This window comes from Streptomyces rubellomurinus (assembly GCF_000961885.1).
Taxonomy (GTDB): Bacteria; Actinomycetota; Actinomycetes; order Streptomycetales; family Streptomycetaceae; genus Kitasatospora; species Kitasatospora rubellomurina.
Genome location: NZ_JZKH01000007.1, coordinates 56,122 through 110,823, shown reverse-complemented (window position 1 = coordinate 110,823; position 54,702 = coordinate 56,122). Strand labels below are relative to the sequence as shown.

The following is a 54,702-nucleotide window of genomic DNA, read 5'->3' as shown; positions in this document are numbered from 1 at the left end:
GTGAGGGTGTGGCTGACGGTGTCCGCGTTGACCACCGTCAGCCGGGTGCCCGCCGGGACGGTGAAGTCGGCGGGCTGGAACAGGAAGTCGCGGATCGTCACCGTCCCCGGCGCGGCACTCACCGAAACCGAAGCCGTCGCCGTAGCCGAAGCCGTCGCCGTAGCCCCCGACGACGGCGCCGGCGACGGCGCGGCACCCGTCCCGGACTTCTCCGGCGCCGGGCCGACCAGGGCACTGACGCACCCGCCCAGCGCCGCCCCGAGGAGCAGCGCGGCCGCCGCCCGGCCGGGCCCCCGCATCAGCCGACGACGAGCTTGACCCGCCGGGCGTCCGCGGACGCGGGCGGGGTGGCGCCGATGTTGGTCACCGTGCTGCTGAGGACGGCATCGGCGTCCGGGATCCAGTTGAAGGTCTTGGACTGGACGACGATCGTCCGTTGCTGCCAGGTCCCGTCGCAGAGCACGTCGGTCTCGGCCGCCCGGCTGGTGCCGAAGCCGATCGAGGAGGCGTCCTGAGGGTCCTTCTGCTCGACGGAGACGCTGAGCGAGCGCGCCTCGTCGGCGATCGTGCACACGTAGCTGACGTCGACCCTGACCTTCCCGGGCTGCTTCGGGTCGATCCGGGCGTCGCCCAGGGTGACCGTGGTGGCCACGGGGGCGGGGTCCTTGCCGGCGTCGTCGCAGGCCGCCCGGACGGGTACGGCGAGGCCGGTGAGGGCCGATGTGAGCGCCGTGACGATGATCCACCGCTGCACTGCAACCTCCGGAGCTCCGCGGAACGTGTTGCGGCCGACGCTAACCGGACGGCCCGGCCCCCGCGCGCCGGGCCGTCCGATCGTCGTACGAGCCCACCGGCCCGTCCGGCCCCCGGTCACCGCCGCCGCAGCCACACCGCCCAGGTCAGCACCGAGCACAGCAGGTACGCCGCCAGGAACCCGAGGTAGGCGGCGTCCCCGTTCCCGCTGGCCTGGAAGGACTGCCGGAAGGCGAGGTTCACCAGCACCCCGCCGAACGCCCCGACCGCCCCGGCCAGCCCGATCAGTGCGGCGGACCGGCGCCGGGCGGCGGCCTCGGCGCCCGCCCGGTCGACACCCGCCGCGACCGCGCGCCGGGCACCACGGCCGTCCCGGCCCCCATCGCCGCGGCGCGGCGCGAAGTGCCGCTGTCCGGGCTGGTGTTGACCCTGCAGGGGAACGCCGCCCTGGTCGACGGCCAGAGCCACTGGCTCAGCCCGCGCGGCGCCGCCGTCCTGCGGGCACTCGCGGAACGGCCCGGCCGGGTGCTCAGCCGCGCCGAACTCCTGCGCGCCGCCTGGCCGGACGCGACAGCCGACGAGCACGCCGTCGAGGCGGCGGTCGGACGGCTCCGGGCCTCCCTCGGGCCCGCACGCGGCGCTGATCCGGACGGTGCCCAAGCGCGGCTACCGGCTGGCGGCGCCCTGATGGCGCCGGTGCTGCTAGCCGTCGCGCACGGCAGCCGCGATCCCGCCGCCGCCCTCGCCGACACCGACCGGATGGCTCAGCTGCTCGCCGTCCGGCTCGACCGGCCCGTCACCCCGGCCCACCTCTCCGCCGCGAGCCCGACCCCGCACCAGGCCGTCACCGACCTGCACTCGGCCGGCCGCCCGGAGGTCGCCCTCGCCACCTACCTGCTCCCCCCGGCCACTTCGCCCGCCGCGCCACCGCAACCCCGGCGAGCTGGACCGGCGCCCCGCTCGGCCCCACCCGGCCGTCGCCCGGCTCGTCCTGCACCGCTACGACCAGGCCCTCGCCGCCTCGGCCCGGCCGGCCCGGTCCGCCTGACCGGTCAGGACCGGCCGCGCAGGGCCGTGACGGTCTCCTCGACCAGCGCCCGCGCGCCGGCCACCGTCGCCGTCAGGCGCTCGGCGCTCTCCCCGGGCGCCCCCAGCAGGCCGCGCACGCGGCGTCCGAAGCCGGCCGGCGCGCCCGGCAGGGCCTCGGCGACGGCCAGCGCGCCCTTCTCGTTGAGACACCACCGCCGGTCGTCGGCGTACAGCGCCTGCACCAGCACGCCGACCGCCCTGGACAGGCAGAGCGAGACGTGCAGCGGATCCGCCCCCGCCGCCCCCTTGGCCGCGGCGCCGACCAGGAACTCCGCCTCCCAGACGCCCGCCGTCAACGCCTCCCGCAGCGGCTCGGGGTAGCTCGCGATCCGCCGCCGCAGGTCCGCCAGGGCGCCCGTCCGGTCGGCCAGCACCCGGCCGAGCGCCACCTCACCCGCGTAGCAGGGCGACCAGAACCCGAGCGGATGCCCCGCCTGCACGCCCACCTCGTAGCGGCCCGCCCGGCAGTCCGCCCACACCCGCTCGACCCGGTCCAGGTCCCGCAGGATCCAGTCCACCGCCACGCCGTCCACCCGCAGCCACGCACCGCCGTTCACCCACGGCCCCCAGCCGCCCGGGCCGGCCACCTCCACACCGGGGCCGGCCAGCGCGCGCAACGCGCCGAGGTCGAGCCCGTCGCGGTAGTAGACGCCGAGGTCCCAGTCCGAATCCGGCCGGTGCTCGCCGCGCGCCCGGCTCCCGCCGAGCATCACCCCGACGACGCCCGGCACCTCGGCCAGGCGGTCGGCCATGTCCTCGATGATCGTCCGCACGGGCCCAGTCTGGCAGTTCTTCAGCGGCGGGAGCCGACGAATTCCAGCAGCCGCTCGTTCACCAGCTCCGGCCGCTCCAGGTTCAGCCCGTGCCCGGCCCGCTCCACGACCTCCGCCCGTACGCCCGGCACCAGCGCCGTCACCCGCCCCACCACCTGACGCGGGCGCAGCAACGCACTGCGCCTGCCCACCAGCACCAGCACCGGCAGCGCGATCGAGGCCAACTCCTCGTCCGTGAACGGCCGGGCGGGCGGGCGCGACCCCGGCTGGTAGCTGCGCATCGCGAGCATCAGCGGCGCGATCATCTCCCGGGGCGCGCTGAGCGCCGGGTTCGCCAGCAGCCGCCCGACCGCCGGGCGCAGCCGTCGCGGGGCGAGCATCCCGAACAGGCCGCCGACCATGTGCAGGTAGAACCGCGCCGGCACCTTCTCGATCCCCCCGGGGTCCAGCGCCACCACCGACGCCAGCCGCTCCGGGCCCCGGATCGCCTGGTTGAGGGCGAGCCACCCGCCGTACGACATCCCCACCAGGTGCACCCGCTCCAGCCCGAGCCCCGCCAGCACCTCGCCCAGCCACTCCGCGTTCTCCGCCGACCCCGCCGCGACGGCGCGCTGCACGCTGCGGCCGGGGTCGTCCAGGGTGTCGATCGCGTAGACGGGGTGCCGCTCGCCGAGGGCCGCGACCTGCGGGTACCAGTTGGACGGGTGCCCGGCGTGGCCGTGCAGCAGCACGATCGGCTCGCCGGTCGCCGCGCCGTAGTGGTGCACGTGCACCGTGCCGTACCCGGTATCGACGTCGAGCTCCCGGCGCGGGCCCGGCCACAGCTCCATCGCCCGGTCGTACGCCTCCAGGAACCTCGCCCGAGCCGCCTCGCTGACGAACCGTCCGACGCTGGTCCTCGTCATGACCCCTCCCTCGCTTGGTGGTATGGTTGTACCACAAAAACATCCGGAAGGAACCCGATGCCCAAGCTGGTGGATCACGAAGAGCGACGGGCCCACATCATCGACGCCCTGCTCCGCGCGGCGGCGAACACCGGCCTGCACTCCGTCACCATGCGCTCGGTGGCCGTCGAGGCGGGCATCTCCGTGCGGCTCGTGCAGTACTACTTCGACACCAAGGAACAGCTGCTCCTCGCGGCCATGACCCGCCTGACCACCCGCATGGGCGAACGCATCCAGCACCGCCTGCGCGGCACCGGCGCCACCCCCGACCCGCGCGCCGTCATCGAGGCCGTCCTGCTCGAAGCCGTCCCCACCGACGAGGAGAGCCGCGTCTTCCACCTCGTCCACACCGAGTACGCCGTACTCTCCGTCACCGACCCCGCGCTGGGCGGCCGGCCCTTCCTCGCCGCCCCCGACGCGATGGAAGCCTTCCTCGTCACCCACCTCACCGCCGCCCGCGACGCCGGCACGGCCGATCCCGACCTCGACCCCCGCCACGAGGCCGTCGTCCTCCTGGCCGCCTCCGCCGGCCTCGGCCTCAGCGTCCTCCTCGGCCAGCGCACCCCCGAGGACGCCACCGCCGTCCTCCGGTACCACCTCGGCCGCGTCCTCCCCACCCGGCCCGCCACCACCCAGGACGGGCCGCCGGCCTGAACCGCCGCAGCACACATGGCCGGAATGCGCCTTCGTCCGGATCGCGAGGCGCTCCTACGCTCGCCGACATGGCCACAACCTCCCCTCGCACGCCGATCACGAGGCGCATCGCCAAGTGCCTCGCCGCGGCCGCCCTCGCCGGCACGTCCCTCATCGCGACCACGCCGGCCGCCCACGCCCAGAACATCAGCGGCGGTGGCTGCCGGGTCGACCAGTCCGGGAACCTCTCCTATGCCTACGTCGGCTTCGGCATCTCGCTGGCCGACTGCGCCTTCAACGGCGGCCCGAACGCCGGTGCCATGACCATGCGTGTGTACGTGTCGGGGAACGCCTCGACCGACCTGCGCCTGTACGCCGCCGTCGCCACGGTCTCGGGCGGCTCGGTGACCGACCGGTACACCAACGGCGGATTCCTCATCCCGCAGGGGCCGATCGGCGCCTACATCGACATGTCCGGCTACTGCGGCTACGGCACGACGATGGTCGTGGACGCGTACGTGACCGAGAGCGGCAACCGGTACGGATCGGTGCAGTCGCCGAGGTTCACCTGCTGACCCGCGGTTGACGCGCGAGGGCCCGGCAGGAGCCGTTCGGGCTCCCGCCGGGCCCTCGTCGTGCCCGCCGCCCGGCGGCCGGGAGCAGCCGCGCTACTCGGACGGTTCGACGAAGCCGGACTCGTAGGCGGCGATGACCGCCTGGGTGCGGTCGCGCGCGCCGAGCTTCGCCAGCACGCTGCTCACGTGGGTCTTCACCGTCTGCACCCCGAGGAACAGCCGCTCGGCGATCTCACCGTTGGTCAGGCCGCCGGCCACCAGGCGCAGTACCTCGGCCTCGCGCTCGGTCAGGGCGGCCCGGGCCATGGCGTCGCGGGCGGTCGGGTTGCCCCGGCCGGCGGCGAGGCGGCGCAGCGCCGCCGGGAAGAGCAGCGACTCGCCGGCCGCGAGCAGCCGTACCGCGTGGGCGACTTCGGCCGCGCGGGCGCGCTTCAGCAGGAAGCCGTCGGCGCCCGCCCGCAGCGCCTGGTAGACGTAGTCGTCGTTCTCGAAGGTGGTGACGACCAGGATCTTGGGCGGCTGCCCGTCCGGCACCCCGGACCGGACGAGTTCGCGGGTCGCCGCCAGGCCGTCCAGCACCGGCATCCGGACGTCCATCAGCACCACGTGCGGGCGCAGCGCACGGGCCAGCGCCACCGCCTCGGCGCCGTCCGCCGCCTCGCCGACGACCCGCAGGTCGCCCTGCGCCTCCAGGACGGCGCGCAGTCCGGCGCGGACCAGGTCCTCGTCGTCGGCGAGCAGAATGTCGATCATCACGCGCCCAAGCGTAGGGGCACCCGGACGGCCAGCACCCAGCTGCCCGCCTCCGGGCCCGCCGTCGCCTCCCCGCCGAGCAGCGCGGCGCGCTCGCGGATGCCGCGAAGTCCCTTGCCGCCCTTGCGCGGTGCCGCACCGCCCGCGGGTGCGCCGGCGGCCGGCACCGGGTTGGCGCAGTGCAGCTCCAACTGCCCGTCCCGGACGGCGATCCGGACGCTGATCGGCTCGCCGGGGGCGTACTTGAGCGCGTTGGTGACGCCCTCCTGGACGATCCGGTAGGACTCGCGCGAGAGCACCCCGGGCAGCCGGCCGGGCGGCACCTCGACCGACGCGTCGACCGGGCTGCCGCCCGCCCGCACGGTGTCGAGGAGGGCAGGCAGGTGCTCGATGCCGGGGCGCTCGGCAGCCGTGCCGTCGGCGGTCTCGTCGAGCAGGACGAGGGTCCGTTCGAGGTCGTCCATGGCCTGCCGGCCGGTCTCCTCGATGACTTCGAGCGCCTTGGCCGCGAACGCCCAGTCGCCGACCTCGCGCGCCGCACCCGCCTGGATGACGGTCACCGTCAGCGCGTGGCCGATGGAGTCGTGCAACTCGCGGGCCAACCGGTTGCGTTCCAGCAGGCGTTCGGCGCGCAGTTCGGCCTCGGCCAGCCGCTCGGCCGGGGACGGCCCCAGCAGCCGTACGGCCATGGCGAGTTGGAGACGCCCGGCGCAGACCGCCAGCCAGCCGTAGCCGAAGAGCAGCAGGGGAACGAGCGGCAGGCACCACCACGGCGCGTCCCCCTGGCCGGGCCGGGCACCGGCCGGGCCGAGGCCGGGCCCGGCCAGGAGCCGCTGGCAGGCCGTGAGCGTGAGCACCAGGGCGAAGCCGACCGCCGACCCGAGCGCGACCCGGCCGACCAGCCAGCCGGCCGTGCGCCACCGGTCCGCCCGGGTGCGGGCGGGTTCGACGGCGATGTCCTCCTCCCGGTCGGGCACCAGCAGCAGCCGCGCCTGGACACCCTCGGCGCGCCGGACCGCGGGCAGCAGCGCGATCAGCCCGAGCAGCGCGGCATCCACCGCGGCGCTCACCGTCACGATCCGGGTGAGGCTCCCGTGGTTCGTCCCGGGGTAGATCATCAGCACGACGCCCGCGAAGATCCACCCGATCAGCAGGTGCAGCCAGCGGGCGTACGTGGCACCGGCCAGCAGCGGCGCGAGGGTCCTGGGCACGCGGCCTCTACGTATGCGACCTCCGCGTGTTCGACCTCCGGGCATCCGACCTCTGGGCGTTCGACCTCTGGGCATTCGGCCATCCTGCCAGGTCAGCGGCGCTCCGGTCGTCCCGCTGCGGCCTCCGGCCGTCTCCCTCCGGAGAGGGAGGCCGATCCCGTCCCCGGCGGGATCCGCCGGGCCCGCCCGGTCCGGTCGAATGGGGTCGTCAGCGCGGGACGACACCCCGATGGAGGGCGGCACGACCATGATCGAGATCCAGGGCCTCACCAAGGAGTACGACGGCGTACGCGTGGTCGACGACCTCTCCTTCGAGGTCCGGCCGGGGGTGGTGACCGGCTTCCTCGGCCCGAACGGCGCGGGCAAGAGCACCACCCTGCGGATGGTGCTCGGGCTGGACCGGCCCACCGCCGGACGCGCCCTGATCGACGGCCGCCCGTACCGCGAACTGACCGAGCCGCTGCGGCGGGTCGGCGCGCTGCTGGACGCCCACGCCTTGCACGGCGGCCGGACGGCGCGCGGCCACCTGCGCTGGCTCGCCGCGAGCAACGGCCTGCCGGACCGCCGGGTGGACGAGGTGCTCGCCCAGGTCGGCCTGGCCGACGCGGCCGGCCGCCGGATCCGCGGCTTCTCGCTCGGCATGCGCCAGCGCCTCGGCGTCGCCGCCGCGCTGCTCGGCGACCCGCCGGCCCTGCTGCTCGACGAGCCGGTGAACGGCCTCGACCCGGAGGGCATCCGCTGGATCCGCACGCTGCTGCGCGACCTCGCCGCCGAGGGCCGGGCGGTGCTGCTGTCCTCCCACCTGATGGCCGAAATGTCCCTCACCGCGGACCACTTGGTGGTGATCGGCCGGGGCCGGCTGCTGGCGGACGCCGCGACCACCGACTTCATCGACCGCCACGGCCGCCCCCGGATCCGGGTCCGCGCGGTCGATCCGACGAAGCTGGCCGCCCTGCTCGGCGGCGGCGCCCTGCCGGAACCGGGCGCCGACGCGGTCACCGCCGAACCGGCGGAGGACGGCGCCTGGGAGGTGACCGGCGCCGCGCCGGAGCGGATCGCCGCGCTCGCCGCCGCACACGGCGTGGTGCTGTACGAGATCGCCGTCCACCAGGACTCCCTGGAGGAGGCGTTCATGCGGATGACCGCCGACAGCGTCGACTACCGGGCGGAGGTGCGGCCATGAGCACGCCTCACCGCGCCGCCCCCGCCCTGCGCGCCGAACGGATCAAGCTGGCGACCCTCCGCTCGCTCTGGCTCCCGCCGGTGCTCGCCCTGCTGCTGACCGCGGGCGTCACCACCGCGATCGGCGCCGCCCTCGGCGGCACCGATCGCCACCTCACCGACGACCCCGGCGTCGGCGTCTTCTACGGCCTCAACTTCGGCCAGGCCGCACTCGCCTGCTTCGGGATCCTGCTGATCGGCCAGGAGTTCAACACCCGGATGATCGACGTCTCGCGCCTGGCCGTCCCCCGGCCCGGGCGGCTGTACGGAGCCAAGCTGGCCCTCGGCGCACTGGTCGCCCTCGGCGTCGGCGCGGCCGGGACGGCGGGCGCCTTCGCCGGGTACGCGGCCACCGTCCCGGGCGCCTGGAACGGCCCCGCCCTCGCCCGCAGCGCCACCGCCGGCGTGCTCTACCCCGTCCTCCTCGTGGTGTTCTGCCTCGGCGTGACGACGGTGCTCGGCAACCTCACCGCCGCCATGGGCCTGCTGGTGCCGACCGTCTTCCTGCTCTCGCCCCTGCTCGCCGGCCTGCCCGGGGTGCGGCGGGTGGCGCAGTTCCTCCCCGACCGGGCCGGCCAGTACGCGCTGCGCTACACCGACGACCCGCAACTCGCGTACGGGCACTGGACCGGCCTGCTCCTCATGGCCCTCTGGACGGGCGCGGCCGCCTACGGCGGCCTGCGCGCGATCCGCCACCGCTGACGAATCCCGCGAACCTCCCGGAGCCGAGACGCCGATGACCACCACCGCACACGCCCTGCGCGCCGAACGGATCAAGTTCGCCACCCTGCCGTCGCAGTGGACGGCCCCGCTGGTCGCCCTGGTGCTGAACACCGGCATCACCGCCGCCGTCGGCCTCGCCTACGCGTCCGACACGACACCCGGCGAGGACCCGGCCAACACCGTCTACTACGGCCTCAACTTCGGCCACGTGGCCGTCGCCTGCCTCGGGATCCTGCTGATCGGGCAGGAGTTCAACACCCGGATGATCGACGTCTCGCTCACCGCCGTCCCCCGCCGCCGGCACCTCTACCTCGCCAAGCTGACCCTCGGCGCCGCACTCGGCCTGCTGCTCGGGCTCGCCTCGACCACCCTCTCCTTCCTCGCCGTCGCCACCACGACCGGCCTGAACCTCACCACCCCGGGCCTGGCCCGGAGCTTCCTCGCCGGCGTCCTCTACCACCCGCTGCTGGTCGTCCTGTGCCTCGGCCTGACCTCCGCACTCGGCAACTACACCGCCGCCCTCGGCCTCCTCACCCCCACCCTCTTCCTGGGCACCACCTGGCTGACCGCCATCCCCGGCATCCGCGAGGCCGCCCAGTTCCTCCCCGACCGCGCCGGCCAGTACGCCCTGCGCACCCAGGCCGAGCCCGGCATCCACTACAGCCACTGCACCGGCCTGCTGATCATGCTCCTCTGGACAACCACAGCCGCCTACGCCGGCCTGCGGGCACTGCGCCGCCGCGAAACCTCCGCACACCGGTAGCCTCCCCGGCTCCGGCGAACCAGCTCGCGACTCACCCCATTCGCCTGCGCTCACTCCTGTCCGCTCGTTAGCGTGAGAACCAAGAGCACGCCCGGCAGTGGGGAGAGCACGAGGTGGGCGGGTACCTAGCGGAGCCGGAACGGTTCCCCGTGGAAGCGAACAAGCTGGAGGAGGGAGCAGCCAAGATCTCGCAGGCCGACACCGGCTTCGGTGAGTCCGCGGCCGCGGCGACCCGCCACCGCGAATGGGACATCGGATCAGCCCTCGGCACGTGCACGAGCCGCTGGTCCACGGAGACCGGGAAGGTCACCAAGGCGATGCGCAAGCTCGCCGAGGGACTCCGGACCACCGCCACCGACTACGACCGACAGGAAACCGGTGTCGCGGAGCAACTGCGCACCGCCGCAGACCTGTTGGAGGGCAAGGCCTGATGCCTTCCGTCTACGCGTACGAACAACCCGACGGTCGCGACAAGGTCGACCACCCCCACCACGAGCGCAGCTTCGCCACACCGGTCACCCTGCACCAGGTTCGGTCCTGCGACCCGGAGGCGTTCCATCGGGCGTCGGAGGAGTGGGACAAGGTCGGCACCGCCATCAGCGCGGCGCGGTCCACCGTCGTCGATGTCCTCTCCGCCCTCCAGGAGGGTTGGAGTGGCGATGCCGCCGACCTCGGGCGACGTGCGCTGAAGGAACTGCTCGACGAAATGTCGATCGCCGAGCAGGAGATGGAGGCCGCCCAACTCACCCTCAGCACGGCCGCCACAGGTCTGGCGCTCGCCCGCCGCTGGGTGGCGGAGGCCGACGACCTGGCCCACGCCAACAGCCTCACCATCAACGAGGACGGCGACATCGGCTATCCCGCCTGGACGAGCGGGAACGACCCTGACGGCGACACCGAGTCCCGCCGGCTGGCCGGCATCGCCGGGGACATCCGCAACCTGCTGAAGGCCGCGACGGCCTACGCCGCCACCGTCAGCAGCACCGCTGGGCACGAGCTGGACCGCATCAACAACGCGGTCGACTACCGAAAGCTCGACGACTGGACGAAGCGAGTGGTGAGCGAGGACCTGGCCGGAGCGCGCGACATGGCGAAGGCCATCGGCGGCGAGGGCGGGGTGTTGCTTCCGCCCGACCCGTACGACCGGGGTTCGGGCGACTACGCCACGGAGAGCCCGACCGATGCGGACCGCAGACTGAAGGCCACGCTCGGAGCAGGAATCGCGGGCATGCCGTTCGCGGCCGGGGGCACGCACGCCAGCGAGAACATGGCGCACTACCTCTCCGGTACCGGAGAGCCGCTCAAGTTGAACGTCGAGGACATGTTGAAGGAGATCCCTGACTTCCAGGAGAGCGTGGCCACCACCCTCGACGGCAACATCCCGGGCTGGGAGGCCGAGGCCCTGGCGGAATACCGGCGCACGGGCAAGCCCGTCGCGCTGGTCCAGCAGACCGGGTGGCAGCCCATGTCCGCGACTCCGGAGAGCAGCAAGGACTGGTTCTACGCAGTCGGTTCCTTCCACTACAACACCGAGGCGAAGGTCGAGGTCAAGCCGCCGGCATCACCGGGCGCTCCACCGGAGGTGACCGTCACCTACAAGACGCACGTCCGCGACCGGTACAACTGGGACAACGGAAAGAGCACTGACGTACCGGGCGTGGGACAGGTGACGGATCGCGACATCCAGCGCCTCCACAAGACCGGGCTGGCCCGGGAGTTCGACATGGGAGGCGCCAGCGATGCCAGGACCGAGAAGCTCTGACGTGACGCCCGGCGGGTCCGGTCACCGGCGGTGGACGCGGCGGTTCCTCGTCGCGTTCCAAGCGCTCTGCGTGCTGGTCGTCGCGGGGTGCGTCTGGTGGGGCGTGGCCGCGTTCCTCCGGGCCGGCGATCCGCGCGAGACCGGCACCGACCGGGCGGAGCGGCTGGCAGGCCTGCACCACGAGCAGCACCCCGGCAAGGGGCGGTACTACGTTCCGGCGGACACCGTACTGTCCACGACACCGGACGGCGTGCCGGTCGCCTACCTGCACTACGGGGTCAGGGATACCGGCGACAACAATCTCGACGACTTCCTCCGCACCTACGACCTGCCGAGCACGGGCACCCCGGCCCCGCTACCGGAGGATCTGCGGGCCGCGCTGCCCGGCGACGAGCCGACCGAGGGCGTGCTCCTACCGGAGGAGCGGCCCGGGCGGCAGGTCTTCATGGTGCTGCGGCCCCCCGCCAGGAAGACCGCAGACGGCGTGGCCGGTGACATCTACGTCCGGGCCACCGGGTGACAGGGCCCGCCGCGCGGGGCGCGGCGGGCCCTCGGGGAGCGCGGGAGTCAGTGGGCGGCCGCGCCGGCTCCGGCGCTTCGCCCGGGCTGGCGGTACGGCCGGATGGCGGCGGGCTGCCGGGGTGGTCCCGGTCGGCCGCTCGGGTGACCTCTCGGACGTGTCGGCGACCGCACGCCCCGTCCGGCGTGCGTCGGTGGGAGGGCGCCGTCTCCGAACGGCGCACGCCCTGTCCCCGGACCTGAGAGCCGCCGATGCCTCCCACCGCTCACCTCCGCCGCCTGCTCCCCGCCGCGCTCTGCGCCCTCGCCGTGGCCCTCGCGGCCCCCGCGGCCCACGCCGCTCCCCCGGGCGGTGACGGCGGCCGCACGAGCGGCGGACCAGCCGGCGGCCCGTACGACTGGGAGGGCGTGGCGGCCTGCGAGAGCAGCGGCGACTGGCACATCAACACCGGCAACGGCTACTTCGGCGGCCTCCAGTTCGACGACCCGACCTGGCGCGAGACCGGCGGCCTGGCCTTCGCCCCGCGCGCCGACCTGGCCAGCCGCGAGGAGCAGATCGCCGTCGCCCAGCGGCTGGCCGGGCAGCGGGGCCTCTCCCCGTGGCCGGTCTGCGGCGCCCGCGCCACCCGGGACCACGGGCGCGGAGCCGTCCTGCCCCCGCCGCCGGCCCCCGTCCCCGCCCCCTCCCCCTCGGACGGCCGGTGGACCGTCCGCGAGGACGACTCCCTGGACCGGCTGGCCACCGTCCTGCGCGTCCCCGGCGGCTGGCCCGCCCTCTACGACCTCAACCGCTCCGTCGTCGGCGAGGACCCGGACCTCATCCGCCCCGGCCTGGTCCTGCGCCTGCCCTCCTGAGCGAGCCCCGGGGAACGCGAACGGCCCGCCCGGTCACCAGGACCGGGCGGGCCGTGTCACACCTCCCGAAGGCGTCAGCCGACGTGCACGCGCGGCCGCCGGGTGCGGTCCGGCTCGGCCTCGCGCAGCACCTCGCGGGTGACCGGCGCGACCTCGCCCTGGCCGAACAGGAAGAACCGCAGGAACTGGGCGAACGGGTTGCCCTCGGTCCACTCGAAGTAGAGGTGCGGCCGCTGCCCGGTGCGGTCCCGGACGGTGAGCGCCAGGGCGGCGATCGCGTTCGGGATGCTGGAGCTCTCCAGGGTGAGCACCCGGTAGCGTCCGTGCAGGACCTCGCCGCGCACGGTCAGCTCGGACTCGAAGTCGGAGGCGTCCCGAACGGTGACCTCGACGAAGACCAGGTCGTCCTCACCGGGGATGTCGTTGTCGGCGCGGATCTGCCGGATCTTGTCGCGGTACTCGGCGTTGTCGCGCTTGGTCGGCTCGTTGGCGATCAGGCGCAGCGGGCGGTGCGCGTAGTCCCTGATGAAACGTTCCGCCACATCGTCGAGCTCGACGTTCGTCACGCGCAGCTCGAAGGCGCGCCGCAGTCGCGAGAGCAGCGAGATCAGGATGATGCCGGCGATGAAGCAGGCACCGATCTTCATGCCGTCCGGGCGCTCCATGGTGTTCAGCACCGTGGTGTACAGGAAGACCGCCGCGATGATCCCGAAGCCGATGGTCCAGCCGCGCTGGCGCTTCTTGTAGGCCGCGATGGTGACGGCGATGGCCGCCGAGCTGATCAGGACCAGCACACCGGTCGCGTACGCGCCGCCCTGGGCGTCGACGTTCGCGTCGAACAGCCAGGTGATCAGGAAGCCGATCAGCGTCAGCACGATCACCATCGGCCGGACGGCCCGCGCCCAGTGCGGGGCCATGCCGTAGCGCGGCAGGTAGCGGGGCAGCAGGTTGAGCATGCCCGCCATGGCGGAGGCGCCGGCGAACCAGAGGATCGCGATGGTCGACAGGTCGTAGACGCTGCCGAAGGCACCGCCCAGGTACTCGTGCGCCAGGAAGGCGAGCGCGCGGCCGTTGGCCTCGCCGCCGGCCTCGAACTCCTTGGCCGGGATCAGCAGGGTGCAGATGAAGCTGGTGGCGATCAGGAAGGTGCTCATGATCACGGCGGCGGTGGTGAGCAGCTTGCGGGTGCCCCGGATCCGGCCGACCGGGTTGGCCTCGGTGTCGCCCGCGTCGCCCTTGATGTGCGGCATCACGGCGACGCCGGTCTCGAAGCCGGACATGCCGAGCGCGAGCTTCGGGAAGATCGTGAGCGAGAGGCCGATCATGACGAACACGTTGCCGTGCTCGGCGGTCAGCGCGCCGGACCAGTCGGTGACGACGTGCGGCGCCTGGATGATCTTCCAGATGCCGACCGCGACGACGACCACGTTGAGCGCCAGGTAGATCCCGACGAGCCCCACGGCCAGGCCGATGGCCTCGCTGAAGCCCTTGAGGAACACCGCGCCCAGCAGGGCGACCAGGACCAGCGTGATGATCATCTGCTTGCCGCCGAGCACGCCGGTCAGGTGCGGGTTCTCCACCAGGTGCGCGCTGGCGTCGGCCGCCGAGAGCGTGATCGTGATGATGAAGTCCGTCGCCGCGAAGCCGAGCAGCGCGAGGACGAACAGCTTGCCCTTCCAGAACGACAGCAGCCGCTCCAGCATCGCGATCGAGCCCTCACCGCGCGGGCTCTCCTTGGCGACCCGCCGGTAGACCGGCAGCGCGCCCAGCAGGGTGACGAGCACGAGCACGATCGTGGCGATCGGCGACAGCAGGCCGGCCGCCAGGGCGGCGATGCCCGGCTGGTAACCGAGCGTCGAGAAGTAGTCCAGGCCGGTCAGGCACATCACGCGCCACCACGGCTGGCCCGCGTGCGCTGCGTGATCGACGGCGGCGGCGGAGTCCCCCGGCTCCGCACCGCCGTCCCGCGCCTTCGCGGCCTCGGCCTCGGCCTTCCTGGCGGCGGCCTTCTCAGGGGACATGTCCTCGAGCAGCCAGCTGCGCAGCCGTATTCGCGCGGACGACGGCTCCTCCGTCGTCACCTCCGTCGAACCCGACGAAACCACCTTGCACCTCTTGTTTAAAGACCCCGTAAAGCGCCGTCGGGCGACGGCAGTGCGCCAGGCTATGCGACAGGTGCTAAGGACACGTCATCGGCCCGCGTTAAGAAAACGTCATGGCCGCGCAGGTCGGGCGGGTGGCCGGGTACCCCACGGCCGGCGCCCGGGCGGGGGGCACGCGCTCCCCGCCCCGGCGTCCCGCTCCTCGGACCGCGGTTACGCCTGGTAACCGAGGACCGTCATCATGCCCGTCTCCGCGTGGTAGACGTTGTGGCAGTGCACCATCCACAACCCCGGGTTGTCGGCGTCGAAGTCGACGGCCAGGGTCGTGCCGGGCAGCACGACGGCGGTGTCCTTGCGCGGGCCGTCCCCGCCCAGCGCGAAGGTGTGCCCGTGCAGGTGGACGGGGTGCCACATGCTCGTGCTGTTGCGGAACTCCAGCCGCACCCGCTCCCCCGCCGCCACCGGATAGCGCTGCGCCGGGTCGTACGTACGGCCGTTGAAGCCCCAGTCCGCCTTCGCCATGCCGCCGGTCAGCTCCAGCCCGACGGTGCGGTCCGGGGCCCTGGCGGGCAGCCGGACGCTCGCATCGGCCTTGAGCTGCGCGGCGGTGAGCAGCTTGCCGTCCAGCTCGGCCGGACGGGCGGAGGCGTCGGGCGCGGCGCCGCCGCCGGTGCGCAGCACGGCCAGGGCGGACGCGTTCTTGCCTTCGGCGAGCGCCGTCAGCGGGAACACGCCGTCCTTGACGGTGACCAGCACGTCGTAGCGCTCGCCCATGCCGAGCAGCAGCGCCTGGGTGGCGGCCTGCTCGACCGGGAAGCCGTCGGTGTGGGTGACCGTCAGCTCGTGGCCGCCGAGGGCGACCCGGTAGGCGGTGTCGCCGCCCGCGTTGACCAGCCGGATCCGGACGCGGTCGCCGGGCTTGGCCGTGAAGGTCTCGGGAGCGGTCGCGAGGCGGCCGTTGACCAGGTGGAACGGGTACGCGACGTCGCCGGGGTCGCCGCCCAGCAGCGGGCTGGTGGCGCCCATCAGCATCCGGGACGGGCCGCTCGGGCCGGGGGAGCTCGGACCGCTCGGGGAGCCGCCGCCCATGTCCATCTCGGGCATTCCCGGCATTCCCGGCATGTTCGACATGTCGTGGCCGGAGTGGTCCGTCCCGGCCATGCCCCTGGCGAGTTCGGCGAGCACCGCGTCCGGCGTGCTGCCGTCCACGCCGTCCACCCAGTCGTCGAGGACGACGACCCACTCCTTGTCGTACCGCAGCGGCTCCTGCGGGTCCTCGACGACCAGCGGCGCGTACAGGCCGCGGTCCTGCTGGACGCCGGAGTGCGGGTGGAGCCAGTAGGTGCCCGGGTGGGCGAGCGCGAAGCGGTAGTCGAAGGCGGCGCCGGCCTTGACGGCGGCCTGGGTCAGGCCCGGCACGCCGTCCATGTCGTTGCGCAGCGCGAGGCCGTGCCAGTGCAGGGAGGTGGGCTGCGGCAGGTGGTTGGCGAGCGAGACGGCGAGGGTCTCGCCCGCCTTGGCCCGGATCTCCTGGCCGGGCAGGCGGTCGCCGTACGCCCAGCTGCGGACGGTGCGGCCGCCGAGGTCCAGGGTGGTCTCGGTGGCGGTGAGCGCGACCTTGCGCTCGGGGCCGGGGTTGCGCCGGGCCTCGGCGGCGGCCACCTCGGGACCGTCCGGGGTGACGAAGCCGGCGGGCGGGGCCGCAGCGGGGCTGCTCGCGCCGCCGTGGTTCATGCCGGCCATGCCGGAGTGGTCCATGCCCTTCATCGAGTCGGACGAGCAGGCGGCGAGCAGGCCGGTGCCGGCGGCGGCGAGCGCCGCGCCGAGCACGGAACGACGGGTGGGTGTGCGCATGACGGAGTGCACCTCGTGGGGTGGTGTGGGTGTGGTCGGAGGGCGCGTCGGCCGTTCCGTGCGCGGGCGCGAAGGCGCGCACGCGGGCACGGCACGGCCGGCGCGCGCCTACTGACGCAGCACCGACAACCGGGTGAGGAGCAGCCGCCCGCCTCCGGGCGGCGGCAACGCGCGGACGGCCCGCAGCAGGCGGGCCCGTACCTCGGTGGCGGCGTCGCCGCTGCGGCGCAGCAGCGGGCCGGCGACCAGGAGCACCAGCGTCCAGCCGGCCAGGACGGCGAGGCAGACGGCCATCGGGTCCATGCCATCGGCGGTGCCGGGGTCGGCGGAGCCGAACGCGGCGGACTGCTCGACGGCCACGGGCATGCTGTCGGCCATCGCGTGGTGGCTCGCACCTGCCGCCGACTGCACCGGGCGACCGTGCCCGTCGTGACCACCATGTCCACCGGACGGGTGGCCGAGGGTGTGCATCGTCACGATGCCGAGCACCAGCGCGGCCAGCAGCAACAGCCGTGGCACCCACGGGATCGACGGGCCGAACGGCCGCGGTGACCGCGCCATCGGCTCACCTCCCGTCCCGGTCGCCCCATCCGCCCTGTACCCCCGCAGGGTATCCCGCCGAGCCGCCGGGCACCGAGCGGGGTCACCCGGGATCACCCTTCCGAGCGACCCCCGTCCTCCTTCGCCTCCGGCAGGACGGCCGCCGCCAGGTGCTCGCGGAACCACCGGTGCCCCGGGTCTGCGTCGTTGCGCGGATGCCAGGCCATGCCGAGGTCCAGCGGCGCCAGCTCCAGCGGGATCGGGAAGGTGCGCAGGCCCAGCGCGGCCACGGTCTCCGGTCGCCAGTCCGCCAGCGTGAGCGCCACCAGGTCGGTGTCCCGGGCCAGCAGCAACGCGGCGGTGTGGCCGGGCACCACCACGGCGACCCGGCGGCGCAGCCCGAGCCCGGCGAGCGCGTCGTCGATCGGCCCGTGCCGTCGCCCGAGCCGGGAGACGCCGATGTGCTCGGCGGCGGCGAACCGGCGGGCGTCGATCCGCCGCGCCGCGAACAGCGGGTGGCCGGCGCGCGCGACCCCGACCAGCGGCCACCGCAGCAGCCGCCGGGTGCGCACCTCCGGGTCGAGGTGCCCGAGCACACCCAGCTCGACGTCCACCAGCCCCTGCCGCAGCCCCGGCCCGCCCTCCAGCGCCTCCGACAGGAACACCACGTCCACGTCCGGCGCCTCCGCGCGCACCCGCTCCGCCAGCGGCCCGGCCGTCCGGGCCAGCAGTAGGTCGCTCGCCTGCACCGTGAAGGTGCGGTGCAACCGGCCCGGTTCGAAGCCCGCCCCCGGCCGCAGCAGGCCGTCGCAGTCGCGCAGCAACGCGCCCACCTCCTCCCGGAGTTCGAGGGCGCGCGGGGTCGGGACCAGCCCCTGCCCGGCCCGCACCAGCAGCGGGTCGCCGACCGCGCGGCGCAGCCGGCCGAGCATCCGGCTGGCCGCCGCCGGGGAGGTGCCGAGGCGCTCGGCGGCCCGGGTGACGCTGCTCTCCTGGAGCAGCGCGTCCAGGGCGCGCAGCAGGTTGAGGTCCATCCGGTGCCTTCCGAGCTGTGGTTTTGCGCTGGGAGCAGCTATCGCGTGCCGATTCTTGCATTGCCGCGGCTCTCCCCGGTCGACGAGGGTGGAGCCGTCCACGAATCCTCCCGACCAGGAGCCACGGTGCCCAACTCCACCTCCCCGTCCGCCCGTTCCGGCCGCGAGGGCGACGTCCTCGCCGTCGTCAGCCAGAGCGGCCCGACCGTCTGTTTCTTCGACGCCGCCACCGACCGGCACCTCGACACCCTCCGGGTCACCGCCGAACCGCACGAGCTGTGCTTCGACCCGACCCGGCGGGAGCTCTGGTGCACCACCGCGTACGGCTCCGGCTACTACCACGCCAACAGCGGCCGCCGCACCGAACTGACCGTCATCGACGCCGACACCCGGCGGATCATCGAGGTGATCGACCTCGCGCCCGAACACGGGCCGCACGGGCTGGCGTTGGACACCGCCCGGAACCGCCTCTACGTCAGCGTCGAGGCCTCGGCGGACCGGCCCGGCGGCGTCGTCGTGATCGACACCGGGACCCGCCGCCCGCTCGGCCGGATCGACACCGACGCCCCCGGCCCGCACTGGTTCGCGATCTCCCCGGACGGGCGGACGGGCTACGCCACCAACAAGGAGGCGCCGTTCGTCTCCGTCGTCGACCTCGGCCGGGGCGTCCTGACCGCCAAGATCGAGGTGCCCGGCAGCGAGGGCCTGGCCGTCTCCCCGGACGGCGCCCGGGTCTACGTCGCCGGCCCCTACGCCGCACCCGGCCCGCACCGCGCGGAGCCGGGCCTGCGCGTGATCGACGCCGCCACCGCCTCCGTCGTCGACGTGCTGCCCACCGAGGACGTCATCCTGCCGGTCCACCTCACCGCCACCGGGCTGCTGCTCGCCGGCGAGGTCCGCACGGCCGCCGACCCGGACTCCCCGCTCGGTCGCCAACTCCCCGGCCGGCTCACGGTGTTCGACGCGGCCACGCACCGGCTCGCCGGGTCCGTCGAGGTCGGGCTGTTCCCGCTCACCATCACCTCCTCGCCGGACGGGCAGCTGGCCTACGTGTCCTGCGTCGTCTCGTCCACCGTCGAGGTCGTCGACCTGCCGAGCCTGCGGGTCGTCGCACGCCTCACCGTCCCCAAGCTCGCCGAGCCGGGCGCGCACGGGCTGGCGTACCTGCCCCGCGCCTAGGAGGCCTCGGCCGCCAGCACCCGGCCGGCGGCGGACACGGTGACGTCGACGCGCACCGCGGCCGCCCCGGCCGGGCCGGCCGGTCGGCGGTAACTCAGCCTGCGGTCCGCGCCGTTCGACCCGGCGGGGGTGACGACCGGCGTCAGTCCGGCGATCCGGTCGGCGAACCAGGTCTGCGCGAACGCCGTCCCCGCGGCGACCACCTGCTCCGGGGCGAGCGCGGCCCCGGCCCGGTCGTCCTCCGCCGCGGCGGCGAGCAGCCTCCCGGAGGGTTGTTCGATCCGGAAGGTCCCCCGATCGGTGGTGACGTCCATGACCTGCGGCGGCAGCGTCGGGTCGCTCGACGTGGTCGTCGACACCCGGGCCTGCGGGCCGAACAGGCCCTCCGCCACCCGCTGCGCCGTCACGATGTCGTCGGACGGCGGCGCGGCGAGGCCCGGGTCGCCCGAGTACACCCGGACTCCGAGGTGCAGCACCAGCCCGACCGCCGCCAGCCCGACGCCGCCGACCACCGCCCCCTGCCACAGGTCGCGCAGCGACCCGGCCGGCCGGGCCCGGCGGGCCAGGGGACCCATCAGCCAGCCCACCCCGAGCAGCACGCCGAGCACCGCCCCGGCGGTGTTGTCCAGGAAGTCCGTGGCATCGCAGGCCCGCCCGGTACGGAGCAGCGCCTGCACGGCCTCCGTCCCGGCGGACAGCACCGCACAGCCCGCCAGGACCGTCACCGGCCGCCGGAACAGCAGCACGCCGAAGGCCGCGAGCGGCACGAACAGCGCGATGTTCAACTTCCCCTGCGTGGCGAGCAGTTCGTTCCAGGCGGACGCCCCGATCGCACAAGTCGCCCGCCCGGACACCTCGCTGGTCGTGGGCGTCAGCGTGACCGCCAACTCCCCCGCCAGGCTCAGCCCCCACAGCACGGCCACCGCCACCGGCGCGCCCCTGCGCCGCGCGAGCCACCCCGCCCCGGCCCCGAGCAGCAGCCCGAGGACGGCGAACACCGGGAACAGGGCGGGGGTGCCGTCGAGGGCGGCTTCGATCATCTGCGCTTCCAGTCGGGGAGGTTGACGACGCGACTACCCCCCAGTGAATCAGACGCATACGACCCGTTCCAAACCTTCCCTCCGGACCCGGCACGCCGGATCCGGAGGGAGGAGGCCGGTGCCGGATCAGCCGACCAGGCTCCAGTGCTGGTTCGCCGCGGTGCCCTGCGCGTACCACTGGACCACCGGGGCGCCGTCGGCCTGGTTCCAGCCGGCGACGTCCAGGACGCGGTCGCTCTTGACGTTGACGACCGCCATCGCCCCGTCCGAGGTGACGTTGGTCTTGCCCCAGCGCTGGTTGTCACCGCCGTTGCAGGTCCACTGCTCGATCACGGTGCCGACCGCCGCGGTGCCGAACGGCACGTCCAGGCACTTGTCGCTGTTCACATTCCGGGCGACACCGTTCGCGAACACCCACTTCTGGTTGTCGGCACCGTTGCAGGTCCGCTGCTGGATCGGCGCGCCGTCGTCGGTGCGCGAGTCCGCGACCTCCAGGCACTTGCCGTTGAAGCCGACCTGCAGCGAGACCGCGGAGCCCGCGGTGTCGATCGGCTGGTAGGCGAACCCGGACGCCGACGCCGGCGCGGCGGCGAGCAGGCCCCCGCCCAGGACGACGGCCAGCCCGGCAGCGGCCATGCCGGCGCGACGCTTGACGACGGTGGCCACGGTGTTCTTGCTCATGACGATCCCCCCAGTGGGTTCGTATACGGCCCATCATGGTCGGGCAGCACAGCCGGCGCCGACCAAGGGCCGAAGGATGATGGATTCGGAGTGACACGACCGGGCCTTCCCGACCGTCTCACCCTGATAGACGTGCGACCCCCACGGGGGTTGCAGGTCACTTCGAAGAAATTTCTCCCCGGTCTCCCCAGGGGCCCCGACCGCCCCACCGGCCCCACCCACCGGCCACCCACCGGCGACCCCGTCGCCGACCCGGAGCCGCCCCTGAGGTCCGTCCCCTAATGGCGTAGACACCCCGGCCTACGGGCATGGCTCGGTGGTAGGTCGAGACCACCAGTCGTGAGAAGGTACCCGCCATGAAGGCGATAAAGTTCATCCTCAATGTCATCTGGCTGCTCTTCTGCGGCCTCTGGATGGCGCTTGCCTACGTCCTCGCCGGCATCATCTGCTGCGTACTGGTCGTCACCATCCCGTTCGGCATCGCCTCGTTCCGGATCGCCGGGTTCATCCTGTGGCCGTTCGGCCGCACCACCGTCGAGCGGCCCGACGCCGGGGCGGCCTCCTGCATCGGGAACGTCATCTGGTTCGTCTTCGCCGGCTGGTGGCTGGCCCTCGCGCACCTGGTCACCAGCATCCCGCTGTTCCTGTCGATCATCGGCGCCCCCTTCGGCTGGGCCAACCTCAAGATGATCCCGATCTCGTTGATGCCGCTCGGCCGCGAGATCGTCCCCACCGACCGCGAGTGGGGCGCGCGCTGACGTCCACGGACACCGATGGCCGGCGAGGAACGGAGCCCTCGTCGGCCATCGGCGTTTCCGCGGGTCAGGGGGCGCAGACGGCGTTCAGCTCGTTGATGTCCTGGCGCAGCCTGGTGGTGCCGGAGCCGTTGTAGGGGTGGGAGTCGACGAAGCGCTGGGCGTCGTCGCGGACGCCCTGCCAGTCGGTGCGGCTCGTCGGGGCTCCGACGTTGGCGAGGTCCTGGCGGGTCTGGGCGACGGTCTGGCCGCAGGTCGCCGCGGGGCGCGCGGGGGCGGCGTCGGCCGGGGCGGCCGGCGCGGCGAAGGCCAGGGCGGCCAGCAGGGCGAGGGTGGCGTCCGCGGCGAGGGCCCGGGCGCGGGTACGGGTACGGGTCGTCATGTCGGGGTTTGTGCGCGCACCGGCGGTGCCGCACACCCGCGCGGGTGGTGTCCCACCCGCGCGGGCGAGCGCGCGCCGGCCGTGCGCGCCCGGCGCGGGGTCAACGGCCGACGTCAGCGGCCGGCGCCAGAAGCCGACGTCAGAGGCCGAGGATGCGCAGGGCCTCCTCGCGCATCTCGACCTTGCGGATCTTGCCGGTGACGGTCATCGGGAACTCGTCCACCACGTGGACGTAGCGCGGGATCTTGAAGTGGGCGAGGCGGCCGGTGCAGTAGTCGCGGACGGCTTCGGCGGTGAGCGGCTCGGCGCCGTCGCGCATGCGGATCCAGGCCATCAGCTCCTCGCCGTACTTCTGGTCGGGCACCCCGATCACCTGGACGTCGAGGACGTCGGGGTGGGTGTACAGGAACTCCTCGATCTCGCGCGGGTAGAGGTTCTCGCCGCCGCGGATCACCATGTCCTTGATGCGGCCGGTGATGGCGAGGTAGCCGTCCTCGTCCATCACGGCCAGGTCGCCGGTGTGCATCCAGCGGGCGGCGTCGATCGCCTCGGCGGTGCGCTCGGGCTCGCCCCAGTAGCCGAGCATGACGGAGTAGCCGCGGGTGCAGAGTTCGCCGGGCTCGCCGCGCGGGAGGGTGCGGCCGGTGGCGGGGTCGACGACCTTGACCTCCAGGTGCGGGCCGACCCGGCCGACGGTGGCGACCCGGCGCTCGACCGGGTCGTCGGTGCGGGTCTGGGTGGAGACCGGGGAGGTCTCGGTCATGCCGTAGCAGATGGAGACCTCGGTCATGCCCATCCGCTCGATGACCTCCTTCATCACCTCGGTCGGGCAGGGCGAGCCGGCCATGATGCCGGTGCGCAGGCTGGCGAGGTCGTAGCGGTCGAAGTCCGGGTCGGCGAGTTCGGCGATGAACATGGTCGGCACGCCGTACAGCGAGGTGCAGCGCTCGGCGGCGACGGCGGCCAGGGTGGCGCCGGGTTCGAAGGCGGGCGCGGGGATCACCATGCAGGCGCCGTGGGAGGTGGCCGCCAGGTTGCCCATCACCATGCCGAAGCAGTGGTAGAAGGGCACCGGGATGCAGATCCGGTCCTGCTCGGTGTAGTCGAGGAGTTCGCCGACGAAGTAGCCGTTGTTGAGGATGTTGTGGTGCGAGAGCGTCGCGCCCTTGGGGAAGCCGGTGGTGCCGGAGGTGTACTGGATGTTGATCGGGTCGTCCGGGGCCAACTCCCGCTCCCGTTCGGCCAGTCGCGCCGGATCGGCCGCGCGGCCGGCCGCGCCGACGGCGTCCCAGGCCGGGCTGCCGAGCAGCAGAACGCGCTCCAACTCCGGGCAGCGCGGCCGGACTTCCTCGATCATTCCGGCGTAGTCGGAGCTCTTGAACCGCTCGGCGGCGACCAGCAGCCGGATGCCCGCCTGCTTCAGCACGTACTCCAACTCGTGCGAGCGGTAGGCCGGGTTGACGTTGACGAGGATCGCGCCGAGCTTGGCGGTGGCGTACTGGGTGAGCGTCCACTCGGCGCAGTTGGGCGCCCAGATGCCGACCCGGTCGCCCTTGGCGATCCCGAGCTCCAGCAGGCCGAGGGCCAGCGCCTCGACGTCGGCGGCGAGTTCGGCGTACGTCCAGCGACGGGCGGTGGCGCGGTCGACCAGGGCGTCGCGGTCCGGGAAGGCGCGCACCGCGCGGTCCAGGTTCTCCCCGATGGTGTCCCCGAGCAGCGGGACGTCCGAGACTCCGGAGGAGTAGCTGCGCGGGGTCGGCGTGGTCGGCACGTTCTCGGACTCCTCGATGCGGCGGTGCGGCGGTGCGGGACGGGGACCATGGTCGCCGGTTCCGGGCCCGCACCGCCACCCCCGAACGGGGGTGCGAACACGGCACCGGGGCCGCCCGCCTGGTTCGACGGACGGCCCCGGCGCTCGCGTCAGCCGTTGACGCAGACGTTCCCGATGGCCGGGTTCAGGAGCCCGATCACGCTGACCGTGTTCCCGCAGATGTTGGCCTCGAGGTTGATCGGGACCTGGATCACGTTGCCGGACAGCACACCGGGCGAGCCGATCGCGGTGCCGACAGCGGTCGCGTCGCCGGCGGCAGCGGTGCCGGCGCCGGCCAGGACCGCCACCGCGGCGAGCGCGGTGGCGGCGAGGGTGGTGCGAATACGCATGGCGTCACTCCTTGTGAGGGTGGCGAAAATCCGTGTGACGATCACACTCATCACCGATCTCACGCGATCCAGGGACCGATATGCCGGGATTGCTCACATCTAGGGCGTGTCGCCCTCCCGCCCCGCGGATCCGGCGACCGCGGCGCCGACCGCGCCCAGCGTCTCCAGCAGCGACCGGGCCGGTGCCAGCCCGGGCTCCGCCGCCAGGGCCCGGCGCAGCAGCACCCGGGCCTCGGCCACCTCCCCGGCCCGCAGCGCGGCCAGCGCCGCGTTGTAGTCCATCCGACCGGCGTAGCGCAGCCGCGCCAGCGCGGTCAGGTCCTCCCGGCAGGACGGGCAGCGCAGCGACCGGCCGTCCGCCGGGACCTTGCACAGCGGACACAGCACGTCGGGCTCGCTCATCGCGGACCGGCCTCCTCCGGGCGGACCGGGCCCAGCGACTCGGCCGCCGGCTCGCTGCCGAGCTCCCGCTCGGCCTGCGCGTACAGCTCCAGCAGCGCCGACATGTGCCGGTTCACCTCCTCCATGTTCGCGGCCTCCACCGCCTCGTCCAGGCCGCGCAGGTGCGCCCGCATCTGCTGGGCCAGCAGCGGCGAGACCAGGTTCTGGTTCACGTACACGTTGCACATGGTCAGCATGCGCATGGTGTGCCCGAGCGAGTCGCACAGGTCGTCGGCCCGCTGGGCGGCGCGCATCGCGCCCTCCCAGTCGGCCTCCTCGCGGCGCAGCCGCAGCTCGGCGGCCACCGAGCGCAGCCGGTCGAGGTCGCTCGGGTCCAGGTGCTTCTCGCAGTAGCGGATGAACAGGCTCAGGTAGGCCTCCGAGCCGCGCACCCAGCGCTGCGCCTTGAGCTGGCGCTGCGCGCGCTCCAGCGCCTCGTCGACGGACTGGCCGCGGGTCTGCCCGGCGGCCAGGTCGTCGAGGGTGTTCATCAGCCGCTGGGCCTCGCGCATCTCGGCCTCGGTCAGCTCCTTGCCCCAGCGGTCGGTGAAGGTCTCGATCTGCCGCTGCTGCTCCTCGACCTGCACCTTCAGCTCGGGGTCGAGGGTGGCCCGCTCCAGCTTGACGGTCTTCTCGGCGCCGCCCTGGATGCGCACCGAGAGGGTGATGGTGCGGTCCCGGTCGAGGCCGAAGGAGACCTCCACCGGGGTGCGGCCGCCCAGCCCCTCGGGCAGCCGCAGGGTGAGGTGGCCGATCAGCTCGTTCTGCTGGGCGATCTCGTACTCGCCCTCGTAGACGGCGACTTCGAGCCGCTGGCGGCCGCTGCCGGAGACCACGAACTCCCGGCTGACCGGCGAACTCGTCGGGTAGCTGCTGTTCTTGGGGATCATCACGGCCAGCCGGCCGTCGTTCAGCTCGATCCCGAGGTTCTTCGGGGTGATGTCGTACGGGTTGGTGACCTGCATCAACTCGCCGCAGCCCGTGCAGACTTCGGTGCCGGGCGGGTTCACCCGGGCGCAGCCGGCGCAGCGCAGGCCGACGTCCTCGGCCGCGGTGGACGACACCTTGGTGTTGCCGGGGGCGGCCGAGTTCAGCGCCTCGCCGCACAGGTCGCAGGCGGTGACGCCGGGGGCGGCCGGGGTGCCGCAGCGCGGGCAGTTGTCGACCCGGACGACGGTGGCGGCCTGCGACTGCTTCGGGACGCTCGCCCCGCCGGTGCCCGAACCGGCCAGCTCCGCGCCGCACTTGGGGCAGTCGGCGGCCGCCGCGTCGACCGGGACGTAGCAGCCGGGGCAGGACACCCGGTCCCCGCCGAGCAGGGTGGTCGCGCAGTTGGCGCAGTTGGAGGCGGAGAGGTCGCCGGGGGCCCGGCACTCGGGGCACTCCACCTCGCCGACCAGGGCGGACTGCACGGCCGCGCCGAGCGCCACGCACTGCATCGGGTTGACGCCGTACCGGATCCGGCGGGTGCCGAACACCTCGCCGAGGCGGCGCGAGACCAGCGGGATCGCGGTGGAGCCGCCGACCAGCACCACCTCGTCGATGTCGCCCACGGTGAGGTTGGCCTGCATGATCGCTTTGTGGGTCAGCTCGATGGTGCGCTCGATCTGCGCCTCGATCAGCTCCTCGAAGCGGGCCCGCTCGAACTCGGTCTCCAGCACCAGCTGCCCGGCGCCGAGGCCGGGCAGGATCACCTCGGAGGACTCCTGGTTGGACAGCTCGATCTTGATCGTCTCGGCGGTCGAGGCGATCTTCGGGCGGTCCCGCAGGTCCGGCTGGTAGTCCGAGCCGTACTCCTCGCGGATGTCCTCCAGCAGCGCGGTGGTGATCGCCCGGTCGAAGTCGTCACCGCCGAGCAGGTTGTCGCCCTCGATGCCGAGCACCGACACCGAACCGGGCACCAGCAGCAGGATCGAGATGTCGAAGGTGCCGCCGCCGAGGTCGTAGACCAGGACGGTCCGGCCCTCGTCGCCCGCCTCCGAGGTGATCCCGTACGCGAGCGCGGCGGCGGTCGGCTCGTTGATGATCCGCAGCACGTGCAGGCCGGCCATCCGGCCCGCCTCCTGGGTGGCGGCCACCTGCCGCTCGCCGAAGTAGGCGGGAACGGTGATGACGGCCCGGTGGAAGGGCTCGCCGAAGCGCTGCTCGGCGTCCTCCTTGAGCCGGTGCAGGATGATCGCGGAGATCTCGATCGGCGTGTAGGAGCGGCCGTTGAACCAGACGTTGACGTCGCCGTCCGCGCCCGCGGTGACCTTGTAGTCGACCTCCTTGAGCGCCGCCTGCACCTGCGGGTCCTTGAACTTGCGGCCCATGAAGCGCTTCACCGAACGGATCACGTTGGCGCCGTCGATGGCGATCCGGCTGCGCGCGGTGGAGCCCACCAGCAGTTCGCCCTTGCGGCCGCTGCCGACCACGGAGGGCGTGGCCTCCTGGTTCTGCCGGTTGAAGATGATCTCCGGCTCGCCCCGGCGCAGGTGGGCGACCACGGAGTTGGTGGTCCCCAGGTCGATGCCGAGTGTGCGGTACATGTCGTTCCCCTCTTGCCGCTGGTGGGCTGGCTACTTCTTGCGCTTGCGGCCGCTGCGGGTGCGGACCCGGGGCTGGACCCGCCGGGTCCGCGCCGCGGCGGCCGCGGGCGGCGCGGGCTCGGGCGCGGCGTCCACCGGCTCCTCGTACACCGAGTCGGCGTCCGGCTCCGGCACCGCAGCCGCCTCCGCCTCCGGCTCCGGATCGGGCGCGGGCTCCGGCTCGGGCTCCGGCTCCGACGACACGCGCGGATCGGGGGCCCCGGCGGCGACCACCACCTGCGCCCGGCGCAGCACCTCGCCCTTCCACATGAACCCGTTGACCACCGTCCGCACCACCGTCTCCGGCGCCACCCCGGGCCGGACCTCGGTACCGACGATCTCGGTCGTCGCCGGGTCCGCGAACAGGCCCTCCAGCCGCATCGCCTTCACCTCGGCCTTGCGGAGCCGGCCGAGCATCCGCATCCGGGTGGCCTCGATCCCGGCGCCGCGCCCGAGCGCGACCAGCTCCGAGTCCAGCGCGAGGTCGGCGAGCGCGTCGTCCACCTCGATCAGGGCGCGCAGCAGTTCGCGCTGCTCGGCCTGGGCGGCGCGCTCGGTGTCCGCGAGCTTGCCGCCCAACAGCGAGGCCCGGAACAGGAGTCGGCCGAACAGCTGCTCCAGGTCGGCGTCCTCGACCCCGGGCGGGATCGGCAGCGGCCGGTGGTCCGCGAGCAGGGCTTCGGTGGGCGGTGCGTCGGTCATTCCGGTACCTCGATCTGCGGCAGGACGGACAGGTCGGCCGCGTAGCGGGCGGGGACGGGCGGTTCGGGGTCGACTCCGGCGGGGGCCGGGTCGGCGAAGTCGGCGGCCAGCTCGGCGCGGTGCAGCGCGAGCAGGGCGGCGGCGGGCGGCTGCGCGGGCCGTTCGATCGTCAGCAGCGGCTCGGCGAGCGCCGGCGCAAGCAACTCGGCGGCCTGGTCGACCGGTTCGGGCGGCAGCGGCTGCTGCAGGTCCGCCTCCAGCCGCCGGTCGGGGGCGCGCAGCAGCGCGGCGGCCTCCTGGACCTGCTGGCGGGTGTACCGGCCCGCCTTGGTCGCCCGGCCCACGGCCGCGTTGATCTCGCGCACGCCGGCCGTGAGCGGGATGCCCAGGACCTCGTACGGCGACGGTTCGTGCAGTGGCATGGCGGGCGGTCTCTCTCCTCGGTGTTCACCGGTGGCGGCAGGGACTTGGCGCACGGTCTACGACGACGACGGCCGCCGCGCGGTTGCCGTCACCGCGCGGCGTTCCGACTGCCCGTCGCGCGCCGTCGGCACGGCGCGTCCCGTCAGCGGATCGCTTCGATCCGCGACTGCAGGGCGCGCAGCTCGTAGTCCCCGGGGCTGTTCTCGACGGCCTTGCGGATCAGCCGGCGCGCTTCGACCAGCTGCCGGGCGTTGGCCCGCTGGACGGCGTACGCGCTGTAGACGACGCCGAGTTCGCCGCGCACCGTGTCGACCTGCTCCGGGTTGTCGGCCAGGCCGGCCGCCTCCTCCAGCAGCCGGATCGCCTCGTCGTAGCGGCGGGCCTTGAAGTGCCCGGCGGCCTCACCGCGCCAGACGTTGACCATCAGCCGGCGCAGGTCGGACGAGTCGTCGAAGGACATGGCCTTCTGGAGCATGGCCGCCTGGAGGACGAACGAGCTGTCCTTCATGTTGTCCAGCATGTGGTTGGCGAGCATCACGCTGATCCGGCGCGGGGCCTCGCGCGCGGGGTCGCCGCTCCACTCCGGGTCGTAGCCCAGGGCTTCGGTCATCAGGCCGATCGCGCGGCCGCGGTCGCCGTCGAAGGCGGCGGCGCGGGCGAGCATGCGCAGGGCGAAGCCGAGGCCGAGGCGGTGTTCGGGGTCCGGGTGGAAGCCGACCAGCTCGCGCCAGTGCTCGGCGGCCTCCTCCAGCTCCGCGACGGGGGCGTCCGGACGGGCGAGCTTGTTGGCCCGGTTGCTCAGGGCGGCCGCCAGGATGTCCTTGGCGGTCGGGTCGCCGGGGGCGAGCCGCAGGCTCTTGCGCACCAGGAACAGGGCGCGCACGTAGTCCCGGTCCTCGTTGTTGACCTTGCGGGCCCACTGGGCGTAGGTGGCGCCGAGGTCGGCCCGCACCTCCGGGTCGTCCGGGGCCAACATCCGGGCCTGTTCCAGGAGATCGGCCGCGCCGGCCTGGTCGTCGACGCCGCGCTTGAGCAGCGCGCGGGCGGCGCGGACGCCCGACTCGGCGGCGATCCTCGGGACGTCCGCGGGCAGGCCCAGACCGGGGACGGCCCGGGCGCGGGTGAGGCATTCCAGCACCTCGCGCCAGTCCTGGTTGCGGTGGTGGGAGCGGGCCTGGTCGATCAGGCAGGCACCGAGCAGCATGCGCCAGGCCGTGTCCCGCCGGTTCTCGGGCACCGCGTCCAGCGCGGCGACGGCGGCGGCCTGGCGGCCCTGGAGCAGCAGGTAGCGCTGCGGGCCGAGGTCGCCGAACAAGTCGAGGGCGCGGGTCAGGGCGGACGGTTCCGCGTCGGCCGCCGGGCGGCGCCAGGCGTCGACGGCCCGGTCGAACCAGGCTCCCCAGTCGGCGAGTTCGGGCTGGCGCCGGAGCAGGCCGTCGAGGGTGGGGCCGAGCGCGAGGCGGCGGGCCGGGCGGCCGGGCGGCGCGATCCGGACGTCCTCCGCGGCGAAGGCCTCGGCGCTGTGCGCCTCCAGGCCGAGCCGCAGCGTCCAGGCCCGGGCCTCGTCGCCGCTGCGCCCGGCGGCCCGGTCGAGGGCGCGCAGGTCCTCCCGGAGCCGGTCGGTGAGCGCGGTACGGGCGGCGGCCAGGCGCTGCGGGTCGAGCGGGCGGCCGGTGCTGCGGACGGACTCCGTCCACAGCCCCTCCTGGTGCAGGGCGGCGACCAGGCAGCCGAGGGTCCAGGACCACACCTCGTCCGTCCCGCGCTCCCCCTCCGCGACGGCCAGCCGGTAGCCGGCCAGCCCGAGCGCGTGCAGCAGCCGGGGGTGGGCCGGGTCCGCGACCAGCAGCGCCCGGTAGGCGTCGAAGGCCTCCCGGTGGCGGCCCTCGACGGCGTGCTGGTGCGCCTCGTGCTCGGCGAGCAGGCCGAGCACGTCGGCCGCCCGCGGGTGAGCGGGGGCGAGGGACAGGGCCTCCCGCAGGTCGCCGACCGCCGCTCCGGGGCGCCCTTCGGCGAGCGCGGCGCCGGCCCGGCGGACCAGGACGGCGGCCCGGGCGGCATCGGCCCGAGCCGCATCGGACTGCGCGGCATCGGACTGCGCGGCGCCCGACGGGGCGGACCGCCCGCGCCCGGGCGGAGCCGTCAGATCGGCCAACGCCTCGTCCAACCGCCCGAGTTCGGCGCGCAGCAGGGCCAGGTCGAGCCGGACGGGTACGGCCGCGGGGCTGTCGCCGAAGGCGGCGGTCCAGGCGGCGAGGACGGGTTCGGCCTGCTCGGGGGTGCCGGCCCGGCGGGCGCAGTCCAGGACGGCGCGCAGCGCGGGGGCGGCGCAGCGGACGCAGCGGGGCGAGGCGCCACCGGCGGGCGCGTACAGGTCGTCCGCGGCCTCCTCGCGGCCGCAGCCCCCGCAGGCGGCGGTGGCGGGGCGCTGCCCCGGCGCGTCCGCCGGCGCCTCCGACCGCGAGTCGCCGGCCAGGAAGTCCCGGTACCACTCCAGCGCCCCGGCCCAGTTCCCGGCCCGCTCGGCGAGCACCGCGCGCAGCCGGGCGGCGGCCGGGTCGGACGGCGCGGTGTCGGCCGCGCCGAGCAGCTTCACCGCGAGCACCGGGCTGCCGGTCGACAGCGCGGCCGCCGCCAGGTGGTAGCGGTCGCGCGGCCCGGCGGCGGCGTCGAGCAGGGTGAGGACGGGCTGCGCCTGGCCCTCGGCAAGGGCCAGGGCCGCGCGCAGCCGGGCCTGCCGGTGGGTGTGGGCGCCGGGCAGGGAGTCGGCGAGGGCGAGCGCGGCGGCGGCCTGCCCGCGCGACTCGGCGTGGTCGCGGCCGGTGACCAGCAGGTGGGCGGCCTCGCGCAGGGCGGCTTCGCGCAGCGCGGCGCGGTAGCCGGGGGCCTCGGGGTGCTCGGCGGCGGCCTGCTGCCAGAGCTCGCGGGCGGCGGCCGGGTCGGTGGCGAGGCGGGTGCGGGCGAGCCGGTCGCGGGCGAGGGCCCGGCGGTCGCGCAGCTCCGGGTCGTCGAGCTGCTCCCAGCGGGCTAGGGCGCCGGCCGGGTCGCCCTGGCGAGCGAGGGCGAGGCCGTGGTGGTAGCCGGCAATCCGGGCCCACCGGCCGGCGGGATCGGTGGCGGCCTCGGTGCGCAGCAGCGGTTCGGCTTCGGCGGCCTGCCCGGCGGCGAGCAGGGCGGCGCCGAGCCGCACCTTGGCGGGGCGCCAGTCGGGGGCCCGGTCGAGGCCCGCCCGGTAGTCGGCGGCGGCCCGCTCGGGGCTCCCGGCCCGTTCGTGGACCAGGGCGAGGCCGAACCGGGCCGGGGCGAAGTCGGGTTGCACGGTGAGGGCGGCGGCGAACTGCTCGCGGGCCTGTTCGTCGGCGCCGAGCAGCAGGGCGAGCCGGCCGAGCGCGTAGCGGGGGCGGGGGTCGGTCGGGCTCTCGCCGACGGCGGCCACGAGGTCGGCCCAGGCGGCGTCGGTGTCGCCGAGCCGCTGCCGGGCGAGGCCACGGAAGAGCAGGCTGTCGGTGCGCAGCGCCGGGCCGCGGCCCCACGGGGAGGGCTCGCCGGGGCCGCGGCGAAGTGCCTCGTCGAAGGCGGCGACGGCGGCCTCGTCGCGGTGCAGGGTGTAGAGCTGGGCGCCCCAGCGGAAGGAGAGTTCGCCGCTGCCGCCGGGAGCGGTGGCGGCGAGCAGCCGCTCGGCCTCGGCGGCCCGGTCGGTGGCGCGCAGCAGGGCGGCGCGGGCGAGCACCGGCCAGTCCCGGCCGGGGAGGGCGGCGAGGGCGCCGGCGGTGGCCCGGTCGCGCTGCTCGGCGGAGCCGTCCCGGCAGAGCTGCTGCAGCCAGGCCTGGACGCGGGCGGCGGCCGCGGCCTCCTCGCCGGATTCGCCCGGTTCGGCGGCGGTGGCGGCGGTGGCGGCGGCCTGGAGGAAGGCGAGGACGGGGGCGAGGTCGCCGCCCGAAGCGGCCGGCCCCTGCGCCGTCCGTTCCTCGGCGAGGCGGCGCAGTCCCCAGCGGGGCAGCTGCCGGGCCGGGTCGGCGAGCAGCGGGAAGGCCTCGCGGTGGAGGGCGAGGGTGGCCTGCTGGTCGCCGGTGGGGATGGTGGCCTCGGCCTGGCCGAGCAGGGCGAGGCCGCGCCGGGGCCGCAGTTCCTCGGGGGCGTCGGCGAGCCGCCCGGCGAGCTGGGCGTACCGGCGGCGGGCCTGGGCGGCCTGCCCGGCGGCGAGGCGTGCGGCGGCGGCCGCGAGCGCCCGGTCGGCGGCCTCGGCGTCCAGCGGCCGCCGGCGGCGGGCCAGGACGACGGCGGCCGCACCCGCCAGTGCCACCACCACGATCAGCAGCACCGCGAACAGCACCATGAACCGCCCCCCTGCGTTCGGCTTTTCACCCGACCCATGATCAATGTTCCCCCGATGATCATGAGTTGACGTTCGTTTCGTGATGTTGCTCGGGCGGCAACAGAATAGGGCCTCCGACGGACGGTCGAACAGGACCAGGCCCTATCCTGGGCAGCGCGCCAAGCGTGTCAGCAGCGCATCGGCACCACGGCAACAGCGCAGCAACAGCACGGCAACAGCTGCAGGCAGCAGCGGTGAGAGCGTCGGGGGTCGCGTTTGTCCGGTTCGCGTTGGGTCCCCGGGCTCCGGTTCGGACCGGAGTTCGACCCCGAGCAGTACGAGCTGCTGGAGTTCCACCACCGGGGCGGCGAGGCCGAGGTGTGGCGGGCGGTGCGGACCGGCCACAGCGGGCTCAAGGAGCTGGTCGCCGCCAAGATCATGCTGGAGCGCGACCCGTCCGAGGTGCGGCGCTGGCTGGGGCGCTGGGACGACGTGTCGCACAACGCCCACCGCCTCGGGGTCACCGACCTGGTGGTGCCCAGCTTCCTGCTCGGGCCGGCCCCGCACCGGCCCGGGGCGGCGCCCAGCGGCGGGCTGCTCGGCTACCAGATCTCGCCGTGGGTCGAGGGCGTGCCGCTGCACACCTGGGCGCGCGGCCGGCACGGCGGCCCGGCGGCGATGGCCGAGGTGCTGGCACGGCTGTGCCGGATCGTCGACGAACTGCACCGCAAGCGCTGGGTGCACCGGGACATCTCCCCCGCCAACGTGCTCGTGGACGGCCAGGGGCAGGTCAAGCTGATCGACCTGACCTTCCTCGCCCCGCTCGACCACGCCCTGACCGTCGCCGTGTTCACCCCCGGGCACGTCCCGCCCGAGGCCGAGCAGGTCGGCGGCTACCCGACCACCGCCAAGGACCTCTTCGCGGTCGGCACCCTGGCCCGCACCCTGCTGCTGCCCGACCACGCCCGGCTCGACCACCGGCTGGCCGCCGAGCAGACCCGGGCCGAACTGCTGGCGGCCGGCTACGGCGAGGAGTTGGCGCAGTGGGCGTGCGAGCCGCTGGCCCGCGAGCCGCAGCGCCGCCCGTCCCCGCTCGGCCCGTGGGCGGCGCGCGGACGCGAACTGCTGCACGCCCACCGGCCGGTGGCCCGGACCGTCGGCCTGGCGGTGCTGCCGGACCGCTCCGGCCGGCCGCTGGTGGCCACCGCCGGCGCCGAGGGCATCGCGCTGGCCGGGCCCGGGCGTGCCGAGCACCGCCCACCCGCCGGACAGGGTCCGTACGCCGTAAGGGAGTTGATGGCCGGCTGGGCCGGCCGCCAGGGCGAGCTGGTGGTCTGCGCCGAGGACCGCTCCGGCGCCCTCTGGGTCGGTACGGCGGCCGGCTGGTGGGAGGCCGCGCGCGGCGTCAACGGCCTGGCCGGGGCCGTCGACGCGGCCGGCGAGCTGACGGTCTGGACGGCCGCCGGCGGCGTCCTGCGCTCCTACCGCTGGGCGCCCGGCCTCACCCTCACCGGGCAGGAGCACCCCGACTGCCGCGCCGACCGGGTCCTCGCCGCGATCGAGGAACGGCCCGGCGCCTGGCTGGTCCTGGTCGAGCGGCACGGACAGCCGCTGGCCTGCCGCCCTGGCTCCGGCGGCCCCGACACCCCGCTCGGCCCGTCCGGCCCGCTGCGCACCGGCGCGCTCGCCCGCACCTCGGCCGGCCCGCAGGCCGCCACCCTGCGCGCGGACGGCTCCGCCCGGCTGCACGGCCTCGGCGCGCCGACGCCCCCGGCCGAGATCGGCGACGGCGAGCCCGCCCTCGGCCTCGCCATGGTCGGCCACCGCGGCGGCCCCACCATCGCCCTCGCGGGCGAGGGCGGCGTCCGGCTGCGCCTGCCCGCCGGCGGGGCCTCCCGCCGCCCGCGCTGGTGGCGCCCCACCCTGCGCCCGGCCACCCGGGTCGCGCTGGCGATGGGCGACGACTGGCGGCTGTGCCTCGCGGCCGTGGTGGAGGGCGAGTTGCAGGTCTGGCAGGAGGACGCGGCGTACCGCTGGCAGGCGGTGGGGCTGCCGGAGGACTAGGTCCTCCGCGCTCGCCGGTGCTTCAGGACGACAGTCGCGCCGTGTCGGCGCCGAACGGCAGGTGCACGGTGCGGGTGGCGAGGAGCCACTGCCCGTCGATCAGCCGGAAGGTGTCCTCGTAGTGCCCGACGTTGGTCGGCAGGCGGGGCTCGATCATGCCGCCCGGGTGGCCGTCGACCCGGTACGTGGTCAGGTACGAGGTGGCCCGGGCCGTCGTCGGCGACTCCACCGTGACGAGGAGGTTCGTCATCAGGCGGCGCGACAGCCGGTCGGACGGGCGCGAGGCGAAGTAGGCGCGGAGGGCGTCGCGGCCTTCGACGCGGCGGGCGCCGTGCGGCCAGTGCCAGCTTCCGTCCGGGGTGAACAGCTCGGCCACGGAGGAGGGTTCGCCGAGGTCGAGGCGGTGCGCGAAGTCCACGATGAGGCGCTCGCAGGCGCGTTCCGCGAGCATCCGGTCGATCGGGGGCATGATCCTGTCATCCACTCCCCCTTCATAACAGCTCGACCGCGGCGCCGGGCGGCATCAACGCAAACCGCCGCCCGGCACCCGCGTCGCCCCGCGTCAGGCCCCCGGCAGCACGTGCACCGGCCCGACCGCCGCCACGTACGCCTCGCCGCCCACCGGCCACGCCCGGTCGGCCGCGGCGACCAGCACCTCGGGCAACCCGGCCGCCTCGGGCCGGAGTTCGACCCGGTGGTCGTGGCCCCGGAAGTCGCAGCCGAGCACCTTCGCCGGGACGGCACCCGCCACCGGCTCGGCGGTGAGCCGGAGTTGGCCCGGCCGGAGCAGGGCCAGGCCGCTCCCGGACACCGCCCCGGGGGCCGCCGGCGCGAGCGGCCCGAAGGCCGTCCGAGCCGCACCGCCCGCCCCCTCGCAGGGGATCAGGTTCGCCTCCCCCAGCACCCGGGCCACCGCCGGGTCCACCGGCCGGTGGTACAGCTCGTCCGGGCTGCCGCACTGCGCGATCCGCCCGTCCCGCAGCACCGCGACGGTGTCGGCGAACGACAGCGCCTCGTCCTGGTCGTGGGTGACCAGCACCGCCGTCGTCCCCGACTGCCGCAGCGTGGCCGCGACTTCACGGCGCAGCTCGGCACGCAGCGCGGCGTCCAGGGCCGCGAACGGCTCGTCCAGCAGCAGCAGCCGCGGCCGGGGCGCCAACGCCCGGGCCAGCGCGACGCGTTGCTGCTGACCGCCGGACAGCTGGTGCGGGCGCCGCTCGCCGAGCCCGGGCAGGCCGACCAGCTCCAGCAGCTCCGCCACCCGGGCCCGCCGCTGCGAACGCGGCAGCCCGAAGCCGATGTTGGCGGCGACGCTCAGGTGCGGGAAGAGCGCGCCGTCCTGCGGGACGAGCCCGATGCCCCGGTGTTCGGCGGCGAGCCGGTCGCGCCCGTCGTCCAGCACCCGCCCGTGCAGCACGACCTGCCCGGCGGCGGCCGGGTGGAAGCCCGCCAGCACCCGCAGCAGGGTGGACTTGCCGCAGCCGGACGGGCCGAGCACGCAGGCGAGGGCGCCCTCGGGCACGGTGAGGTCGATGCCGTGCAGGACCGGGCTGCGCCCGTGCGCGGCGTGCAGGTCGGTGACGGTGAGACCGACGGACGGACCGGTCATGAACCACTCCGGAGGGCTCGGCGGGTCAACAGCAGGACGGACGGCACGGACAGCGCCACCATGAGGGCCGCGTACGGCGCCGCCGCCCCGTACGCGAGGCCGCTGGTGTACACCCAGAACTCGGTGGCCAGGGTCTGGGTGCCGGTGGGCCGCAGCAGCAGGGTGGCGGTGAGCTCGGTGGAGGCGGTGAGGCCGACCATGGCGACGGCGGCCCCGAGGCCGGGCAGCACCAGCGGCAGGGTGACCCTGGCGAGGACGGCGAGCGGCCGGGTGCCGAGCGAGCGGGCGGCTTCCTCGACGCCGGGCGGGACCTGGGCGAGGGCGGCACGGACGGCCGTCAGCGCCAGCGGGAAGAACAGCACCACGTACCCGGCGACGAGCATCGGCGGCTGCTGGTAGAGCGGCCGAGCCCAGTGGACGGCGAAGTACACGACGGCGAGGGCGACGGCGATGCCGGGCAGCGCCCGGGTGAGGTAGGCGACCCGCTCGACGGCCCGGGCGGGCCGGCTGCCGCGCCGCCAGCCGTACAGGGCGACCGGGACGGCGGCGAGGGTGGCGGTGACCGCCGCGCCGAGCGCGTACCCGAGGGTGGCGAGGGTGGCCCCGAGCACGGAGGCGGAGGGCAGGGTGGTCGAGCTGCCCTTGACCAGCCAGTACGCCAGCGCGTACAGCGGCACCCCGAGCGCGACGCCGACCAGCGCGGCCAGCCCGGCGAGCGCGGGCACCGTCCAGCGGCCGAGCCGTACGGGCGGCGCGGTGCGGGCGAGCGCGCCGTGCCGGACCACCCGGGCCCGGCGGCCCGCCCAGGCCTCCAGGGCGACCAGCAGCAGGGCGAGCGCGACCAGGACGAGGGTGAGCAGGGAGGCGGAGGCCGCGTCGAAGCCGAGCTTGTACTGGGTGAACACGGCGGTGGCGAAGGTGGTGTAGCGCAGCATCGCGAAGGCGCCGTACTCGCCGAGCAGGTAGAGCGAGACGAGCAGCACGCCGCCGGCCAGCGCGGGCCGGGTGAGCGGGAGGGTGACCCGCCAGAGGGTGGCCAGGCGGCCGCGGCCGAGCGAGCGGGAGACCTCCTCGGCGGCGGCGTCGCCGTGCCGCAGGGCGGCCGCGACCGGGAGGAGGACCAGCGGGTAGAGCGAGCAGGTCATCACCAGCACCGCGCCCCAGTAGCCGTGGACGGAGCGGAACAGCGACACCCAGGAGTAGCCGCGGACGAACTCCGGTACGGCCAGCGGCAGGGCGAGCGCGACGGTCCAGGCCCGGCGCCCGGGCAGGGTGGTGCGCTCGACCAGGTAGGCGGCGCCGAAGCCGAGGACGGCGGTGGCGAGGGTGACGACGGCGGCCAGGCCGACCGTGTGCCACAGCAGGGTGGCGATCAGCGGGCGGCCGAGCAGGCGCCGGGTCTGCTCCCAACCGGCCTGCCCGGCCTGGGCGATGACGAAGCCGAGCGGCGAGGCGACCACCGCGACGACGGCGACGGCGACGGGGGCGAGCAGGCCGGCGCCCCGCCACCGGCGCGCCACGGCAGGGGTCGTCACTGTCGTCGCTGTCCTCACTGTCGCCGCTGTCGCCGCTGTCGCCGCTGTCGTCGCTCTCGTCGCTTTCGTCACTGGAGCAGACCGGCGTCCTGGAGCAGGGCGAGCGCCTGCTTGCCGTCGCCGAGCCCGGCCGGGTCGGCGACGGTGCCGATGCCGTCCAGGGCGGGCAGTTCGGGCTTGCCCTTCACGTCGGCGACCAGCGGGTACTCGTAGCTCGCGGAGTTCGCGATGACGGTCTGGGCCGGCGCGGAGGCGAGGTAGCCGAGGAAGGCCTGGGCGGCGGCCTGGTGCTTGCCGTGCGCGAGGACGGCGGCGCCGGAGACGTCGACCAGCGAGCCCGGGTCGCCCTTGGGGAAGTAGTGCAGGGCCGCGTGGGTCTGGGCCGCGCCCTTCTCGTCGCGCATCCGGTAGAAGTAGTAGTGGTCGATGACGCCGCCCTCGACCTCGCCGCTGTTGATCGCGGCGGAGAGGGTCTCGTTGCTGTCGTAGACCTTGGCGTTGTCCTTGAGGCCCTTGAGCCACTGCTTGGCGGCGTCCTCGCCCTCGGCCTTGACCACCTGGGTGACGACGGGGGCGAAGTCGGTCTCGCTCGGGGCGATGCCCAGGCGGCCCTTCCACTCGGGCTTGGCCAGGTCGAGCACGGAGGCGGGCGGCGCGGTGTCGGCGCCCTTGCCGGCGGCGGCGAGGAAGGCGGAGGTGCGGGCGGAGACGCCGACCCAGTCGCCCTTGCCGGAACTGTCGGCGGCCGGAACGGACTTGAGGGTGTCCGGGGCGACCTTGGCGAGCAGGCCCTTGTCGCCGAGGACGGTGAGCGCGGGCGGGTTCTCGGCGTAGAAGACGTCGGCCGGGGAGGCGTCGCCCTCCTGCAGGATCTGGTTGGCCAGCTCGGCCTCGTCGCCGGAACGCAGCTCGACCTTGATGCCGGTGCGCCGGGTGAAGTCCTCGGCGAGCGCCTTGACCGTCTGCTCGTGCTGGCCGCTGTAGACGGTGATCGTCTGGCCGGCCAGCGCGGTGCCGGAGGCCGTGGGCGCGCTGCCGCCCGAGCTGCCGCACGCGGTGAGGGCGAGCGCGCAGGCGGCGAGGAGGGACAGGCCCGCGAGGGGCCGGACGGTTCCGGGCATGGTGAGTCCTCCGGAGGGAGCGGGGGTGGGCCGGACGGGCGGGGCGTCGGCCTGACGGGCAGGGCGTCGGCGAGAACTTAGGACAGGGAAGCCTTGCCTAACAAGTTTCGGAGCGTCACATCTCGGCCCGGTCTCGGCAGGTTAGGAGAACGGTGAGCGATCCCCCAAAAGCAGGCAAAACACCGGCCAAAAACAGGTCGGATCGGACCCGCACGACCACCGCACCCGCCGGGCCGACCACTACCGTACGTAATCGAAACGCCGAGGCCCCGGAACCCTTCACGGGGTTCCGGGGCCTCGGCCCTGCCGGTGTCGAACGGTTCAGCGGAAGCGGCGCAGCCGGAGGCTGTTGCCGACCACGAAGACCGAGGAGAAGGCCATCGCGGCGCCCGCGATCATCGGGTTGAGCAGGCCCGCGGCGGCGAGCGGCAGCGCGGCGACGTTGTAGCCGAAGGCCCAGAACAGGTTGCTCTTGATGGTGCCCAGGGTGCGGCGGGAGAGCCGGATCGCGTCGGCCGCCGCGCGCAGGTCGCCGCGGACCAGGGTGAGGTCGCCGGCCTCGATGGCGGCGTCCGTACCGGTGCCCATGGCCAGGCCCAGGTCGGCCTGGGCCAGTGCGGCCGCGTCGTTGACGCCGTCGCCGACCATCGCGACGACCTTGCCCTCGGCCTGCAGCCGCTTGACGGTGTCCACCTTGTCCTGCGGCAGGACCTCGGCGATCACGTGCTGCGGCTCGATGCCGACCTCGGCCGCGACGGCCTCGGCCACCGCCCGGTTGTCGCCGGTCAGCAGCACCGGGGTCAGGCCCAGGCGCCGCAGCTCGGCGATCGCCTCGGCACTGGTCGGCTTGACCGCGTCGGCGACCACCAGGACGGCCCGGGCCTCGCCGTCCCAGCCGACCGCGATCGCGGTACGGCCGGCCGCCTCGGCGGTGCGCTTGGCCTCGGCCAGGGCCGGCGACAGGTGCTGCGACCACTCGGTGAGCAGCGCCTCCCGGCCGGCGACCACCGCGTGGCCGTCGACCACGCCCTGGACGCCCAGGCCCGGGACGTTCTCGAAGCCCTCGACGGCGGGCAGTTCACCGGCCTTGGCGGCGGCGGTGGCGATCGCCCGGGCGATCGGGTGCTCGGAGGCGTGCTCCAGGGCGCCGGCCAGGCGCAGCGCCTCGGCCTCGGTGACGCCCTCGGCGGTGTGCACGGCGAGCAGGGTCATCTGGCCGGTGGTGACGGTGCCGGTCTTGTCCAGGACGATGGTGTCGACCTTGCGGGTGGACTCCAGCACCTCCGGCCCCTTGATCAGCACGCCCAGCTGGGCGCCGCGGCCGGTGCCGACCAGCAGCGCGGTCGGGGTGGCCAGGCCGAGGGCGCACGGGCAGGCGATGATCAGCACGGCGACGGCGGCGGTGAAGGCGGCGGTCCAGCCCTCTCCGGTGCCGAGCCAGTAGCCGAGCGTGGCGACCGCGAGGGTGATCACGATCGGGACGAAGACGGCGGAGATCCGGTCGGCGAGGCGCTGGGCGGCGGCCTTGCCGTTCTGGGCGTCCTCGACGAGCTTGGCCATCCGGGACAGCTGGGTGTCCGCGCCGACCCGGGTCGCCTCGACGACCAGCCGGCCGCCGGCGTTGACGGTCGCGCCGGTGACGGCGTCGCCCACGCCGACCTCGACCGGGACGGACTCGCCGGTCAGCATGCTCGCGTCCACCGCGGAGGCGCCCTCGACGACCGTGCCGTCAGTGGCGATCTTCTCGCCGGGCCGGACCACGAACCGCATCCCCACGGCGAGTTCGCCGATCGGTATGCGCACCTCGCCGCCGCCGCGCAGCACCGTCACGTCCTTGGCGCCCAGTTCGAGCAGTGCCTTGAGGGCGGCGCCCGCGGTGCGCTTGGAGCGGGCCTCGAAGTAGCGCCCGGCCAGGATGAAGGCGGTGACGCCGGCCGCGGCCTCCAGGTAGATGTTGGACGAGCCGTCGCTGCGGCCGATGGTGAGGTCGAAGCCGTGCCGCATGCCGGGCATCCCGGCGTCGCCGAAGAACAGCGCCCACAGCGACCAGAGGAACGCCGCGCCCGTACCGAGCGAGACCAGGGTGTCCATGGTCGCGGCGCCGTGCTTGGCGTTCGTCCAGGCGGCCCGGTGGAACGGCCAGGCGGCGTAGGTGACCACGGGGGCGGCGAGGGTCAGCGACAGCCACTGCCAGTTGTCGAACTGCAGGGCCGGCACCATCGCCATCGCGATCACCGGCACGGCCAGCGCCACCGCGGTGAACAACCGCTGCCGCAGCGGGGCCAGTTCGTCGGCCGGCTCGGCCTGGTCGCCGTTCTGCTCGGCGACCGGCGGCTTGGGCAGGGCGGCGGTGTAGCCGGTGGCCTCGACGGTGGCGATCAGGTCGGCGACCTCGACGCCGCCGTCGAAGCTGACCTTCGCCTTCTCGGTGGCGTAGTTGACGCTGGCCGAGACGCCGTCCATCCGGTTCAGCTTCTTCTCGATGCGGGCCGCGCACGAGGCGCAGGTCATTCCGCCGATCGAGAGTTCCACCTCCGTGGAGGCGGGCGCCTGGGTGGTCATGGTCGCTCCTCGTGACTGGTCGGACAGGGGGTGGTGCGGTGGTGCGGGCGGGGTCCGTGATACCTGGGAGGGGTATCGGGCGGCGCCGAGTCCATTTGTACCCCAGGGGGGTATCGATGGCAAGCCTTCGCCGATACCCCCCATAGGTATTTTTCGGAGCCCTCGAACCGCTTGACTCGATACCCCTTGGGGGTATTCACTCAGGGCATCGAGCCGGGCCGACACCGTCCCGACAGGACCCGAGAGGAGGGCCGAATGGCCGGCTACCGCAACGAGAAGGACCAGCTCCTGCGCAGACTGCGCCGCGTCGAGGGCCAGATCCGCGGCCTCCACCGCATGGTCGACACCGACACCTACTGCATCGACGTCCTCACCCAGGTGTCGGCCGCCACCAAGGCCCTGCAGTCCGTCGCCCTGCACCTGCTCGAGAGCCACCTCGCGCACTGCGTCCACGCCGCCATCGCCGACGGCGGCAGCGCCGAGGCCGACGCCAAGGTCGCCGAGGCCACCCAGGCCATCGCCCGCCTGATGCGCGCCTGAGCGCACCCCCTGAACCTCACCCCTCGAAGGAGCACCCCGCCATGAACACCGCCCTGCGCGTCACCGCCTTCACCGTCGGCCTCACCGCCGCCTTCGCCCTCGCCCTCGGCGTCGGCCACGCCGTCGGCCCCAACGGCAAGCCCGCCCCGGCCGGCCACAGCGAGCACGCGGGCCACGGCGACCACGCATCGGACGACGCCGCGCACCTCCCCGGCGGCCTACAGATCTCCGACCGCGGCTACACCCTCAGCGTCGACGACCCCTTCGTCACCGCCGGCGCCCCCACCGACCTGCGGTTCCGCATCCTCGGCCCGGACGGCCACGCCCTCACCGCCTACCAGCCGCAGCACGAGAAGGAGTTGCACCTGATCGTCGCCCCCCGCGACCTCTCCACCTTCCAGCACCTGCACCCCACCCGCGCCGCGGACGGCACCTGGAGCGCCCGCGCCGCCGTACCCGCCGCCGGCGAGTACCGCGTCTTCGCCGACTTCCTCCCGGACGGCGAGACCGAGGGCCTCACCCTCGGCGCCGACCTGCACGCCGCCGGCGACCTGCGCCCGGCACCACTGCCCGAGACCGGCCGCACCGTCACCGTGGACGGCTACACCGTCACCCTCACCGGCGACCTCACCCCCGGCCACGGCGACCAACTCACCCTGAGCGTCAGCAAGGACGGCCGGCCGGTCACCGACCTCCAGCCCTACCTCGGCGCCTACGGCCACCTCGTCGCCCTCCGCGCCGGCGACCTCGCCTACCTCCACGTCCACCCGCAGAGCACCACCCCCGGCCCCGCCATCACCTTCCACGCCACCGCCCCCAGCGCCGGCGCCTACCGCCTCTTCCTCGACTTCCAGCACGCCGACACCGTCCACACCGCCGCCTTCACCCTCACCACGGGCACCACCACCCCGGCCGAGCACCACCACTGACCACCCGCGCGCCATCCACTGCGCTGCGCACAGCTGCGTGAGAAGTCGACTCCGCCGACTTCTCACGCAACCCCTCCGCGCTGCCGCCCCTGAAACCCGGCCGCCGGAGCCCGAATTCGGCGCCGCGCCGTCCTGCTGATTGAGCGGGTCAGTCGGTGGCCTTGGGATGGCCAGTGCCCGCATAGGTGATCCAGGCCGTGCGATTGGCATCGTCGATCAGGTACCAGAGGCGCCCGCCGCCCGTGACCTCGTACTGCCAGCGTTCCAACTGCTGCCCTTTGAAGAGTGCAGTGCCGAGAGCCCCCTTGAGCCGGTGCTGGCGGTCGGGGCTGGCGACCGTACGCGGCTCAACACGGATCCGCTCGAAGGCCCGGCGCAGATTTCCCGCTGCCTGCCTGCCCAGGTCCTCCCAACCCTCCGCTGCTTCCGAGTTGGCGAACCGAAGGTCGTACTCGTCTCCGGTGGGTGGCGGCGCGGCCCGGTCGCCGCGCTTCGGGCTCACTCGACCGGCTTCGGCAGAGGGACGGGACCGAGGTCGCCCTCGGGCTCGCGGGTGAGAATGGCCAGCAAAGCCGGATCCGCGTACACCTCGGCACTGTGCTTCCACTGGGCCAGCAGCAGCGCGATCGGTGCAAGGTTGTCCAACGCCACCGCGCCGCGCGCCGTGTCGACCAGTTCGGCGAGCAGGGTCTCGACGTCCCCATCCGGCAGGAAGGTGATCCACGGCAAGGCTTCGGGCAGCGCTTGGCGAAGAACGGCGGCGTTCCCCGTGCGCACCAGCCCCGCCATCAGGCGGGAGGTGAAGTCCACGACAGTGGCGTCGCGCTCCATCTGATCGATGCGCATCAAGGCGAGATCCTCGGAATCGCGTCTCCGGAGTCGGAGCGCGCGGACGGCGTCCAGCCTGCGCGTTGTCGCGGCCGGGTGGTGAAGCAGTTCGCTGAATGGCACGTCCTCAAAGGCCACAGTCATAACATCCACAGTAGCTCGGATATTGAGCCGAGCGCAGCGCCGAACAGGCCCGTCCGTGCACCGAGCGCAGCTGCACGGGCGTGTCGTCAGCAGCGGCATGGCCGTACAGAACTCCAAGAACCCCAGCGGACCGGCGCCCACGTTCCCCTCGGATGCGTGGACGGCGTTCGTCACCGCCGTCAAGACCGACGAACTCCCCGGCGCCTGAACGACCGAGGTACTCCAGACGACACCGCCTGCGGCCGGCTCCTCAGCTGCGTCCTGGCCGCGGCCGGTCCGAGCTCGCAGGCCTGGCACTGGGGCCCCTGCGACCCCGAGGGCTTCGCGGCCATGGGCGTCGCCGAGATCCTGCTGCACACCCACGACATCACGCAGGGTCTGGCCGTGGAATGGCAGCCGCCCGCGCCGCTGTGCGCGGCCGTGCTCGCCCGGCTGTTTCCCGACGCCCCTCCCCGCCGGACCTCATGGATATGGAAGGCGGCGCGCTCCGACTGATCGCACCCACCGGGCGAACCTTCCGGGCCTGTCCGGCGGATCCCGCCGGACAGGCCCCTGGTCCCCGGGGAGGGGTCAGCGCTTGAGCGTGAAGGTGAAGTCGCCGGAGAGCTTGCCGCTCAGCCGGACCGCCGAGACGAGTTTGCCCTCCGCGATCAGCCTCTCGACCTCGGCCCGCGAAAGGCCGCACCCTTCGGCGATCAGCCGCACCGGCCGGACGGGGATCCGCGCCGCGAAGCGGACCGAGATGTCGATCACCTCGCGGTCCAGGTGATCCGATCCGCCGGTGTCGAGTCGCCAGGCGTCGTCCCAGTCGAGGGCGATGCGATTACGGCGCCGCAGGACCGGATCCTGGAGCAACTCGGCTGCCAGGCCAGGGTCGTTGTCGTGCATCCGGTCCAGCAGCTCAGGCCGGACGGAGCGCACGTTCGTCCGCTCCAGGACCGTGAGCTTCGCCGTGTCCCCGCAAGCGGTGCAGAGCACGAGGAGCCAGGCGTCGAGGAGCTTGTGGTTCGCGTTGACGCGGAACTTGCCGTTCGCCCGGAAGCGGTCGGAGTCGCACGCGGGGCAACGGCGCAGAACGGTCGGAAGGCAGGTGGGCATGACCACCCAGGTGTTGAGCACAGAAGTACACCGGTTTCAGTGTGAGAAGTCCGCAGCAAAAAGCAGCGCGGCGCACAGGCGCGACGCGCGACAGATCAGCAATCGGGAGGTCTCACAGGGTGTACAACGGAACGTCCTTGCCTAGACGACGTGGCTCGGCAGCACGGTAAGTGCGCACGGCGGCGCTGGTCCACCGGTTTTCGAGCGCCTACGGGCCACGGGCCTCAGTCAGCAGGCGCCGCTGCGGCAAAGCCTGGTGATCTCTGCGGCGACAGCCTCCGGGTCGGGGGCGGCGGTGACGTGGGCGACGTCGTCCAGGCCGGGGTGGGTGCCGACGCGGACGGAGTGCTGTGCGTTGAGCAGCAGGTCGAAGTCGTTGATGTCGTTGCCGAAGGCGTTGTACTGGTCGATGCCGAGGGAGGAGAGGGCTTCCCACTTGTTCGTGGTGCCCGGGGCGAAGTCGATGATCGCCTCGTCGAGGTGGTGGTTGACGGTCATCCCGAGTGCGCGGCCGGCCTCGGCGAGGGCTGCCATGTCGGTCGCATCGACCACGAGGAACTTCACGACGGCGATGAGTTCGGTGAGGTCGACCCGGCGCGCGAGGCGGCCCTGGTCGACGCGGCCGAGGATCGGGTGGTCGGCAGGCCCGGTGTAGGCGTAGTCCCAGGGACCGTCCGCGAGATAGCCCGCCCGGAACCGGTCGGCCTCGACGAGCAACTTGCCGAGGTCGCCCGCGTCGAACGCGGCCCGAGCCCGGACCTGGCCGTCGACGGAGACGAGGCTGCCGTTCCCGCCGATCAGGGTGGCGGTGGGGAAGGCCCCGTCGAGGACGGGCAGAAGGTCGCGGACCGGTCGGGCGGAGGCGAATACGAGCTGGTGACCAGCGCGCTCGCAGGCCTCGATGGCGGCCAGGATCCGGCGGTCGATGGTCCGGCCGTCGAAGCAGAGCGTGCCGTCGATGTCGAAGACCGTGGTGCGGGCAGTGGAAGTGATCACCATCTGATCGTATCGAGCCGACACCGTGTACGACCGACCGCCCGCCGGATGCGTGGCTCCGGCGGACGGCTACGCGTCGCGCGCGTCCTCGGGCGAACGGGGCGCAGCGGCCGGGCCGTTCGCCGGGGGCGAGGGCCGCGTGGTGCTCCAGCTGGTGTAGAGCCCGGAGAGGGCGATGGCGATGGTGCCCAGGGAGTCGGCCTGGACGCCCAGAACGATCAGCAGAACGCCGGTGGCCAGGATGGCCAGAATCACGATCACGTCGATGCGGCGGTCGTCCTGACGGCTCTTCCGGTGCATGCCCACGGTGGTCCTTCCCTCCCGTTTCGGACCCCGCGCTTCGGGGCCCGATTCGGTTGTATCCGCGGTCCGGGGCCGGCGGGCGCGATCGTTGTTTCCGGTTCGCCGGAGCTTCTTCGCCGCATGGCGCCGGTTCTTTCCCGCCCGTCGGAGGCGGTGGCGAATTCTTTCCGGGGGCCTGGGCAGACGGCTGTCGGCCGCCCTCGAAGCTGGCTAGTCTGACAGCGTGTCGATACCCGGGGGCAGTCGCACGGACGGCGGGGAACCGGCGCGCCGAGGGCCCGGGCGGCCCTCGAAGAGCCTGGACATCGCGGGGCTCGACCCGATCCTGCGCGAGTTCGCCCGGGAGTTGCGGGAGTTGAAGGGCCGCCGGACCCTGAAGGAGCTCGCCGCGGCGCTCAACTGGTCGCAGTCGGAGTTCTCCAAGGCGTTCAACGCCGTGAAGCTCCCGCCCCTGGGCCTCGTGGTCGCCCTCGCGGAGCTCGACGGCGCGGACGCGGAGGAGTGGCGGCTGAGGTGGGCCGTCGTCCGGCGACACCTGGAGCAGGCAGGGAGGACCGACCTGGTCCAGCGACCCAAGCCGCGGGAGCGCCACGCGCTGGACACCGCCGCGGCCGAGGCCGAAGCCATGCTCCGTACCATCCGGGCCCGGGCGGTCGGCTCCCGGAAGCTCGCGGCGCTGAACTCGGAGCCGCTGCTGGCGCAGCTCGACAAGAGCCTCCCGACCACGACCGAGAAGCAGGGCAGCGGCGCCGAGGAGTGCTGGCAGGACCTGACCGACTATCTACGGCGACTGGTCCTGCTCTTCGACCCCCGACCGATCGAGCCCGCCCGGCCGGGCCCCGCGGCGATCACGGACGTCCTGCCCCGCCTCGCGGAACTCGCCCGACTGACCGATCTGCCCGAGTGGACCGCGCTCGCCGAACTGATCAGCACGACCTACGAGTCGGCGCACGAGCGGGGGACGACGGTCGTGGGCGCCTGGCCGAACCTGTTCGTGGTGTACGAGGACAGGTTCGCGGCCTTCCGCACGGCCGCCGGCCGCAAGGCAGCGCAATTGGCCCGCTCCAGCGGCTACCTCCCCGCCGACGCCGTCGTCGTCGAGGCCGCTCCGGTGGACCTCGACAGGTACGACCCGCCCCGCAGCCAGTGGCGCGACCTGATCGGCTGGATGGTGGTGGTCCTGGTGGTCGCCCCCGGGGTCGTGCTGGCGGTCCACGGGGGCTCCGGCCAGGCGTGGACCGGTTGGGCCGCCTGGTCCACCCCTGTCCTCGTCCTGGCCGGCGGGGTCGCCGTCAGGATGCGGCACGCCCGGAAGGATCCGCCGCGCGGTGCCGGACACTGAGCCGGCGTGCCGACCTCCCGAGGGGATCAACCGGGGAGGTCGGCATCGGCGCTCCTGCCGCGCTGTGCGGTGCCCAGCACCGCTTTGCCGCGGCGACCAGCGGCCCTGTTCAGCCCTGCTCGGCCCTGCTGCGCCCTGCTCGGCCCTGCTGCGCCCCGCTCGTCCTACTCGGTCCGCAGCGCGGTGGCGGTCCGCGACCGGGCCGCCCAGCCGGCCGGCAGCAGTGCCCCGAGCAGGGCGATCACGATCCCGCCGGCCAGCAGGGGGATGAGCAGCCCGGGGGTGTAGACGTGGGACACGCTCGGCGGCAGGTGCCGGCCGATGGCGTCCCCCATCGGGCTCAGCGTCGCCTTCTCCACCGCGACCCCGAGCGGGACGCCGATCAGCCCGGCGATCAGGCCGGTGAGTGTCACCGAGGTCAGGACCATCGCGACGGTCTGCTTGGGCGTCATCCCGAGGGCCTTAAGGATCCCCAGATCGTGGACCCGTTCCCGGGTGTCCTGCACCACCATGCTCAGCACCCCGAGCGCGGCGACCGCGATCATCATCAGCGTGAGCGTGGCCACCAGGGCGCCCATGGTGATCATCACGATGTTCTTGCCCCAGCCCGAGTTCGACTCGACCGAGGCGTTCAGCGGGGTCAGCGCGGCGGCTGCCGAGGTGGACCAGTCCGATCCGCTGACGTTCGAGGCCAGCTGGACGTTGAACTGGTCGATGTGCGGGGTCAGGCCGGCGGCGGTGAAGGTGGCCGCATCCGTCATGACCGTGTAGTCGCCCTGGTTGGTGTCGAAGTTGATGCCGGCGACCTTCAGCGACAGGTGCTTGTTCTGCTGCACCACGGTGACGTCGTCTCCGACGTGGATCCCCACCGCCGAGGCCAGCTTGTCGCCGACCACGGCCTCGCCGGGCGCCGAGTACCAGCGGCCGGACAGCAGCTCCATGTGCGTCCAGGAGAAGTCGCCGGTGACCGTGAACACCCTCGGCGCTTCGCCGCCGGGCGGGGCGCCGACCATGGTCGCACCGCTGTCGCCCCAGCCGAACGCGGTCTTCGTGCCCGGGATCCCGGCGAGCGCGGCGGCCACCTCGGTGGCATCCAGGTGCGGGGTGCGCGGGTCGTTGGGGCCGTGGAGACCCCAGGGCACGCCCACGTCGGCCGTGGGGATCACGATCTCCGACGCGACGTTGAAGCCCGAGGTGCTGGTGTCCAGGTACTTGGTGAACCCGGACTCCAGCCCCACCGCGAACGTGACGCTCACCACGCCGAACAGCACCGCCGCACCGACCGTGACGGCCCGGGCCGGCCGGGCGAACGACTGGGCCAGGCCCATCGACACGGCCCGGGGCAGCGGCAGCCGCGAGGCCAGCCGCTGCGCCGCCCGACCGCCCCCGGCCTTGGGGGCGCGGCCGACCACCAGGGCCCGCACCGTCGGCATCCGGCCGGCCCGCAGTGCCGGGATCACAGCCGTGACGCCGACGATCAGCAGGGTGCCCAGCGACACCACGGCGCTGACCCACCACGGAATCGTGGCACCGGCCGCGCTGGCCGCGCCGAGCTGCTTGGTGGCCTCGCCCAGGATCGGCACGGCCAGGAGGTTGCCGGAGACCGTGCCGAGCACCACGCCGAGGGTCGCCGGGATCATGGCCTGCGCGGTGTAGGCGCGGGCCACCTGCGCAGGGGTGAAGCCCAACGACTTCAGGATCCCGATGCGCCGGATTCCCGAGGCCACCGCCCCGCTGACCACGATCGAGATGATCAGCACCGACATGAACAGCCCGAGGATCCCGAAGGCGGTCAGGAACGGCACGTAGGCCTTGGCGTTCCCGGTCGCCTGCTGCTCCGCGGTCAGGTACGACTGCCCGCCCTCGACCGCGCCCGCCGGCGCGGCGGCGGCCACCGCCTGCTTGTCGGTGGCGATGTCGGCGGCGGTCCCGGCCGTGGCGAACCGGTAGAGCATCTGGACGTCGGACTTGGCACCGGCCGCGGTGAGCCGCGCGAAACCGTCGGCGGTGGCGAAGGCGGTCGCGCTGTTGGTCACCGAGTTGGCGAAGCCGACGACTTTGAACGACGGGCTGCCCGGCAGGGAGGAGAACACCACCGAAGCGCCGAAGCAGTCGGCGGCGTAGTGCTGCCACGGCAGGGCGATCTCGCCCGGGTTCGTCGGCCAGCGCCCCCGGGTCAGCGCCAGCTGGTCCATCCCGGAGGTGCTCCCCAGGTCGGGCCGGGTGGTGACGGTGAGCGGACCGTTGTCGTGACCGGCGAGGGCCTCGTCGGGGCAGTCGGTGCCGACGGTCGTGTCCAGGGCGGCGGCGACCGGGTACGGCCCGGACGCCTCGGTGACGCCGGCGGCGTGCACGGTGGCGGTGGCCTGGGCGGCCGTGACCTTCGCACCGTCGAACTGGACCGCCAGGTGCGCCCCGTCCCGAGCACGGAAGGCGTGCTCGAACGGCGCCTGCACGACGGCCAGGAGGCCGAGGGAGAGCACGGCGGACGTCACCGCCGCGAACGTCGTCAGGGCCATCACGACGGACTGGACCCGACGGCGGCCCACGCCGGAGCGTACGACCTTGCCCAGGGCGCTCAACGGACCGCTCCCGCCGAGCTGTTGACGGTGGCGCCGCCGGCCGGGTTGACCACGTCGCGGGCCACGGAGCCGTCCACCAACTCGATCGTGCGGCCCGCGGTGCTCGCGGCCAGCTGCACGTCGTGGGTGACCAGCAGGATGGTCTGGCCGTCGCTGTTCAGCTCCAGCAGCAGCTCGCGCACGTCCTCGGCCGAGCTCGAGTCCAGAGCGCCGGTCGGCTCGTCGGCCAGCAGCAGCGCCGGGTCGTTCATCAGGGCCCTGGCCACCGCCACCCGCTGCCGCTGCCCGCCGGACAACCGCTGCGGATAGGTCTTGGCGTGCCGGTCGATGTCCAGCGAGCCGAGCAGGTCGACGGCCCGCCGCTGCGCTTCGCGCTTGCCCATCCCGGCCAACTGCGCCGGAACCATGACGTTGTCCAACACGGTCAGGTCGTCCAGCAGGTTGAAGAACTGGAAGACCATGCCGATGGAGGCCCGGCGGTACCGCGCCGAATCGGCCTCGCCGAGCTGGTCGACGCGGGTGCCGTCGACGGTCACGGTGCCGCTGGAAGGCTTGTCCAGACCCGCGATCAGGTTCAGCAGCGTGGACTTGCCACTGCCGGAATGACCGAGGATCGCCACGCACTCACCAGCCGCCACGGACAGGGTGACGCCGGCCAGTGCGGGCGGGCCGTCGTCGTACTTCTTCGTCGTGTCGCGAAGTTCGATCATCGGTGCATTCGTCATGGCCACGAACCTAGGAGCGGGCCCCGATCCACCGCGTCGGCCGGCGGATGTCACGTTCTCCCAGGCCGTCGGCTCGGGGGCGTATCCGGCGTACACCCCCGGGGCGACGCGCGGAGCCGACGCCGCTCCCTACGATCTTCCGCATGGAACAGCTCCTCCAGCGTCTCTCGACATCGAAGCGCGTGACCCGGCTGACGTCACGGGCCGTGGTCCTGGCCACCGCCTGCTTGTACGCGCTGATGCTCCCCTTGACGATGCCGACCCCTGAAAACGGCCTGTTCCCGTTCCCCGACCTCGAACCCGCCCAGTCGGTCGGCCTGTACATCGTGCTCGCCCTGCCGGTTCTGCTGGTGCGCCGTCTGCCGGCGGCGGTCTTCGCGACGGTCCTGGGCGAAACGGTCCTCGGCGACGCCTTCGGCGCGCGGCCCTCGATCGTGTTCGTCCTGCTCGTCGGCTTGGCCGGGTACCTCGCCGTCCGGCGGCCCAAGGCCGCCGCCGTCGGCTCCGTCGCGGGCGTCGCGGCCGCGCTCGTCAACGACATCCACACCCGCGAACAGTCCGTCAGCGACGCGGTCCAGTGGGCCGGGGGGTTCGCGTTGTGGTTCGCGGTCGCGTGGGTCTTCGGCCGGGTGTACCGCAAACGCCGTGAATACCTCGAAGCCCTGCGCGAGCAGACCGAGGCCCGCGCCGTCATGGCGGAGCGGCTGCGGATCGCCCGCGAGCTGCACGACAGCGTCGCGCACAGCATCGGGATCATCACGGTGCTGTCGGGAGCGGCGGCGCGGGTCGTGGAGACCAAGCCCGAGCAGACGCGGCAGGCGCTGACCGGCATCGAGACCACCAGCCGGGAGACGCTGCTGGAGCTGCAGCGCATACTCGGGGCGCTGCGCCGCGCCGAGCCGGACGACGCCGTGCCGCAGGCCGCTCCGCTGGCGCCGGCCGGCAGCCTGGCCGACGTCCCGCAGCTCGCCGAACGCACGGCCGACGCCGGGGTGCGGGTCCAGGTGACCTGGCGGGGCGAGCGGCGTCCGCTGCCGCCGGAGATCGAGCTGTCGGCGTTCCGGATCGTCCAGGAGTCGGTGACGAACGTGGTGCGGCATTCCGGTGCGCGGACGTGCCGGGTGGCGGTCGGTTACGAGCCTGAAGGGGTGACGATCGAGGTGGTGGACGACGGGGACGACGGTCTCGGCGGGCCCGGCCGGCCGAAGCCCTCGACGGCGGCCGGCGGGAGCGGCTTCGGCCTGCTCGGCATGCGCGAGCGGGTGACGCTGCTGTCCGGCCAGTTCAGCGCGGGCCGGCGCCCGGAGGGCGGATTCCGAGTGGCTGCGAGGCTCCCGGCATGAGCGTGCGCGTGCTCCTGGTCGACGACCAGCCGCTGATGCTGGTCGGGCTCGGGATCCTGATCGGCGACACCGACGACCTGGAGGTGGTCGGCCAGGCCGGCGACGGCCGCGAGGCGGTGCGCCTGGTGCGTGAACTGCGGCCGGACGTCGTGGTGATGGACATCCGGATGCCGGGCATGGACGGGATCGAGGCGACCCGACAGGCGACCGCCGAGCCGGACCCGCCCAAGGTGCTGGTGCTGACGACCTTCGACCACGACGAGTACGTCTACGGCGCACTGCGCGCCGGGGCCAGCGGATTCCTGCTCAAGAGCATGGCCCTGGACGCGATCCTGGAAGCGATCCGGGTGGTGGCCGCGGGCGACGCGCTGATCGCGCCGAGCGTGACCCGACGGCTGATCGCGGACTTCGCCGGAACGTCCCGCCCCGCGGCCCCCGAACCGGACACCGAGCCCGCCGCGGACCCGAGTCCCATCACGGGGATCACCGACCGGGAGCGCGAGGTGCTGGCACTGGTCGGACAGGGACTGTCGAACACGGAGATAGCCGAGCGGCTGGTGATCAGCGCGGCGACCGCGAAGACCCATGTCGCGCGTCTGTTCGCCAAGCTCGAGGCTCGCAACCGCGTCCACCTGGCGATCATCGCCTTCGAGACCGGACTCGTGCCGCGTAGCCGGTAGGGGCAACCGCCGGCAGCCGGAAGGCGATGCCGGGACCTGCGCGGGAGCAGCGCCGTGCCCCCGGCGACGGCGAGCGTGCGCGGGCGGTCGTCGCCGAGCAGCCGGACGACGGTGGCCTTGTGCACCACCGCCTGGGCCTCAGGCCGTGCCCCGGCGCGTGCGCGCCGCACACGCCATACCGGCCAGGGGTACCCCGGAAGCACAACCCGCCGACGCACCGACCGGCACGGCGCGGCGGCCGGGAGCGCAACCGCGCCGCCGGGCGGGGCGTCTCTGCACCCGTTCGATCACGACGGGCAGCAGCAGGACGACGAGGGGACCCACCGATGGCCGACCGACTCCGCACAGCGATCCGGATCGGGGCGGGGCTCCTGGCCCTCGCTCCGCTGCTCGCCGCCTGCGACAGCGGGCCGACGCCGCCCGCCGCGCCGACCACGGAGATCGCGCTCCCCGACCTGAAGGAGGCCCACGACGCCGCCTCCCCCTACCCGACCGAGACGGTGACCCTGACGGTCGGACAGAGCCTGGGCGTCCGCGGACGCCTCACGAACCCGACCGCCTGGGCCTGGGAGCCGACGTCGGCCGGCGACAGCGCCGTGGTGCGGCGCGGCCCGGACTTCGTCACCGCCCCCTGCCCGGAGGACAGCATCGGCTGCTCCACCGAGGGCGACCAGGTCTTCGTCGCCGTCGCCCCCGGCACCACCACGCTCAGCTGGAGGTTCGAGGACCGGGGCCACTGCCCGGCGTCGCCGACCCGCCCGGACCCCCGGTGCGCCAACGCCGCCACGAAGAACATCCAGGTCACCGTACGGAGCTGAGGCCCGGACGCCCGACCCCGGAAGCCCAACCCCGGCCGCCACGGCGCGAATCGCCCCTTCCCGAGCTCCTACCGAATCCCTTCCGGGTACCCTAGGGGGGTATGGTATGTTCATCAGGAAGCAGCCGCCGGGCCACCCCGCCCGACCGGCTCCGGGCACCGACGACAGAGGAGCACACCATGAGCGAGACCACCGTCACCGTCGAGTCGGCCACCACCGAGGGCTCCTCCTGCTGCGGCTCGTGCGGCACCGGCACCGCCGCGGCCCCCGCCGCCACCACCGCCGAGCGCGCCGCCTTCCAGGTGAAGGGCATGACCTGCGGCCACTGCGTCACCGCCGTGACCGCCGAGTTGAAGAAGATCGAGGGCGTCACCGAGGTCGCCGTCGACCTCGCCACCGGCACCGTGACCGTCGACAGCGCCGCGTCCCTGAGCGACGCCGAGGTCGGCGAGGCCATCGACGAGGCGGGCTACGAGCTGGTCGGCCGCCTCGCGGGCTGACCCACCGGCGGGCCCGGGCGGGACGTCGCACTTCCCCGTCCGTTCCGCCCGGGCCGACACACCCCGCCCCGCCGGTACAGTGAGGGCCCGCCCCACCGCACAGGAACCGGAGACGGCCATGGCCGGCTACAGCTCCCACAAGGACGACTTCCTCAAGCGGCTGCGCCGCGTCGAGGGCCAGATCCGCGGCCTGCAGCGCATGGTCGAGCAGGACACCTACTGCATCGACGTCCT

General features: G+C 74.0%; 54 protein-coding genes and 1 pseudogene (2 of these 55 cut by a window edge). 23 read left to right on the top strand and 32 right to left on the bottom strand.

Features of this window, described 5'->3' with window-relative positions; genetic code table 11:
- Window positions 1-122: the start of a cupredoxin domain-containing protein gene (locus VM95_RS44105; RefSeq protein WP_244178646.1), read on the bottom strand. The gene continues 139 nt to the left of window position 1, outside the view; the window shows 122 of its 261 coding nt (coding positions 1-122); it begins with the start codon at window positions 120-122; its stop codon lies beyond the left edge, outside the window.
- A gap of 176 nt (window positions 123-298) precedes the next feature.
- On the bottom strand, window positions 299-754 hold the full coding sequence (locus VM95_RS05825) for a hypothetical protein (protein ID WP_045692950.1): 456 nt from the start codon (window positions 752-754) through the stop codon (window positions 299-301).
- A 401-nt stretch (window positions 755-1,155) separates the two neighbouring features.
- Here VM95_RS05825 and VM95_RS44100 point away from each other — a divergent pair.
- A pseudogene (locus tag VM95_RS44100) lies at window positions 1,156-1,326 on the top strand (winged helix-turn-helix domain-containing protein); the annotation flags it as partial.
- Window positions 1,327-1,805: 479 nt separating this feature from the next.
- Here VM95_RS44100 and VM95_RS05815 read toward each other — a convergent pair.
- Window positions 1,806-2,594 carry a nucleotidyltransferase domain-containing protein gene (locus tag VM95_RS05815; RefSeq protein WP_045692991.1) on the bottom strand — a complete coding sequence of 263 codons (789 nt, stop codon included), beginning with the start codon at window positions 2,592-2,594 and terminating at the stop codon, window positions 1,806-1,808.
- A 41-nt stretch (window positions 2,595-2,635) separates the two neighbouring features.
- Window positions 2,636-3,520 (bottom strand): alpha/beta fold hydrolase, encoded by an 885-nt coding sequence (locus VM95_RS05810; RefSeq protein WP_045692948.1) that lies wholly within the window; start codon window positions 3,518-3,520, stop codon window positions 2,636-2,638.
- Between the two features lie 57 nt (window positions 3,521-3,577).
- On the opposite strand from VM95_RS05810, the gene VM95_RS05805 reads away from it, so the two are divergent.
- Window positions 3,578-4,213, top strand: coding sequence for a TetR/AcrR family transcriptional regulator (locus VM95_RS05805; protein WP_045692947.1), 636 nt, complete (start codon window positions 3,578-3,580; stop codon window positions 4,211-4,213).
- Window positions 4,214-4,281: 68 nt separating this feature from the next.
- On the top strand, window positions 4,282-4,767 hold the full coding sequence (locus VM95_RS05800; RefSeq protein ID WP_045692946.1) for a hypothetical protein: 486 nt from the start codon (window positions 4,282-4,284) through the stop codon (window positions 4,765-4,767).
- A 93-nt stretch (window positions 4,768-4,860) separates the two neighbouring features.
- Here the strand turns inward: VM95_RS05800 and VM95_RS05795 are convergent, their stop codons facing one another.
- A complete protein-coding gene (locus tag VM95_RS05795) occupies window positions 4,861-5,520 on the bottom strand; it encodes a response regulator transcription factor (RefSeq protein ID WP_425265284.1) in 660 nt (219 codons plus the stop codon).
- Complete coding sequence (locus VM95_RS05790) at window positions 5,520-6,731, bottom strand: sensor histidine kinase (protein WP_052707164.1); 1,212 nt, start codon at window positions 6,729-6,731, stop codon at window positions 5,520-5,522. The genes VM95_RS05795 and VM95_RS05790 overlap by 1 nt, the downstream gene beginning before the upstream one ends.
- Window positions 6,732-6,978: 247 nt before the next feature.
- On the opposite strand from VM95_RS05790, the gene VM95_RS05785 reads away from it, so the two are divergent.
- From VM95_RS05785 to VM95_RS45090, 7 genes are all read left to right on the top strand, one after another.
- Entirely contained in the window at window positions 6,979-7,914 is a 936-nt protein-coding gene (locus VM95_RS05785; RefSeq protein ID WP_045692990.1) for an ABC transporter ATP-binding protein, read from the top strand.
- Entirely contained in the window at window positions 7,911-8,654 is a 744-nt protein-coding gene (locus tag VM95_RS05780; protein ID WP_045692943.1) for an ABC transporter permease, read from the top strand. Before VM95_RS05785 ends, VM95_RS05780 begins: the two co-directional genes overlap by 4 nt.
- Before the next feature lie 34 nt (window positions 8,655-8,688).
- Window positions 8,689-9,438, top strand: a complete 750-nt coding sequence (locus VM95_RS05775; RefSeq protein WP_045692942.1) for an ABC transporter permease — start codon at window positions 8,689-8,691, stop codon at window positions 9,436-9,438.
- Window positions 9,439-9,587: 149 nt separating this feature from the next.
- On the top strand, window positions 9,588-9,869 hold the full coding sequence (locus VM95_RS05770) for a hypothetical protein (protein WP_045692941.1): 282 nt from the start codon (window positions 9,588-9,590) through the stop codon (window positions 9,867-9,869).
- Window positions 9,869-11,200 carry a WXG100 family type VII secretion target gene (locus tag VM95_RS38550; RefSeq protein ID WP_052707163.1) on the top strand — a complete coding sequence of 444 codons (1,332 nt, stop codon included), beginning with the start codon at window positions 9,869-9,871 and terminating at the stop codon, window positions 11,198-11,200. The genes VM95_RS05770 and VM95_RS38550 overlap by 1 nt, the downstream gene beginning before the upstream one ends.
- A 1-nt stretch (window position 11,201) precedes the next feature.
- Window positions 11,202-11,720, top strand: a complete 519-nt coding sequence (locus VM95_RS05760; protein WP_045692940.1) for a hypothetical protein — start codon at window positions 11,202-11,204, stop codon at window positions 11,718-11,720.
- Window positions 11,721-11,971: 251 nt separating this feature from the next.
- Window positions 11,972-12,574: a transglycosylase family protein gene (locus tag VM95_RS45090; RefSeq protein WP_045692939.1), complete on the top strand. Its 603-nt coding sequence runs from the start codon at window positions 11,972-11,974 to the stop codon at window positions 12,572-12,574.
- A gap of 74 nt (window positions 12,575-12,648) precedes the next feature.
- On the opposite strand, the gene VM95_RS05750 is transcribed toward VM95_RS45090, so the two are convergent.
- The 4 genes from VM95_RS05750 to VM95_RS05735 all read right to left on the bottom strand — a co-directional run bounded on the left by VM95_RS05750 (window position 12,649) and on the right by VM95_RS05735 (window position 18,104).
- Window positions 12,649-14,595: an APC family permease gene (locus VM95_RS05750; protein ID WP_244178647.1), complete on the bottom strand. Its 1,947-nt coding sequence runs from the start codon at window positions 14,593-14,595 to the stop codon at window positions 12,649-12,651.
- 294 nt (window positions 14,596-14,889) lie between these two features.
- On the bottom strand, window positions 14,890-16,530 hold the full coding sequence (locus VM95_RS05745) for a multicopper oxidase family protein (protein WP_045692937.1): 1,641 nt from the start codon (window positions 16,528-16,530) through the stop codon (window positions 14,890-14,892).
- Window positions 16,531-16,638: 108 nt separating this feature from the next.
- Window positions 16,639-17,091: a DUF6153 family protein gene (locus VM95_RS05740; protein ID WP_045692936.1), complete on the bottom strand. Its 453-nt coding sequence runs from the start codon at window positions 17,089-17,091 to the stop codon at window positions 16,639-16,641.
- Window positions 17,092-17,183: 92 nt separating this feature from the next.
- The gene (locus VM95_RS05735) at window positions 17,184-18,104 is read right to left on the bottom strand and encodes a LysR family transcriptional regulator (RefSeq protein ID WP_045692935.1); all 921 of its coding nucleotides are present in this window, start codon (window positions 18,102-18,104) and stop codon (window positions 17,184-17,186) included.
- Window positions 18,105-18,230: 126 nt separating this feature from the next.
- Between VM95_RS05735 and VM95_RS05730 the strand changes: the two genes are divergently transcribed.
- Window positions 18,231-19,283: a YncE family protein gene (locus VM95_RS05730; RefSeq protein ID WP_045692934.1), complete on the top strand. Its 1,053-nt coding sequence runs from the start codon at window positions 18,231-18,233 to the stop codon at window positions 19,281-19,283.
- Here VM95_RS05730 and VM95_RS38545 read toward each other — a convergent pair.
- Both VM95_RS38545 and VM95_RS38540 read right to left on the bottom strand, forming a co-directional pair.
- Window positions 19,280-20,323 (bottom strand): VanZ family protein, encoded by a 1,044-nt coding sequence (locus VM95_RS38545; RefSeq protein WP_052707162.1) that lies wholly within the window; start codon window positions 20,321-20,323, stop codon window positions 19,280-19,282. The genes VM95_RS05730 and VM95_RS38545 overlap by 4 nt on opposite strands.
- Before the next feature lie 126 nt (window positions 20,324-20,449).
- Complete coding sequence (locus tag VM95_RS38540) at window positions 20,450-21,004, bottom strand: RICIN domain-containing protein (RefSeq protein ID WP_052707161.1); 555 nt, start codon at window positions 21,002-21,004, stop codon at window positions 20,450-20,452.
- A 356-nt stretch (window positions 21,005-21,360) separates the two neighbouring features.
- On the opposite strand from VM95_RS38540, the gene VM95_RS05715 reads away from it, so the two are divergent.
- Window positions 21,361-21,762: a YccF domain-containing protein gene (locus VM95_RS05715; RefSeq protein WP_045692933.1), complete on the top strand. Its 402-nt coding sequence runs from the start codon at window positions 21,361-21,363 to the stop codon at window positions 21,760-21,762.
- A gap of 64 nt (window positions 21,763-21,826) precedes the next feature.
- On the opposite strand, the gene VM95_RS05710 is transcribed toward VM95_RS05715, so the two are convergent.
- The 8 genes from VM95_RS05710 to VM95_RS45085 all read right to left on the bottom strand — a co-directional run bounded on the left by VM95_RS05710 (window position 21,827) and on the right by VM95_RS45085 (window position 32,770).
- The gene (locus VM95_RS05710; RefSeq protein WP_244178645.1) at window positions 21,827-22,141 is read right to left on the bottom strand and encodes a hypothetical protein; all 315 of its coding nucleotides are present in this window, start codon (window positions 22,139-22,141) and stop codon (window positions 21,827-21,829) included.
- Between the two features lie 139 nt (window positions 22,142-22,280).
- Window positions 22,281-23,912 (bottom strand): AMP-binding protein, encoded by a 1,632-nt coding sequence (locus tag VM95_RS05705; RefSeq protein WP_045692932.1) that lies wholly within the window; start codon window positions 23,910-23,912, stop codon window positions 22,281-22,283.
- A gap of 149 nt (window positions 23,913-24,061) precedes the next feature.
- On the bottom strand, window positions 24,062-24,301 hold the full coding sequence (locus tag VM95_RS05700) for a chaplin (RefSeq protein ID WP_045692931.1): 240 nt from the start codon (window positions 24,299-24,301) through the stop codon (window positions 24,062-24,064).
- A 99-nt stretch (window positions 24,302-24,400) separates the two neighbouring features.
- A complete protein-coding gene (locus VM95_RS42280; RefSeq protein ID WP_045692930.1) occupies window positions 24,401-24,703 on the bottom strand; it encodes a hypothetical protein in 303 nt (100 codons plus the stop codon).
- On the bottom strand, window positions 24,700-27,270 hold the full coding sequence (locus VM95_RS38535; RefSeq protein ID WP_052706758.1) for an Hsp70 family protein: 2,571 nt from the start codon (window positions 27,268-27,270) through the stop codon (window positions 24,700-24,702). The genes VM95_RS42280 and VM95_RS38535 overlap by 4 nt, the downstream gene beginning before the upstream one ends.
- Before the next feature lie 30 nt (window positions 27,271-27,300).
- A complete protein-coding gene (gene grpE, locus VM95_RS38530) occupies window positions 27,301-28,011 on the bottom strand; it encodes a nucleotide exchange factor GrpE (protein ID WP_052707160.1) in 711 nt (236 codons plus the stop codon).
- A complete protein-coding gene (locus tag VM95_RS05680) occupies window positions 28,008-28,433 on the bottom strand; it encodes a hypothetical protein (protein ID WP_045692929.1) in 426 nt (141 codons plus the stop codon). Before VM95_RS05680 ends, grpE begins: the two co-directional genes overlap by 4 nt.
- A gap of 143 nt (window positions 28,434-28,576) precedes the next feature.
- Window positions 28,577-32,770, bottom strand: a complete 4,194-nt coding sequence (locus VM95_RS45085; protein WP_045692928.1) for a tetratricopeptide repeat protein — start codon at window positions 32,768-32,770, stop codon at window positions 28,577-28,579.
- A gap of 255 nt (window positions 32,771-33,025) precedes the next feature.
- Here VM95_RS45085 and VM95_RS05670 point away from each other — a divergent pair, with 255 nt between their 5' ends.
- The gene (locus VM95_RS05670; RefSeq protein WP_045692927.1) at window positions 33,026-34,813 is read left to right on the top strand and encodes a protein kinase domain-containing protein; all 1,788 of its coding nucleotides are present in this window, start codon (window positions 33,026-33,028) and stop codon (window positions 34,811-34,813) included.
- A 22-nt stretch (window positions 34,814-34,835) separates the two neighbouring features.
- Here VM95_RS05670 and VM95_RS05665 read toward each other — a convergent pair whose 3' ends face one another.
- The 5 genes from VM95_RS05665 to VM95_RS05645 all read right to left on the bottom strand — a co-directional run bounded on the left by VM95_RS05665 (window position 34,836) and on the right by VM95_RS05645 (window position 41,640).
- Window positions 34,836-35,282: a nuclear transport factor 2 family protein gene (locus VM95_RS05665; protein WP_045692926.1), complete on the bottom strand. Its 447-nt coding sequence runs from the start codon at window positions 35,280-35,282 to the stop codon at window positions 34,836-34,838.
- Window positions 35,283-35,375: 93 nt separating this feature from the next.
- Window positions 35,376-36,422: an ABC transporter ATP-binding protein gene (locus VM95_RS05660; RefSeq protein ID WP_052706760.1), complete on the bottom strand. Its 1,047-nt coding sequence runs from the start codon at window positions 36,420-36,422 to the stop codon at window positions 35,376-35,378.
- Window positions 36,419-37,957: an ABC transporter permease gene (locus tag VM95_RS05655; protein WP_045692925.1), complete on the bottom strand. Its 1,539-nt coding sequence runs from the start codon at window positions 37,955-37,957 to the stop codon at window positions 36,419-36,421. Before VM95_RS05655 ends, VM95_RS05660 begins: the two co-directional genes overlap by 4 nt.
- A gap of 68 nt (window positions 37,958-38,025) precedes the next feature.
- The gene (locus tag VM95_RS05650; RefSeq protein ID WP_045692924.1) at window positions 38,026-39,078 is read right to left on the bottom strand and encodes an iron ABC transporter substrate-binding protein; all 1,053 of its coding nucleotides are present in this window, start codon (window positions 39,076-39,078) and stop codon (window positions 38,026-38,028) included.
- Between the two features lie 321 nt (window positions 39,079-39,399).
- Complete coding sequence (locus tag VM95_RS05645) at window positions 39,400-41,640, bottom strand: heavy metal translocating P-type ATPase (RefSeq protein ID WP_045692923.1); 2,241 nt, start codon at window positions 41,638-41,640, stop codon at window positions 39,400-39,402.
- Window positions 41,641-41,895: 255 nt separating this feature from the next.
- Between VM95_RS05645 and VM95_RS05640 the strand changes: the two genes are divergently transcribed.
- Together VM95_RS05640 and VM95_RS05635 are read left to right on the top strand one after the other, a co-directional pair.
- The gene (locus VM95_RS05640) at window positions 41,896-42,180 is read left to right on the top strand and encodes a metal-sensitive transcriptional regulator (protein ID WP_045692922.1); all 285 of its coding nucleotides are present in this window, start codon (window positions 41,896-41,898) and stop codon (window positions 42,178-42,180) included.
- 41 nt (window positions 42,181-42,221) lie between these two features.
- On the top strand, window positions 42,222-43,109 hold the full coding sequence (locus VM95_RS05635; RefSeq protein WP_045692921.1) for a hypothetical protein: 888 nt from the start codon (window positions 42,222-42,224) through the stop codon (window positions 43,107-43,109).
- Between the two features lie 148 nt (window positions 43,110-43,257).
- On the opposite strand, the gene VM95_RS05630 is transcribed toward VM95_RS05635, so the two are convergent.
- Both VM95_RS05630 and VM95_RS05625 read right to left on the bottom strand, forming a co-directional pair.
- Window positions 43,258-43,611 (bottom strand): hypothetical protein, encoded by a 354-nt coding sequence (locus tag VM95_RS05630; protein WP_045692920.1) that lies wholly within the window; start codon window positions 43,609-43,611, stop codon window positions 43,258-43,260.
- Complete coding sequence (locus VM95_RS05625) at window positions 43,608-43,955, bottom strand: hypothetical protein (protein ID WP_244178644.1); 348 nt, start codon at window positions 43,953-43,955, stop codon at window positions 43,608-43,610. The genes VM95_RS05630 and VM95_RS05625 overlap by 4 nt, the downstream gene beginning before the upstream one ends.
- 181 nt (window positions 43,956-44,136) lie before the next feature.
- Between VM95_RS05625 and VM95_RS39960 the strand changes: the two genes are divergently transcribed.
- On the top strand, window positions 44,137-44,289 hold the full coding sequence (locus VM95_RS39960; RefSeq protein WP_078859624.1) for a DUF397 domain-containing protein: 153 nt from the start codon (window positions 44,137-44,139) through the stop codon (window positions 44,287-44,289).
- 122 nt (window positions 44,290-44,411) lie between these two features.
- A complete protein-coding gene (locus VM95_RS44085; protein WP_244178643.1) occupies window positions 44,412-44,576 on the top strand; it encodes a hypothetical protein in 165 nt (54 codons plus the stop codon).
- A gap of 75 nt (window positions 44,577-44,651) precedes the next feature.
- On the opposite strand, the gene VM95_RS05615 is transcribed toward VM95_RS44085, so the two are convergent.
- The 3 genes from VM95_RS05615 to VM95_RS05605 form a co-directional block, all read right to left on the bottom strand.
- Window positions 44,652-45,200, bottom strand: coding sequence for a DUF1062 domain-containing protein (locus tag VM95_RS05615; RefSeq protein WP_045692918.1), 549 nt, complete (start codon window positions 45,198-45,200; stop codon window positions 44,652-44,654).
- A 207-nt stretch (window positions 45,201-45,407) separates the two neighbouring features.
- Window positions 45,408-46,178 carry an HAD hydrolase family protein gene (locus VM95_RS05610; RefSeq protein WP_045692917.1) on the bottom strand — a complete coding sequence of 257 codons (771 nt, stop codon included), beginning with the start codon at window positions 46,176-46,178 and terminating at the stop codon, window positions 45,408-45,410.
- A gap of 66 nt (window positions 46,179-46,244) precedes the next feature.
- A complete protein-coding gene (locus tag VM95_RS05605; RefSeq protein WP_045692916.1) occupies window positions 46,245-46,475 on the bottom strand; it encodes a hypothetical protein in 231 nt (76 codons plus the stop codon).
- 226 nt (window positions 46,476-46,701) lie between these two features.
- Here VM95_RS05605 and VM95_RS05600 point away from each other — a divergent pair, with 226 nt between their 5' ends.
- Window positions 46,702-47,820, top strand: a complete 1,119-nt coding sequence (locus VM95_RS05600) for a helix-turn-helix domain-containing protein (protein WP_157881996.1) — start codon at window positions 46,702-46,704, stop codon at window positions 47,818-47,820.
- A 164-nt stretch (window positions 47,821-47,984) separates the two neighbouring features.
- Here the strand turns inward: VM95_RS05600 and VM95_RS05595 are convergent, their stop codons facing one another.
- The gene (locus VM95_RS05595; protein ID WP_208615409.1) at window positions 47,985-50,339 is read right to left on the bottom strand and encodes an ABC transporter permease; all 2,355 of its coding nucleotides are present in this window, start codon (window positions 50,337-50,339) and stop codon (window positions 47,985-47,987) included.
- Window positions 50,340-50,398: 59 nt separating this feature from the next.
- Window positions 50,399-51,127 (bottom strand): ABC transporter ATP-binding protein, encoded by a 729-nt coding sequence (locus VM95_RS05590; protein WP_045692913.1) that lies wholly within the window; start codon window positions 51,125-51,127, stop codon window positions 50,399-50,401.
- Window positions 51,128-51,270: 143 nt separating this feature from the next.
- Between VM95_RS05590 and VM95_RS05585 the strand changes: the two genes are divergently transcribed.
- The 5 genes from VM95_RS05585 to VM95_RS05565 all read left to right on the top strand — a co-directional run.
- Entirely contained in the window at window positions 51,271-52,470 is a 1,200-nt protein-coding gene (locus VM95_RS05585; RefSeq protein WP_208615408.1) for a sensor histidine kinase, read from the top strand.
- Entirely contained in the window at window positions 52,467-53,150 is a 684-nt protein-coding gene (locus VM95_RS05580; protein WP_045692911.1) for a response regulator, read from the top strand. The genes VM95_RS05585 and VM95_RS05580 overlap by 4 nt, the downstream gene beginning before the upstream one ends.
- A gap of 326 nt (window positions 53,151-53,476) precedes the next feature.
- Window positions 53,477-53,968 (top strand): hypothetical protein, encoded by a 492-nt coding sequence (locus tag VM95_RS05575; protein WP_045692910.1) that lies wholly within the window; start codon window positions 53,477-53,479, stop codon window positions 53,966-53,968.
- 179 nt (window positions 53,969-54,147) lie between these two features.
- Window positions 54,148-54,468 carry a heavy-metal-associated domain-containing protein gene (locus tag VM95_RS05570; RefSeq protein ID WP_045692909.1) on the top strand — a complete coding sequence of 107 codons (321 nt, stop codon included), beginning with the start codon at window positions 54,148-54,150 and terminating at the stop codon, window positions 54,466-54,468.
- A 79-nt stretch (window positions 54,469-54,547) separates the two neighbouring features.
- A protein-coding gene (locus VM95_RS05565; protein WP_244178642.1) for a metal-sensitive transcriptional regulator crosses the window boundary here: on the top strand, window positions 54,548-54,702 show its beginning. The gene runs 166 nt beyond the window's last position; only the first 155 of its 321 coding nucleotides appear in the window; the start codon lies at window positions 54,548-54,550; its stop codon lies beyond the right edge, outside the window.

What these genes read in the sequence shown, in the direction of transcription:
- VM95_RS05815 (WP_045692991.1), bottom strand. Translation starts at nt 2,594, where the DNA reads ATGGCCGACCGCCTGGCCGAGGTGCCGGGCGTCGTCGGGGTGATGCTC.
- VM95_RS05810 (WP_045692948.1), bottom strand. Translation starts at nt 3,520, where the DNA reads ATGACGAGGACCAGCGTCGGACGGTTCGTCAGCGAGGCGGCTCGGGCG.
- VM95_RS05805 (WP_045692947.1), top strand. Translation starts at nt 3,578, where the DNA reads ATGCCCAAGCTGGTGGATCACGAAGAGCGACGGGCCCACATCATCGAC.
- VM95_RS05800 (WP_045692946.1), top strand. Translation starts at nt 4,282, where the DNA reads ATGGCCACAACCTCCCCTCGCACGCCGATCACGAGGCGCATCGCCAAG.
- VM95_RS05795 (WP_425265284.1), bottom strand. Translation starts at nt 5,520, where the DNA reads ATGATCGACATTCTGCTCGCCGACGACGAGGACCTGGTCCGCGCCGGA.
- VM95_RS05785 (WP_045692990.1), top strand. Translation starts at nt 6,979, where the DNA reads ATGATCGAGATCCAGGGCCTCACCAAGGAGTACGACGGCGTACGCGTG.
- VM95_RS05780 (WP_045692943.1), top strand. Translation starts at nt 7,911, where the DNA reads ATGAGCACGCCTCACCGCGCCGCCCCCGCCCTGCGCGCCGAACGGATC.
- VM95_RS05775 (WP_045692942.1), top strand. Translation starts at nt 8,689, where the DNA reads ATGACCACCACCGCACACGCCCTGCGCGCCGAACGGATCAAGTTCGCC.
- VM95_RS38550 (WP_052707163.1), top strand. Translation starts at nt 9,869, where the DNA reads ATGCCTTCCGTCTACGCGTACGAACAACCCGACGGTCGCGACAAGGTC.
- VM95_RS45090 (WP_045692939.1), top strand. Translation starts at nt 11,972, where the DNA reads ATGCCTCCCACCGCTCACCTCCGCCGCCTGCTCCCCGCCGCGCTCTGC.
- VM95_RS05750 (WP_244178647.1), bottom strand. Translation starts at nt 14,595, where the DNA reads ATGTCCCCTGAGAAGGCCGCCGCCAGGAAGGCCGAGGCCGAGGCCGCG.
- VM95_RS05745 (WP_045692937.1), bottom strand. Translation starts at nt 16,530, where the DNA reads ATGCGCACACCCACCCGTCGTTCCGTGCTCGGCGCGGCGCTCGCCGCC.
- VM95_RS05740 (WP_045692936.1), bottom strand. Translation starts at nt 17,091, where the DNA reads ATGGCGCGGTCACCGCGGCCGTTCGGCCCGTCGATCCCGTGGGTGCCA.
- VM95_RS05735 (WP_045692935.1), bottom strand. Translation starts at nt 18,104, where the DNA reads ATGGACCTCAACCTGCTGCGCGCCCTGGACGCGCTGCTCCAGGAGAGC.
- VM95_RS38545 (WP_052707162.1), bottom strand. Translation starts at nt 20,323, where the DNA reads ATGATCGAAGCCGCCCTCGACGGCACCCCCGCCCTGTTCCCGGTGTTC.
- VM95_RS38540 (WP_052707161.1), bottom strand. Translation starts at nt 21,004, where the DNA reads ATGAGCAAGAACACCGTGGCCACCGTCGTCAAGCGTCGCGCCGGCATG.
- VM95_RS05715 (WP_045692933.1), top strand. Translation starts at nt 21,361, where the DNA reads ATGAAGGCGATAAAGTTCATCCTCAATGTCATCTGGCTGCTCTTCTGC.
- VM95_RS05710 (WP_244178645.1), bottom strand. Translation starts at nt 22,141, where the DNA reads ATGACGACCCGTACCCGTACCCGCGCCCGGGCCCTCGCCGCGGACGCC.
- VM95_RS05700 (WP_045692931.1), bottom strand. Translation starts at nt 24,301, where the DNA reads ATGCGTATTCGCACCACCCTCGCCGCCACCGCGCTCGCCGCGGTGGCG.
- VM95_RS42280 (WP_045692930.1), bottom strand. Translation starts at nt 24,703, where the DNA reads ATGAGCGAGCCCGACGTGCTGTGTCCGCTGTGCAAGGTCCCGGCGGAC.
- VM95_RS38535 (WP_052706758.1), bottom strand. Translation starts at nt 27,270, where the DNA reads ATGTACCGCACACTCGGCATCGACCTGGGGACCACCAACTCCGTGGTC.
- grpE (WP_052707160.1), bottom strand. Translation starts at nt 28,011, where the DNA reads ATGACCGACGCACCGCCCACCGAAGCCCTGCTCGCGGACCACCGGCCG.
- VM95_RS05680 (WP_045692929.1), bottom strand. Translation starts at nt 28,433, where the DNA reads ATGCCACTGCACGAACCGTCGCCGTACGAGGTCCTGGGCATCCCGCTC.
- VM95_RS45085 (WP_045692928.1), bottom strand. Translation starts at nt 32,770, where the DNA reads ATGGTGCTGTTCGCGGTGCTGCTGATCGTGGTGGTGGCACTGGCGGGT.
- VM95_RS05665 (WP_045692926.1), bottom strand. Translation starts at nt 35,282, where the DNA reads ATGCCCCCGATCGACCGGATGCTCGCGGAACGCGCCTGCGAGCGCCTC.
- VM95_RS05660 (WP_052706760.1), bottom strand. Translation starts at nt 36,422, where the DNA reads ATGACCGGTCCGTCCGTCGGTCTCACCGTCACCGACCTGCACGCCGCG.
- VM95_RS05650 (WP_045692924.1), bottom strand. Translation starts at nt 39,078, where the DNA reads ATGCCCGGAACCGTCCGGCCCCTCGCGGGCCTGTCCCTCCTCGCCGCC.
- VM95_RS05645 (WP_045692923.1), bottom strand. Translation starts at nt 41,640, where the DNA reads ATGACCACCCAGGCGCCCGCCTCCACGGAGGTGGAACTCTCGATCGGC.
- VM95_RS05640 (WP_045692922.1), top strand. Translation starts at nt 41,896, where the DNA reads ATGGCCGGCTACCGCAACGAGAAGGACCAGCTCCTGCGCAGACTGCGC.
- VM95_RS05635 (WP_045692921.1), top strand. Translation starts at nt 42,222, where the DNA reads ATGAACACCGCCCTGCGCGTCACCGCCTTCACCGTCGGCCTCACCGCC.
- VM95_RS05625 (WP_244178644.1), bottom strand. Translation starts at nt 43,955, where the DNA reads ATGCGCATCGATCAGATGGAGCGCGACGCCACTGTCGTGGACTTCACC.
- VM95_RS44085 (WP_244178643.1), top strand. Translation starts at nt 44,412, where the DNA reads ATGGGCGTCGCCGAGATCCTGCTGCACACCCACGACATCACGCAGGGT.
- VM95_RS05610 (WP_045692917.1), bottom strand. Translation starts at nt 46,178, where the DNA reads ATGGTGATCACTTCCACTGCCCGCACCACGGTCTTCGACATCGACGGC.
- VM95_RS05605 (WP_045692916.1), bottom strand. Translation starts at nt 46,475, where the DNA reads ATGCACCGGAAGAGCCGTCAGGACGACCGCCGCATCGACGTGATCGTG.
- VM95_RS05595 (WP_208615409.1), bottom strand. Translation starts at nt 50,339, where the DNA reads ATGGCCCTGACGACGTTCGCGGCGGTGACGTCCGCCGTGCTCTCCCTC.
- VM95_RS05590 (WP_045692913.1), bottom strand. Translation starts at nt 51,127, where the DNA reads ATGACGAATGCACCGATGATCGAACTTCGCGACACGACGAAGAAGTAC.
- VM95_RS05585 (WP_208615408.1), top strand. Translation starts at nt 51,271, where the DNA reads ATGGAACAGCTCCTCCAGCGTCTCTCGACATCGAAGCGCGTGACCCGG.
- VM95_RS05580 (WP_045692911.1), top strand. Translation starts at nt 52,467, where the DNA reads ATGAGCGTGCGCGTGCTCCTGGTCGACGACCAGCCGCTGATGCTGGTC.
- VM95_RS05575 (WP_045692910.1), top strand. Translation starts at nt 53,477, where the DNA reads ATGGCCGACCGACTCCGCACAGCGATCCGGATCGGGGCGGGGCTCCTG.
- VM95_RS05570 (WP_045692909.1), top strand. Translation starts at nt 54,148, where the DNA reads ATGAGCGAGACCACCGTCACCGTCGAGTCGGCCACCACCGAGGGCTCC.